The organism is Nocardioides sp. Root240, assembly GCF_001428825.1.
Taxonomy (GTDB): domain Bacteria; phylum Actinomycetota; class Actinomycetes; order Propionibacteriales; family Nocardioidaceae; genus Nocardioides.
The window spans coordinates 257,723-313,881 of sequence record NZ_LMIT01000010.1; the positions used below are offsets into that span (position 1 = coordinate 257,723).

53 protein-coding genes and 1 tRNA gene (1 of these 54 cut by a window edge) are annotated in these 56,159 nt (G+C 71.8%); 18 read left to right on the forward strand and 36 right to left on the reverse strand.

Features of this window, described 5'->3' with window-relative positions; translation table 11 throughout:
• Window position 1: 1 nt before the first annotated feature.
• A complete protein-coding gene (mptB, locus tag ASE20_RS11345; protein WP_056894656.1) occupies window positions 2-1,543 on the reverse strand; it encodes a polyprenol phosphomannose-dependent alpha 1,6 mannosyltransferase MptB in 1,542 nt (513 codons plus the stop codon).
• An 80-nt stretch (window positions 1,544-1,623) separates the two neighbouring features.
• Here mptB and ASE20_RS11350 point away from each other — a divergent pair, with 80 nt between their 5' ends.
• From ASE20_RS11350 to ASE20_RS11375, 6 genes are all read left to right on the forward strand, one after another.
• Window positions 1,624-2,094, forward strand: a complete 471-nt coding sequence (locus ASE20_RS11350) for a nitroreductase family deazaflavin-dependent oxidoreductase (RefSeq protein ID WP_056894657.1) — start codon at window positions 1,624-1,626, stop codon at window positions 2,092-2,094.
• 46 nt (window positions 2,095-2,140) lie between these two features.
• Window positions 2,141-4,705, forward strand: coding sequence for an AMP-binding protein (locus ASE20_RS11355; protein ID WP_056894658.1), 2,565 nt, complete (start codon window positions 2,141-2,143; stop codon window positions 4,703-4,705).
• On the forward strand, window positions 4,702-5,715 hold the full coding sequence (locus ASE20_RS11360; RefSeq protein ID WP_056894659.1) for an iron ABC transporter substrate-binding protein: 1,014 nt from the start codon (window positions 4,702-4,704) through the stop codon (window positions 5,713-5,715). The genes ASE20_RS11355 and ASE20_RS11360 overlap by 4 nt, the downstream gene beginning before the upstream one ends.
• 197 nt (window positions 5,716-5,912) lie before the next feature.
• Window positions 5,913-7,250, forward strand: a complete 1,338-nt coding sequence (locus ASE20_RS11365) for an ABC transporter permease (protein WP_225869085.1) — start codon at window positions 5,913-5,915, stop codon at window positions 7,248-7,250.
• Complete coding sequence (locus tag ASE20_RS11370) at window positions 7,250-8,293, forward strand: ABC transporter ATP-binding protein (RefSeq protein WP_056894660.1); 1,044 nt, start codon at window positions 7,250-7,252, stop codon at window positions 8,291-8,293. The genes ASE20_RS11365 and ASE20_RS11370 overlap by 1 nt, the downstream gene beginning before the upstream one ends.
• Window positions 8,294-8,444: 151 nt before the next feature.
• Window positions 8,445-9,041 carry a hypothetical protein gene (locus ASE20_RS11375; protein WP_225869086.1) on the forward strand — a complete coding sequence of 199 codons (597 nt, stop codon included), beginning with the start codon at window positions 8,445-8,447 and terminating at the stop codon, window positions 9,039-9,041.
• 66 nt (window positions 9,042-9,107) lie between these two features.
• On the opposite strand, the gene ASE20_RS11380 is transcribed toward ASE20_RS11375, so the two are convergent.
• On the reverse strand, window positions 9,108-10,250 hold the full coding sequence (locus ASE20_RS11380) for a response regulator transcription factor (protein WP_056894661.1): 1,143 nt from the start codon (window positions 10,248-10,250) through the stop codon (window positions 9,108-9,110).
• 138 nt (window positions 10,251-10,388) lie between these two features.
• Between ASE20_RS11380 and ASE20_RS11385 the strand changes: the two genes are divergently transcribed.
• Window positions 10,389-11,759, forward strand: a complete 1,371-nt coding sequence (locus ASE20_RS11385; protein ID WP_056894662.1) for an FAD-binding oxidoreductase — start codon at window positions 10,389-10,391, stop codon at window positions 11,757-11,759.
• Window positions 11,760-11,824: 65 nt separating this feature from the next.
• Here ASE20_RS11385 and ASE20_RS11390 read toward each other — a convergent pair.
• Window positions 11,825-11,906, reverse strand: a tRNA-Tyr gene (locus ASE20_RS11390).
• Window positions 11,907-12,031: 125 nt separating this feature from the next.
• On the opposite strand from ASE20_RS11390, the gene ASE20_RS11395 reads away from it, so the two are divergent.
• Together ASE20_RS11395 and ASE20_RS11400 are read left to right on the forward strand one after the other, a co-directional pair.
• Entirely contained in the window at window positions 12,032-12,523 is a 492-nt protein-coding gene (locus tag ASE20_RS11395; protein ID WP_056895160.1) for a YajQ family cyclic di-GMP-binding protein, read from the forward strand.
• Between the two features lie 13 nt (window positions 12,524-12,536).
• Complete coding sequence (locus ASE20_RS11400; RefSeq protein WP_056894663.1) at window positions 12,537-13,298, forward strand: lytic transglycosylase domain-containing protein; 762 nt, start codon at window positions 12,537-12,539, stop codon at window positions 13,296-13,298.
• A gap of 18 nt (window positions 13,299-13,316) precedes the next feature.
• Here the strand turns inward: ASE20_RS11400 and ASE20_RS11405 are convergent, their stop codons facing one another.
• From ASE20_RS11405 to ASE20_RS11415, 3 genes are all read right to left on the reverse strand, one after another.
• Window positions 13,317-13,538, reverse strand: a complete 222-nt coding sequence (locus ASE20_RS11405) for a hypothetical protein (protein WP_056894664.1) — start codon at window positions 13,536-13,538, stop codon at window positions 13,317-13,319.
• A 130-nt stretch (window positions 13,539-13,668) separates the two neighbouring features.
• Window positions 13,669-14,394: a DUF433 domain-containing protein gene (locus ASE20_RS11410; RefSeq protein WP_157538498.1), complete on the reverse strand. Its 726-nt coding sequence runs from the start codon at window positions 14,392-14,394 to the stop codon at window positions 13,669-13,671.
• Window positions 14,395-14,478: 84 nt separating this feature from the next.
• On the reverse strand, window positions 14,479-15,513 hold the full coding sequence (locus tag ASE20_RS11415) for a maleylacetate reductase (RefSeq protein WP_056894666.1): 1,035 nt from the start codon (window positions 15,511-15,513) through the stop codon (window positions 14,479-14,481).
• Between the two features lie 29 nt (window positions 15,514-15,542).
• Between ASE20_RS11415 and ASE20_RS11420 the strand changes: the two genes are divergently transcribed.
• The gene (locus ASE20_RS11420) at window positions 15,543-16,028 is read left to right on the forward strand and encodes an SRPBCC domain-containing protein (RefSeq protein ID WP_056894667.1); all 486 of its coding nucleotides are present in this window, start codon (window positions 15,543-15,545) and stop codon (window positions 16,026-16,028) included.
• On the opposite strand, the gene ASE20_RS11425 is transcribed toward ASE20_RS11420, so the two are convergent.
• From ASE20_RS11425 to ASE20_RS11445, 5 genes are all read right to left on the reverse strand, one after another.
• Window positions 15,982-16,434, reverse strand: coding sequence for a hypothetical protein (locus ASE20_RS11425; RefSeq protein WP_056894668.1), 453 nt, complete (start codon window positions 16,432-16,434; stop codon window positions 15,982-15,984). The two genes, ASE20_RS11420 and ASE20_RS11425, sit on opposite strands and share 47 nt — an antisense overlap.
• Before the next feature lie 128 nt (window positions 16,435-16,562).
• On the reverse strand, window positions 16,563-17,558 hold the full coding sequence (locus ASE20_RS11430; RefSeq protein ID WP_056894669.1) for a sulfate/molybdate ABC transporter ATP-binding protein: 996 nt from the start codon (window positions 17,556-17,558) through the stop codon (window positions 16,563-16,565).
• Window positions 17,555-18,403, reverse strand: a complete 849-nt coding sequence (locus ASE20_RS11435) for a sulfate ABC transporter permease (RefSeq protein WP_056894670.1) — start codon at window positions 18,401-18,403, stop codon at window positions 17,555-17,557. The genes ASE20_RS11430 and ASE20_RS11435 overlap by 4 nt, the downstream gene beginning before the upstream one ends.
• The gene (gene cysT / locus ASE20_RS11440) at window positions 18,396-19,265 is read right to left on the reverse strand and encodes a sulfate ABC transporter permease subunit CysT (RefSeq protein WP_082612332.1); all 870 of its coding nucleotides are present in this window, start codon (window positions 19,263-19,265) and stop codon (window positions 18,396-18,398) included. Before cysT ends, ASE20_RS11435 begins: the two co-directional genes overlap by 8 nt.
• Window positions 19,262-20,293: an extracellular solute-binding protein gene (locus ASE20_RS11445; RefSeq protein ID WP_056894671.1), complete on the reverse strand. Its 1,032-nt coding sequence runs from the start codon at window positions 20,291-20,293 to the stop codon at window positions 19,262-19,264. Before ASE20_RS11445 ends, cysT begins: the two co-directional genes overlap by 4 nt.
• A gap of 349 nt (window positions 20,294-20,642) precedes the next feature.
• Here ASE20_RS11445 and ASE20_RS11450 point away from each other — a divergent pair, with 349 nt between their 5' ends.
• The 3 genes from ASE20_RS11450 to rarD all read left to right on the forward strand — a co-directional run bounded on the left by ASE20_RS11450 (window position 20,643) and on the right by rarD (window position 24,874).
• Window positions 20,643-22,631 carry a 2-oxoacid:acceptor oxidoreductase subunit alpha gene (locus tag ASE20_RS11450; RefSeq protein ID WP_056894672.1) on the forward strand — a complete coding sequence of 663 codons (1,989 nt, stop codon included), beginning with the start codon at window positions 20,643-20,645 and terminating at the stop codon, window positions 22,629-22,631.
• 17 nt (window positions 22,632-22,648) lie between these two features.
• The gene (locus ASE20_RS11455) at window positions 22,649-23,731 is read left to right on the forward strand and encodes a 2-oxoacid:ferredoxin oxidoreductase subunit beta (protein WP_225869148.1); all 1,083 of its coding nucleotides are present in this window, start codon (window positions 22,649-22,651) and stop codon (window positions 23,729-23,731) included.
• Between the two features lie 234 nt (window positions 23,732-23,965).
• Window positions 23,966-24,874, forward strand: a complete 909-nt coding sequence (gene rarD, locus ASE20_RS11460; protein WP_056894674.1) for an EamA family transporter RarD — start codon at window positions 23,966-23,968, stop codon at window positions 24,872-24,874.
• A gap of 113 nt (window positions 24,875-24,987) precedes the next feature.
• Here rarD and ASE20_RS11465 read toward each other — a convergent pair whose 3' ends face one another.
• A complete protein-coding gene (locus ASE20_RS11465; RefSeq protein ID WP_056894675.1) occupies window positions 24,988-25,500 on the reverse strand; it encodes a flavin reductase family protein in 513 nt (170 codons plus the stop codon).
• Between the two features lie 229 nt (window positions 25,501-25,729).
• Here ASE20_RS11465 and ASE20_RS11470 point away from each other — a divergent pair, with 229 nt between their 5' ends.
• Window positions 25,730-27,016 carry a hypothetical protein gene (locus tag ASE20_RS11470; protein WP_056894676.1) on the forward strand — a complete coding sequence of 429 codons (1,287 nt, stop codon included), beginning with the start codon at window positions 25,730-25,732 and terminating at the stop codon, window positions 27,014-27,016.
• A gap of 35 nt (window positions 27,017-27,051) precedes the next feature.
• Here ASE20_RS11470 and ASE20_RS11475 read toward each other — a convergent pair whose 3' ends face one another.
• From ASE20_RS11475 to ASE20_RS11555, 17 genes are all read right to left on the reverse strand, one after another.
• Window positions 27,052-28,074, reverse strand: coding sequence for a polyprenyl synthetase family protein (locus ASE20_RS11475; protein WP_056894677.1), 1,023 nt, complete (start codon window positions 28,072-28,074; stop codon window positions 27,052-27,054).
• Window positions 28,071-29,672: an NADH-quinone oxidoreductase subunit NuoN gene (nuoN, locus tag ASE20_RS11480; RefSeq protein WP_056894678.1), complete on the reverse strand. Its 1,602-nt coding sequence runs from the start codon at window positions 29,670-29,672 to the stop codon at window positions 28,071-28,073. Before nuoN ends, ASE20_RS11475 begins: the two co-directional genes overlap by 4 nt.
• Window positions 29,672-31,198, reverse strand: a complete 1,527-nt coding sequence (locus ASE20_RS11485; RefSeq protein WP_056894679.1) for an NADH-quinone oxidoreductase subunit M — start codon at window positions 31,196-31,198, stop codon at window positions 29,672-29,674. The genes nuoN and ASE20_RS11485 overlap by 1 nt, the downstream gene beginning before the upstream one ends.
• Entirely contained in the window at window positions 31,198-33,093 is a 1,896-nt protein-coding gene (nuoL, locus tag ASE20_RS11490; protein WP_056895162.1) for an NADH-quinone oxidoreductase subunit L, read from the reverse strand. The genes ASE20_RS11485 and nuoL overlap by 1 nt, the downstream gene beginning before the upstream one ends.
• Before the next feature lie 61 nt (window positions 33,094-33,154).
• A complete protein-coding gene (nuoK, locus tag ASE20_RS11495; protein WP_028657193.1) occupies window positions 33,155-33,448 on the reverse strand; it encodes an NADH-quinone oxidoreductase subunit NuoK in 294 nt (97 codons plus the stop codon).
• Entirely contained in the window at window positions 33,441-34,289 is an 849-nt protein-coding gene (locus ASE20_RS11500; protein WP_082612333.1) for an NADH-quinone oxidoreductase subunit J, read from the reverse strand. Before ASE20_RS11500 ends, nuoK begins: the two co-directional genes overlap by 8 nt.
• Complete coding sequence (nuoI, locus tag ASE20_RS11505) at window positions 34,286-34,888, reverse strand: NADH-quinone oxidoreductase subunit NuoI (protein WP_056894680.1); 603 nt, start codon at window positions 34,886-34,888, stop codon at window positions 34,286-34,288. The genes ASE20_RS11500 and nuoI overlap by 4 nt, the downstream gene beginning before the upstream one ends.
• A complete protein-coding gene (gene nuoH / locus ASE20_RS11510) occupies window positions 34,881-36,185 on the reverse strand; it encodes an NADH-quinone oxidoreductase subunit NuoH (protein ID WP_056894681.1) in 1,305 nt (434 codons plus the stop codon). The genes nuoI and nuoH overlap by 8 nt, the downstream gene beginning before the upstream one ends.
• Window positions 36,182-38,614, reverse strand: a complete 2,433-nt coding sequence (locus tag ASE20_RS11515; RefSeq protein WP_056894682.1) for an NADH-quinone oxidoreductase subunit G — start codon at window positions 38,612-38,614, stop codon at window positions 36,182-36,184. Before ASE20_RS11515 ends, nuoH begins: the two co-directional genes overlap by 4 nt.
• Window positions 38,611-39,921 carry an NADH-quinone oxidoreductase subunit NuoF gene (nuoF, locus tag ASE20_RS11520; RefSeq protein WP_056894683.1) on the reverse strand — a complete coding sequence of 437 codons (1,311 nt, stop codon included), beginning with the start codon at window positions 39,919-39,921 and terminating at the stop codon, window positions 38,611-38,613. Before nuoF ends, ASE20_RS11515 begins: the two co-directional genes overlap by 4 nt.
• A complete protein-coding gene (gene nuoE, locus ASE20_RS11525; protein ID WP_056894684.1) occupies window positions 39,914-40,630 on the reverse strand; it encodes an NADH-quinone oxidoreductase subunit NuoE in 717 nt (238 codons plus the stop codon). Before nuoE ends, nuoF begins: the two co-directional genes overlap by 8 nt.
• Entirely contained in the window at window positions 40,627-41,964 is a 1,338-nt protein-coding gene (locus ASE20_RS11530; protein WP_056894685.1) for an NADH-quinone oxidoreductase subunit D, read from the reverse strand. The genes nuoE and ASE20_RS11530 overlap by 4 nt, the downstream gene beginning before the upstream one ends.
• A 70-nt stretch (window positions 41,965-42,034) precedes the next feature.
• Window positions 42,035-42,766: an NADH-quinone oxidoreductase subunit C gene (locus ASE20_RS11535; RefSeq protein WP_056894686.1), complete on the reverse strand. Its 732-nt coding sequence runs from the start codon at window positions 42,764-42,766 to the stop codon at window positions 42,035-42,037.
• Window positions 42,763-43,320: a NuoB/complex I 20 kDa subunit family protein gene (locus ASE20_RS11540; RefSeq protein ID WP_056894687.1), complete on the reverse strand. Its 558-nt coding sequence runs from the start codon at window positions 43,318-43,320 to the stop codon at window positions 42,763-42,765. The genes ASE20_RS11535 and ASE20_RS11540 overlap by 4 nt, the downstream gene beginning before the upstream one ends.
• A 16-nt stretch (window positions 43,321-43,336) precedes the next feature.
• Entirely contained in the window at window positions 43,337-43,693 is a 357-nt protein-coding gene (locus ASE20_RS11545; RefSeq protein WP_036550201.1) for an NADH-quinone oxidoreductase subunit A, read from the reverse strand.
• Between the two features lie 148 nt (window positions 43,694-43,841).
• Complete coding sequence (locus ASE20_RS11550; protein WP_056894688.1) at window positions 43,842-44,336, reverse strand: hypothetical protein; 495 nt, start codon at window positions 44,334-44,336, stop codon at window positions 43,842-43,844.
• A gap of 7 nt (window positions 44,337-44,343) precedes the next feature.
• Window positions 44,344-45,033, reverse strand: a complete 690-nt coding sequence (locus ASE20_RS11555) for a demethylmenaquinone methyltransferase (RefSeq protein ID WP_056894689.1) — start codon at window positions 45,031-45,033, stop codon at window positions 44,344-44,346.
• A 110-nt stretch (window positions 45,034-45,143) separates the two neighbouring features.
• On the opposite strand from ASE20_RS11555, the gene ASE20_RS11560 reads away from it, so the two are divergent.
• Window positions 45,144-46,157: a L,D-transpeptidase family protein gene (locus ASE20_RS11560; protein ID WP_225869088.1), complete on the forward strand. Its 1,014-nt coding sequence runs from the start codon at window positions 45,144-45,146 to the stop codon at window positions 46,155-46,157.
• A 27-nt stretch (window positions 46,158-46,184) separates the two neighbouring features.
• Here ASE20_RS11560 and ASE20_RS11565 read toward each other — a convergent pair whose 3' ends face one another.
• The 6 genes from ASE20_RS11565 to ASE20_RS11590 form a co-directional block, all read right to left on the reverse strand.
• Window positions 46,185-46,862, reverse strand: coding sequence for a hypothetical protein (locus ASE20_RS11565; RefSeq protein WP_056894690.1), 678 nt, complete (start codon window positions 46,860-46,862; stop codon window positions 46,185-46,187).
• A 63-nt stretch (window positions 46,863-46,925) separates the two neighbouring features.
• Window positions 46,926-47,564 (reverse strand): MBL fold metallo-hydrolase, encoded by a 639-nt coding sequence (locus ASE20_RS11570; RefSeq protein ID WP_056894691.1) that lies wholly within the window; start codon window positions 47,562-47,564, stop codon window positions 46,926-46,928.
• Window positions 47,565-47,611: 47 nt separating this feature from the next.
• The gene (locus ASE20_RS11575) at window positions 47,612-49,468 is read right to left on the reverse strand and encodes a cation:proton antiporter (RefSeq protein WP_056894692.1); all 1,857 of its coding nucleotides are present in this window, start codon (window positions 49,466-49,468) and stop codon (window positions 47,612-47,614) included.
• 154 nt (window positions 49,469-49,622) lie between these two features.
• Window positions 49,623-51,263 carry a 2-succinyl-5-enolpyruvyl-6-hydroxy-3-cyclohexene-1-carboxylic-acid synthase gene (gene menD, locus ASE20_RS11580; protein ID WP_056894693.1) on the reverse strand — a complete coding sequence of 547 codons (1,641 nt, stop codon included), beginning with the start codon at window positions 51,261-51,263 and terminating at the stop codon, window positions 49,623-49,625.
• Window positions 51,260-52,210, reverse strand: coding sequence for an o-succinylbenzoate synthase (locus ASE20_RS11585; RefSeq protein ID WP_056894694.1), 951 nt, complete (start codon window positions 52,208-52,210; stop codon window positions 51,260-51,262). The genes menD and ASE20_RS11585 overlap by 4 nt, the downstream gene beginning before the upstream one ends.
• Window positions 52,207-53,235 carry an AMP-binding protein gene (locus tag ASE20_RS11590; RefSeq protein ID WP_225869089.1) on the reverse strand — a complete coding sequence of 343 codons (1,029 nt, stop codon included), beginning with the start codon at window positions 53,233-53,235 and terminating at the stop codon, window positions 52,207-52,209. Before ASE20_RS11590 ends, ASE20_RS11585 begins: the two co-directional genes overlap by 4 nt.
• Before the next feature lie 38 nt (window positions 53,236-53,273).
• Here ASE20_RS11590 and ASE20_RS11595 point away from each other — a divergent pair, with 38 nt between their 5' ends.
• A complete protein-coding gene (locus ASE20_RS11595) occupies window positions 53,274-54,566 on the forward strand; it encodes an MFS transporter (protein WP_056894695.1) in 1,293 nt (430 codons plus the stop codon).
• Here ASE20_RS11595 and ASE20_RS11600 read toward each other — a convergent pair.
• Window positions 54,535-55,005 carry a MarR family winged helix-turn-helix transcriptional regulator gene (locus ASE20_RS11600; protein ID WP_082612334.1) on the reverse strand — a complete coding sequence of 157 codons (471 nt, stop codon included), beginning with the start codon at window positions 55,003-55,005 and terminating at the stop codon, window positions 54,535-54,537. The two genes, ASE20_RS11595 and ASE20_RS11600, sit on opposite strands and share 32 nt — an antisense overlap.
• A gap of 54 nt (window positions 55,006-55,059) precedes the next feature.
• On the opposite strand from ASE20_RS11600, the gene ASE20_RS11605 reads away from it, so the two are divergent.
• Window positions 55,060-56,037 (forward strand): glutamate-cysteine ligase family protein, encoded by a 978-nt coding sequence (locus tag ASE20_RS11605; protein WP_056894697.1) that lies wholly within the window; start codon window positions 55,060-55,062, stop codon window positions 56,035-56,037.
• Window positions 56,038-56,104: 67 nt separating this feature from the next.
• Window positions 56,105-56,159 carry the start of a hypothetical protein gene (locus ASE20_RS11610; RefSeq protein WP_056894698.1) on the forward strand. It continues 938 nt past the right edge of the window, so the window shows 55 of its 993 coding nt (coding positions 1-55); it begins with the start codon at window positions 56,105-56,107; the stop codon falls past the right edge of the window.

Below are 56,159 nucleotides of genomic sequence, written 5' to 3' on the forward strand. Positions count from 1 at the left end.
GTCAGAGGGGCTCGAGCTCGGCGGGTGCCGCGGGGGTGAGGGGGGCGAGGGAGTCGAGGGCGGCGAGGGGGGCGACGACGCGGGCGACGGACTCGCGGGCACCGCGGGTGAGCAGGAGCACCGGCAGCAGGAGGGCGACGGTCATGGAGCCGAGCACGATGGCGTAGTAGGCGCCGTGCAGCGAGGAGTCGAGGGGGGCGACGAGGCCGAGCAGCATCGAGACTCCGACGAGGGCGCCCATCAGGTGCGGGCGGAGCCGCTGGGTCGCGAGGAACGGCGGCAGCATCAGGAAGTACCAGAGATGCACGACCGGAGAGAGCAGCACGAAGGCGCTGCCCGCGGCGGCCACCCCCGCGAGCGCCGTACGACGCGAGCCGGTGTCCCAGCGCAGCGCGACCCACGCACCGATCCCCAGCGCGGCCAGCAGGCCCAGGGCGCGGACCAGGTCGCGGAAGAAGGCGGGCTCGGTGCCGACGCCCAGGTGCAGCGCGAGGAAGTCGAGCACGCCGCCGACGAGGGTGGTCGCGGACAGCGGGGTGTTCACCTCGCCGGGGACGGTGAGCGCGTGCAGCCAGCCGTTGCCGAGGCCGGTCATCACGCCGAGGCCGAGCAGCGTGCCGACCGAGACCGCGGCGACGGCGGCGAGGCGGCGCAGGCGCGGCAGGAGCGCGGCGCCGACGGGCAGCGAGACGAGGGCGATGCCGACGCACACCAGGCCGCCGGGCACCTTCACGCCGGCGGCGACGCCGGCGAGCATCGCGCCCCACACCCAGCCGCGCTCGGCGGCGACGACGAGGGCGGCGGCCATCAGGCCGACCATCAGCAGGTCGTTGTGGAGACCGGCGACGCCATTGGCGACCATCAGCGGCGACACCAGGACGACGGCGGAGGCGACCGCCGGGTTCGCGCCGGTCCAGTGGGCCAGCCGCGGCACGGACCAGGCGAGCAGGGCGAGCCCGACCAGCGCGAGGCAGCGGTGCGCGACGACCAGGATCCACGGGTTGCCGGTCGTGCCGGCGACCATCGCGCCGAAGAACACCGGCACCGGTCCGTACGGCGTCGCGGTGTCCCACCACAGCGGGTCCACCGCCTGCACGATCGGCGGCGCGGTGAGCCAGGTCGGCAGCGGCAGGAAGTTGTCGGGGGCCAGCGCACCCGGCCCCCACTGGTACGGCGAGAGCCCGACCCGGGCGAGCATCCCCTGGGCGGCGTAGGACCAGCCGTCCCGCGAGAAGAGCGGCGGTGCGAGCACGAGCGGCGCGCACCACACCGCCGACGCGAACCGGACCAGGGCGACCCCGTCCTGCGGGTCGCCGGTCTCCCGGTCGCCGACCGCGACGGTGCGGCACAGCTGCAGCCAGGCGCTCGCGAGCAGCCCGAGCCCGGCCAGGACGAGCACCAGCCCGAGCATCCGGCCGACCTCGTGGCCGCGCAGCGAGCCGAGGAACGCCAGGCGCAGCACGGGTGTCGACTGGGGCAACGTGGAGGTGACGAGACCGCCGAGGAACACCAGCACCCCACCGACGAGTCCGCGCGTGATCACGAAGCGGACCGTAGGGGCTCCCGGCATCGGGAGGTTGAACGGCGGGGCAACGGTGCGGGTGGGCCTCTACAGTTCGGCGCATGGGTCTGTTCACGCCGGTCGCGATCAAGCTCGGCTCGCAGCCGTGGATGCCGAAGTTGCTCCCCCAGATCACCTGGACCGACCAGCACCTGCAGCGCCTCACCGGGCGCCGGGTCAGCCTCGTCGGCCTCGCGGGACTCCCGAGCCTGCTGCTGACGGTGAAGGGCCGCAAGAGCGGGATCCCGCGCTCCACGCCACTGCTCTGCGTGCCGTGGCAGGGCGGATGGCTGATCGCCGGCTCGTCGTTCGGCGCCCCGAAGCCGCCGGTGTGGTCGGCCAACCTGCGCGCCGCCGAGACGGTCGAGGTCGACTACCACCGCCGCCACCACGTCTGCACCTGGCGCGAGCTGACCGGCGAGGAGAAGGACCGCGCGTGGGGGCACATGGTCACCGTGTGGCCCAACTACGACAAGTACGTCGAGTGGACCGACCGGGTCATCCCGGTCTTCCTCCTCACGCCCACCACTTAGGACAGGCTTTCCGTCCTGAGGCCAGCCTTGCTTTACCCTGCTGGGCATGGGGGAAGGCACGGTCGGTGCACCGTTGGTCGCGGGCTTCGCGACCGACCTCGCGCGCCACGGTGACCGCCCCGCCCTCAGGACCGCCGACCGCTCGGTGACCTACGCCGAGCTCGACCGCCTCGCCGCCTCCTCCCGGGACGCACTCGAGGCGCTCACCCCGGCCGGCAGCCGGCACCTGGTCCGCCTCACCCCGGCCCCGACGATCGAGTTCGTCGTCGCCTGGCTGGCCGCCCTGACCGGCGGCCACACCACCCTCCTCACCGGCGACGCGGGGATCGCGGCGGCGTACGCCACCTCGATGGCGTACGACGAGCACGGCTGGTGCCCGACGGGCGTCACCGCGCCGGAGCTCCACCCCGACCTGCGGCTGCTGCTGAGCACGTCCGGCTCGACCGGCTCCCCCAAGCTGGTGCGGCTCTCGGCCGACAACCTCGCCAGCAACGCGACCGCCATCGCGTCGTACCTCGGGCTGGGCGCAGGCGACCTCGCGCTGACGACCCTCCCCCTCGACTACTGCTACGGCCTCTCGGTGCTGCACAGCCACCTCGCGGCGGGCGCAGCGCTCCTCCTCGACGACCGGTCGGTGACCGAGCCGGCCCTGTGGGCCGACGCCCGCCGTCACGGGGTGACCTCGTTCGCCGGCGTGCCCTACACCTTCGACCTGCTGGGCGCCGCCGGCTGGCCCGAGCTGCCCACGCTGCGCCAGGTCACCCAGGCCGGCGGCCGGATGTCCCCCGAGCGCGTGCGCACGCTGGCCGAGCAGGGCAGGGTCGAGGGCTGGGAGCTGGTCGTCATGTACGGCCAGACCGAGGCGACCGCACGGATGGCCTGGCTGCCGCCGCACCTGACGACCACCCACCCGCACGCCGTCGGCATCGCGATCCCCGGCGGCAGCCTCCGGATCGACCCCGTCGAGGGTGCGGAGCCCGGCGTCGGCGAGCTGGTCTACGCCGGCCCCAACGTGATGATGGGGTACGCCGAGTCGCCCGCCGACCTCGCGCGTGGACCCGAGCTGGACGAGCTGCGCACCGGCGACCTGGCGCGGATCGGGCCGGACGGCCTGGTCGAGATCGTCGGGCGCCGCTCGCGCTTCGCCAAGCTGTTCGGGCAGCGCATCGACCTCGACCGGGTGCAGACGCTGCTCGCCCTGGGCGGGCACGAGGCCGGGTGCGCGGAGGCCGCCGACGCCGAGCAGCTCGTCGTCGCCGTTCCGGGTGCGGCGGACGGGCCGGCGCTCGCGGAGGTGGCGGCCGCCGTCGTGGTCGACACCGGGCTCCCCGCGCATGCCGTCCGCGTCGTGCCCGTCGACGACCTGCCGCGGCTGCCCAACGGCAAGCTCGACACGCAGGCCGTCGCCCGTCTGGAGGCCGTCGCCGAGGGCGGCCACGACTCCCCGGTCCGCTCGCTCGTGCGCCTCTACGGCCGGGTCCTCGGCCGCGACCTCGTGGGACCGCAGGACTCCTTCGTGACCCTCGGCGGCGACTCGTTGTCGTACGTCGAGCTGTCGCTGCGCCTCGAGCGCCGGCTGGGACGGCTGCCGTCGGACTGGCAGGAGCACACCATCGCGGACCTCGCCCTCCTCGACGGCGATCCCGCCACCGGGACGACGAGGCAGCGCCGGTTCGCGCGCATCGACACGACGATCCCGCTGCGCGCACTCGCCATCGTGATGATCGTCGGCTCCCACACCAACCTCTGGCTGCTCGTCGGCGGAGCCCACGTGCTGCTCGCCGTCGCCGGCGCGAACTTCGCCCGGTTCCACCTCACCGACGAGCACGCGCGCCAACGCCTGCGCCGCGTCGGGCGTGCGGCTGCCCGGATCGCGGTCCCCTCCGTCGCCTGGATCGGCGCCGTCCACCTCGTCACGGGCGACTACCCGTGGCGCACGGTGTTCCTGCTCAACGACCTGCTCGGCGGCGCCCGCTGGTCCGAACCCGCCTGGCACTTCTGGTTCGTCGAGGTGGCGCTGGTGCTCGCCGTCGGCGCCGGCCTGCTCACCTCGGTCCCGCGCGTGATGGCACTCGAGCGCCGGCACCGCTTCGCGCTGGCCGTGGGGCTGACCGCGGTCGCGCTCGTCCCCCGCTTCTGGGCCACCGCGTCGTCGTACGACGGCGACGTGATCCACTCGTCGGTGTTCGTCGCGTGGCTGTTCCTGGGCGGCTGGGCCGCTGCGGTCGCCCGGACCGTGCCCCAGCGGGCCCTGGTGAGCGGCCTGCTGCTGCTCGGCACGTGGGGCTTCACCGGCGACACGCAGCGGGACCTGATCATCGCGATCGGCGTGCTCACGCTGGTCTGGCTGCCGACGGTTCCGTGGCCGCGGGCCCTGATCGGCGTGACCGGAACGCTCGCCAGCGCGTCCCTCCACATCTACCTGACCCACTGGCAGGTGTACCCGCACCTGGAGAACCGCTGGCCCCTCGGCGGCCTGCTCGCCTCGCTCGCCATCGGCGTCCTCGCGTGGCGCATCGGCGAGCGGATCCCTTCATGGACCCGCCTGATCGAGCGGCCCCGACCCCACCACTACGCTCCGAACCACACCATCCGACAGGAAGCCCGATGAAGAAGCAGCTCGTCCGTGCCGGCCTCGGCGTCGCCGCCCTCACCCTCCTCGCCCCGCTCCTGGCCGCCTGCGGCGACGACGAACCGAAGCTGGTGATCTACAACGCGCAGCACGAGCAGCTGCTCAAGGAGCTCGCGCCGGAGTTCACCAAGGAGACCGGCATCGAGGTCGAGCTGCGCAACGGCAAGGACCTCGAGCTGTCCAACCAGCTGGTGCAGGAGGGCAAGGCGTCGCCCGCCGACGTCTTCCTGACCGAGAACTCCCCCGCCATGTCGCAGGTCGAGGCCGCCGGGCTGTTCTCGAAGCTGCCGAGCGACATCCTCGACGTCATCCCCGCGCAGTACCGCCCGCGCAGCGGCCTGTGGACCGGCTTCGTCGCCCGGTCCACGACGCTCGTCTACAACACCGACCAGGTGGAGGAGTCCGACCTGCCAGCGTCGATCCTCGACCTGGCGAAGCCGGAGTGGAAGGGCCGGATCTCGTTCTCGCCCACCGGCGCCGACTTCCAGGCCATCGTCGCCGGGATGCTCGACCTCGAGGGCGAGCAGACCACCAAGGCGTGGCTCGAGGGCATCAAGGCCAACGGCAAGGTCTACGACGGCAACAACCTCGTCCTCGAGGCCGTGAACTCGGGCGAGGTCGAGGTCGGCATCGTCTACCACTACTACTGGGAGCGCGACCACAAGGAGAGTGGCGACGTCAGCGACCACTCCTCCCAGTACTACTTCGGCAACCAGGACCCGGGTGCCTTCGTCAGCGTCTCCGGCGCCGGCGTGCTCGCGTCCAGCGACATGAAGACCGAGGCCGAGAAGTTCGTCGAGTTCCTCGTGAACGAGAAGGGCCAGCAGGTCCTGGCCGACAGCTACGCGCTGGAGTACCCGCTCAACCCGGCCGTGCAGCTCGAGGGCGTGGCCAAGCCGTTCGACGAGCTGCAGCCGCCGGACGTCAACGTGTCCGACCTGGATGCCAAGAAGGTCGTGGACCTCATGACGGAGGTCGGCTTCCTCTGATCGGCACCGCCACCGCCCGCACCACCCGCGCGACCCCGGCCCTCCTGCTCGTCGGCCTGGCCGTCGCCGGCCTGGCCCTCGTCCCCCTCGGCTACGTCCTGTGGACCACCGCCGAGCTGGGGCCGGGCGAGGCCGGCGAGTTCCTGTGGCGACCCCGGATCGGCGAGCTGCTCTGGAACACCTCCCGCCTGCTCGTGGTGGGGGTGCTGACCAGCGTGGTCGTCGGGGTCGCCGGGGCGTGGGTGGTCGAACGGACCGACGTACCGGGTCGGGGGTGGTGGCACGGTCTGCTGTGCGCGCCGCTCGCCGTACCCGCGTTCGTCAACGGCTTCGGCTGGGTCTCCACGACCCACGCGGTGCAGTCGTTCCCGGGCGCGGTGATGGTCGTGACCCTGTCGTACTACCCGCTCGTCCACCTGCCGACGGTCGCCGCGCTGCGCCGGCTCGACCCGGCGGTGGAGGAGGTCGCGACGGCGCTGGGCAAGGGTCCGTGGCAGGTCTTCCTGCGCGTCACGCTGCCGGCGATCAGCCCGGCGGTGCTGGGCGGGGCACTGCTGGTGGGCCTGCACCTCCTGGCGGAGTACGGCGCCCTCCAGCTCCTCAACTACCCGACCCTGACGACCGCGATCCTCCAGCAGTACGCCACCGTCTTCAACGGCCCGGCCGCCACCCTGCTGGCGCTCGTGCTGGTCACCTTCTGCCTGCTCCTGCTCGGCATCGAGGCGCTGCTGCGCGGGCGCCGGCCGCGCTCGCGGGTGGGCGCCGGAGCGAGCCGCGAGATGGTCCGGATCCCGCTCGGCCGGAGGCGGCCGGTCGTGCTCGTCGCCCTGGCGGGGCTGGTGGTCTGGTCGCTCGGCGTCCCGCTCGTCGCGCTGGCGCGGTGGCTGGTCCGCGGTACGTCGACCGGGCTCGAGACCGGTGAGCTGACCAGCGCGCTCGGCAACACCCTGCTCCTCGCGGTGCTCGGCGGCGCGGTGACGACGGTCGCCGCCATCCCGGTGGTCTGGCTCGCCGTCCGCCACCGCGGATGGCTCACCACCACCATCGAGCGCAGCGTCTACACCGCCAGCGCGATGCCCGGCATCGTGATCGCGCTCGCGCTGGTCACCGTGTCGATCCGCGCGGTCCCCGACCTGTACCAGACCCTCGCGCTGCTGGTCGCGGGCTACCTGATCCTGTTCCTGCCGCGCGCGGTCGTCAGCGTCCGCGGCACGTTCGAGCTGGTGCCGCCCGGCCTCGAGGAGGTCGCGCGCAGCCTGGGCTGCAACGGTCCCGAGGTGGCCCGGCGCGTGACGTTGCCGCTCGTCCTACCCGGTCTGGCGTCGGCGGCGGCCCTCGTCGCGCTCGCGGTCTCGACCGAGCTGACCGCGACCCTGCTGCTGTCGCCGATCGGCACCGAGACCCTCGCGACGAAGTTCTGGTCCGACGCCTCCTCGATCGAGTACGGCGCCGCCGCGCCCTACGCCCTGGCCCTGATCGTCCTCTCCATCCCGTCCACGTGGCTGCTGGCCCGACTCTCGACAAGGGGGCGTTGATGACCGCGCTCGAGATCCGCGGACTCGCCGCCGGCTACGGCCGCACGACCGTGCTGCAGGGACTGGACCTCACCGTCGCCGCCGGCGTGACCGCGATCCTCGGCTCGTCGGGCTGCGGCAAGACCACCCTGCTGCGTGCCGTCGCCGGCTTCGTGGAGCCCAGCGCTGGCTCGATCACCGTCGCCGGTACGCCGGTGGTCGGCGACGGGCGCACCGTCCCCGCCCGACGTCGCGGCCTGGGCTACGTCCCGCAGGAAGGCGCGCTCTTCCCGCACCTCACCGTCGCCCGCAACATCGCCTTCGGTCTGCCCCGCGCAACCCGCCGAGGGGCGTCCGTCGCCGGTGTCGTCGAGGAGGCGCTCGCGATGGTCGAGCTGGACCCGTCGACCGCATCGCGCTACCCGCACGAGCTGTCCGGCGGCCAGCAGCAGCGGGTCGCGCTCGCCCGCGCGCTCGCCCCGCGGCCCAGCCTGGTGCTGCTCGACGAGCCCTTCTCGTCCCTCGACGCCGGGCTGCGCGAGGAGACCGGACGCGCGGTCGTCCGGGCCCTGCGGGCGGCCTCGGCCGCCGCCGTACTGGTGACGCACGACCAAGGCGAGGCCCTCTCGCTCGCCGACCAGGTCGCGGTGATGGCCGCCGGCCAGTTCCTCCAGGTCGCCCCGCCCGCCACGGTCTACCTCGAGCCCGCCGACCCGCGCGTCGCGTCCTTCCTCGGCCACGCCTCACTCCTGCCCGGCACCGTCGACGGCGAGGGCAGCGGCACCTGCGCCCTCGGTGTCGTCCGGGTCCGCGTGGCGGCCGGTCAGGGCGCCGGGGCGGCCCAGCTCGCCGTACGCTCCGAACAGCTCCAGATCCGCACCGACGGCTCCGGTACGCCGGGCGAGGTCGTCGACGTCAGCTTCTTCGGCCACGACGCCACCATCCGGCTGCGGCTCGCCTCTGGCGAGGAGGTCGCCGCCCGCACCCCTGCCGACTCCGTTCCGCAGGCGGGCGACCGGGTCGGCGTGGGCGTCGTGGGCGAGGTCGTGGCCTTCCCGGGCTGACCCTCAGCAGGCGGAGGCGCGGGAGCAGGGGGACGAAGGTCCCCCCGTACGACGGCATCGTGGCCCTGCTCGCCGACGACCTCCGCGACGAGGCTGGTGAGACCAACCCGGCACGAACGAGGGGAACCGAAACCCCCGGAACGGAGCAGCGATGTCCACCCTGCACAAGGCCGGCGCCCAGCCCGCCACGCTCGACGTGATGGTCGAGCGCGACATCATCACCCACAGCGCGGCCCGCCGCGGTCTCGCCGTCCTGCGCATCGGGTTCGGGCTCACCTTCCTCTGGGCGTTCCTCGACAAGCTCCTGGCCCTCGGCTACGCCACCGGCGCCAACAGCGAGACCGGTGCGGTCGACCGCTTCGGTCCCGACGCGTGGATCCACGGCGGCAGCCCGACGTTCGGCTTCCTGAGCTTCGGCGTTCCCGCGGACAACCCGATGCACGACTTCTTCAACGGCATCGCCGGGGACGCGTGGGCGGACTGGATGTTCATGATCGGCCTCGCCGGCATCGGCATCGCCCTGACGCTCGGCATCGGCGTCCGGGTCACGGCCGTCGCCGGCGGCGCGCTCTACCTGCTGATGTGGCTGGCCTCGCTCCCGCTCGAGAACAACCCGGTGATCGACGACCACCTGATCGGTGCGGTCGCGGTCGTCGTGTTCGCCCTGACCCTCGCCGGCGACACCTGGGGACTCGGCACGACGTGGGCGAGGACGCGGCTCGTGCGTCGCTTCCCGGTCCTGCGCTGACCCCGCGCGACCTCGACGGCCCGTCCCCCCGGGGCGGGCCGTCGACGTACGCCGACCCGCGCGCCCTCAGCCGCTGAACCAGCCGGAGGCGCCGACCTCCTGGCCGCGCCGCGGGACGTACTGGTCGAAGTAGACCTTGGCGATCAGCTCGCGTCGCGACCGGACGTCGGCCTTGTCGAAGACCGACTTGAGGTGGTCCTGGACCGTGTACGACGACAGGTGCAACGTCTGCGCGATCTCCTTCGTGTCCACGCCCTGCAGCACCAGCTGGGTCACGTCCCGCTCGCGGGTGGTCAGCCCGAAGGCGGCCACGACGAGCGAGACGATCTCCGGCGGTCGCGCCTCCTCGATGGTCAGCACGATGTCGCCGTCCCGGTCGTTGAACGCGCTCAGCGGTCCGGCCTGGAGCACCAACCACATGCCGCCGGGCGTCCGGACCCGGCAACGCGCCGGGTCCTGGGACTCGCCGCGGGCGTAGCGACGGGCGGCCGCGATCAGGCCCGCGACGACGGACGGTACGGCGTGGGCCGGACCCATCGCCATCTCGTCCAGCCGGTGCTGGGCGGCCGGCGTGAGCTGGGTGATGGCGTTGTCGGGGCCCACGATCACGACCGCCGGGCCGGACGGGGTGACGCCGTCCCCGAGGGCGGGGGCGGGCACCTCGGCGAGGCGGGCGAGGACACCGGTGCGCACGCCGCGGGCGAAGGGCGCGGCGAGGGAGGCGATGAAGGCGACCTCCTCGGCGTCGAACGGACGGTCGTCGGAACCGCGGAACAGGCCCATGCCGCCCCAGACCTCCCCGCCGGAGCGGTAGGTCACACGCAGCTCGTCGCGGTAGCCGAAGTTCGGCAGGTGGAAGTCCGCCATCCGACGCGACCGGCCGATCTCCCCGCCCGTGAGCAGGTGGACGCTGGCCGCGGACATGTCCGAGCGGGCGAGCTCGATGAAGGAGGTCGCCTCGGGGTCGCCGTACTCGATCAGGCCGAACTCGTGGTCGCGGCTGTCGGTCTCGCTCAGGTCGCCGAACTTGCGGGCGGTCGTCAGCATCACCGTGCTGGGGTCGTGGGTACCGACGCAGGCGCTCACCCACGGGACCGCTCGTCGTACCGACTCCACGGCCTCGGCCAGGAAGGTCTCGAGGTCGAGCCCGGCGCGCGCGACCACGTCGACGTCCTGGCGCACACGCTCAGCGGTCAGTCCTCGGGCCATGGCAGCAGTGTGACCGAAGGCCCCGCGTCCGCGGTATCCCACATTTCTGGGGAGGGCTCGATCCCAGCCGCGTACGGCGGAAATTCACCCGCGCCCGTGGGATGGTCCGCGCCGTTCCGGCAGCCTCAGATTTGCCCCATGACAACGACTCCCGACATCGCTCCCCTCACCCGCCTCGCCTCCGGTTGCGAGGTCCACCTCCCCGGCAGCGCCGGGTACGACGCGGCCCGCACGCCGTGGAACCTCGCCGTCGACCAGCGCCCGGCCGCCGTGGCCGTGCCCCGCACCGTCGAGCAGGTCCAGGACGTCGTCCGGGCCGCCGCGGCCGCCGGCCTCCGGGTCGCGCCGCAGAGCACCGGCCACGGCGCCGCGGCCCTCGGCGAGCTCGAGCTCGGCGGCGTCGTGATCGTCCGGCTCTCCGAGCTCACGGGCGTCACCGTGGACGCGGACACCCGCACCGCGCGGGTCGTCGGCGGCACGCTCTGGCAGGACGTGGTCGCGGCGGCGTCGTCGTACGGCATGACGGCGCTGCACGGCTCGGCTCCCGACGTCGCGGTCGCCGGGTTCGTGCTCGGCGGCGGGCTCTCCTTCTACGGGCGCCAGCACGGCCTCGCCGCGAACGCGGTGACCGCCATCGAGATCGTGACCGGCGAGGGCGCGCTGCGGCGCGCGTCGGCCACGGAGAGCCCGGACCTGTTCTGGGCGGTCCGCGGGGGCGGCGGCAACTTCGGCGTCGTCGTGGCGATCGAGCTCGAGCTGCTCCCCCACGCCGACGTGTACGCCGGCATGCTGCTCTGGGACCGCGAGCGGGCGCCCGAGGTGGTCCCCGCCTGGGTCGCGTGGACGCGGACCGCGCCCGAGAGCGCGACCACCTCGTTGCGGGTGATGAGCTTCCCGCCGCTGCCCGAGCTGCCGCCGTTCCTGTCCGGGCGCGACCTGGTCGTCATCGACGGCGCCGTGCTCGAGTCCGACGACGACGCGGCCGCACTGCTCGCACCGCTCCGTGCCCTCGCTCCCGAGATGGACACCTTCGGCCGGATCCCGGCCACCGCCCTGCTCGAGGTCCACATGGACCCGCCCGGCCCGTCGCCCGCGGTCGCCGACCACAGCGTGCTCGGCTCCCTCGACGCGGCCGGCGTCGAGGTCTTCCTCGAGCAGGTCGGCCCGGGCACCCGCACCGGCCTGCTCGCCGCCGAGCTGCGCCACCTCGGCGGCGCCCTCGCCCGCCCGGACGCACGCGGCGGTGCGCTCTCGGCGATCCCCGGCGAGTACGCGCTCTTCTGCGTCGCGATGGCTCCCGAGCCGCAGGCCGCGGTGGCCGGACGGGCCGCCGCCTTCGGCGTGGTCCGCGCCCTCTCCGCGTGGTCGCGCGCGAACCTGGTTCCGACCTTCACCGAGACCCGGGTCGACTCGAGCCGGTTCTACGACGGCGAGGACTGGGCCGCGCTGTGCCGGGCCCGCGACGTGGCCGACCCGAACCGGGTGTTCGTCGCCAACCACGGCCTCTGAGTCACCCGACCCGCAGATGCGCCGAGGGGCCCGGTCCTGGTGGACCGGGCCCCTCGTCGTACCCGTGGCAGATGCAGGATTCGAACCTACGTAGGCAATGCCGGCTGATTTACAGTCAGCTCCCTTTGGCCGCTCGGGCAATCTGCCGGGCTTGTCACCGACCCGTTCCCTGCCTATGGAACGTTCCTGAGTTGGAAGGTCGGCGACGACGCGAAACAATAGCGCAGCAGTACCGTCCAGCCGAAAACCTCAACGACGCGCAGGTGACCACCATGGCCGACTCCTCCTTCGACATCGTCAGCAAGATCGACCGCCAGGAGGTCGACAACGCCCTCGGACAAACCGCGCGCGAGATCTCCACCCGCTTCGACTTCAAGGGCACCGGCGCCACCATCGAGTGGAAGGGCGAGCAGGCCATCGAGATCAGCGCCTCCGCCGACGACCGCGCGAGCGCCGTGCTGAGCGTGTTCCAGGACAAGCTGATCAAGCGCAACCAGTCGCTCAAGATCCTCGACGCCTCCGAGCCGCGCCAGTCCGGCCAGGTCTCCAAGATCGGCATCACCCTCAAGGAGGGCATCACCTCCGAGGACGCCAAGAAGATCTCGAAGCTGATCCGCGACGAGGGCCCCAAGGGCGTCAAGGCGCAGATCCAGGGCGACGAGCTGCGGATCTCCTCCAAGAAGCGCGACGACCTGCAGGCCGTCCAGGCGCTCGTGAAGGGTCAGGACTACGACTTCGCGGTGCAGTTCACCAACTACCGCTGACCCCTTCCCACCCGTGACCCGCGACCGCGCCTTCCTCGTCGCGATCGGGGCGGTGACCCTCGGCCTCGCCGTGCTGACCGGCCTGATCGTCGCCGTCGCGTACGCCGGCCAGGGCGACACCCTGCCGCCGCCGGCCCGCACCGGGCCGGTCGGCGGGCCCACCGCCGCCGCCACCGTGGGGCGCGCCCAGGGGCAGTCCGGCGTGGTCGCGGACCCGTACCGCCCGGACGACGCCTGGCTCGCGAGGACGTCGGCCGCGACGAGCATCCCCGTGCGGGCGCTGTCGGCGTACGCCCGGGCCCACCTGCAGGTCGCGGCCGAGCAGCCCGACTGCAAGGTCGCGTGGAACACCATCGCCGCGCTCGGCGGCATCGAGTCCGCGCACGGCTCCATCCACGGCTCGGTGCTCGGCACCGACGGCTACCCGAGGCCCGCCATCCGCGGCCCGGCGCTCGACGGCGGCGCGTTCGGGTCCGTGCACGACACCGACGGCGGCTCGCTCGACGGCGACACCCGGTGGGACCGCGCCGTCGGCCCGCTGCAGTTCATCCCGTCGACCTGGGAGACCTGGGCCGCCGACGCCAACGGCGACGGCATCGCCGACCCGAACCAGATCGACGACGCGGCCCTTGCCGCGGGTCGCTACCTCTGCCACAGCGGCGAGCTCGACAGCCCGGAGGCCTGGCGGCAGGCGGTGTTCAGCTACAACCACTCCGACGCCTACGTCGCCGACATCGCGCAGCTGGCGAACACCTACGCCGAGCGGGCGCACTGAGGCACTCAGGCCCAGAGGTCATTCGAGGACGATCTCCCGCAGCCCCTGCTGCGACAACACGAACAACGCCGGCCCCTCCCCCGACGCTGCCGTCTCGATCTCGACTCGCTGCGCGATCAGCAGGTCTGCCATCGCCGCGCCGGCGAGATTGCCCGACGTCAGGCAGATGGCACGCACACCGTGACGGATCAGGGCCTCCCTCTCCCCGGTGCGATACCGGATCCGCTCGTCCTTCCTCACGAGGGATGCCGTAGTGCTCAGCGAGGGTGACGACATCCCAACCGTCGGCACGCAGGGCGCGCGGCACCGCGATCCGGCCCAGGCTCCGATCGAGGAAGAACCGGGGCACGGTCGCGGAACCCTGGTCCCGCTAGTGCACGGGGAGAAGCGTCGCCAGGACGTCCTCCAGGTCGGACCGCGGGATGCCGAACTCCTCGGCGACGACGCTCAGGTCGCGCTCCGCCCGGAACAGCGACAACACGTCCTCGAGGCGGGCACCTCCCCGGCTGAAGATCGGTTGTCCGAAGGAACGCCGAACGTCAGCGACGACCTCGGCACGGCTGAACCCGGGAAGCGGCAGCGCCTGAGCGAACCCGTCGTCACCGAACACGATCCGTTGGAGGTAGCTCTCGACCGCGTCGGCGAACACCCGCTGACCGTCCCGGACGACGACCAGCTCGCGCACTGCTGCGCTCTCGCTCGGGTCGGCCGTCGCCGCGTAGTCGAACAGCACCTCGGCTCCGTCCGTGAACAACCGGTCCGACGCCAGAGCGTGCGGGAGCCCCATCTCCTTGGCCAACACCTCCAGAGCGGGGCGAATCCGTTGGAGCGGCACACCCGAACGTCGGATGGCCGCCAACGCGTAGCCCTCGGCCAGCCCGACGAACGGGATGTCCGGCGACCGGGCCCCCTCCTTGGCGACGGCAGTGATCACGGGAATGCCGACCACCTCGCGCCCGGCGCGCACGACCCGGTAGCCGCGTGCCCAGTTGCGGAACGTCGTCTCCGACAGCCCGAGGAAGCGCGAAGCCTCGGACTGGGTGTAGAGCGGCGCGTCGAACTTGTCGACGGCCGCCGGCATGTCGAGAACAGTCATCGCGTCTCCCTCCCCGAGTTCCATCATGGCGCACGCGCCGATTCAATGACCGGTTCTCCACAGCCGAGGGACTGACCCACCCGGTCACCACGCGGCGCGCAGCACCGCCTCGACGGCGTCCGCGTCCGTCGCCCCCGGGTTCGGGTACGGCGACGCGGCCACCCGCTCGGCGACGGCCCGCAGGCCGTCGGCCGGGACCCCGAGGTCGCGGAGGCGCCGCGGCCCGTCGTACGACGCGGCGAGAGTCGCGATCGCCGCGGCGGGGTCTCCCCCGGCGATCGCCGTCAGTCGCGCAGCGGCCGCGGGGGCGGCGGGGAGGTTGTGGCGGACCACGTGGGCGAGCAGCAGGGTGTGGAGCTCGGCGTGCGGGAGGTCGAAGGTGCCGCCGAGGGCGTGGGCGAGCTGGTGGTGCAGGCCCATCCGGACGGTGGCGAGGCAGGTGCCGGCGAGCCAGGCGCCCTCCTGCAGCGCGGTCCGGCCCGCGACGTCGCCCGGCGAGGCGAGCACCGCCGGGAAGGACGACAGCAGCAGGCGCGAGGCCTCCGTCGCGAGCGCGTCGCTGACCGGCGTCGCGTCCGGCGCCCACAGCGCCTCGACCGCGTGGGCCAGCGCGTTGACGGCGCTCGTGAGCGTGAGGCCGACGGGCATGCCGAGGGTGAGCTCGACGTCGTAGACGACGGTGCCGGGGAGCAGGCCCGCCTCGCGGCGGGTCTCCTTGACGCCGTCGCGGGTCTCGCCGAGGACGGGCGTCACCTCGGAGCCGGCGTAGGTGGTCGGCACCGCGACGTGCGGGATGCCGGTGCGGGCGACGACCGCCTTGCCGAGGCCGATCGCGGAGCCGCCGCCGATGGTGACGACGGCGTCGACGCCGGAGGCCTCCACGACCGCCATCGCCTCGTCGGTCACCGCCACCGGCGTGTGCACGACGGCGCCGTCGAAGCGGGCCGCCGCGCGCTCGCCGAGCGCGGCCCAGACCTCGTCGCGGGCGGACCGGGCGGAGCCGGTCGCGGCGACCAGCACCCGGCGGGCGCCGAGCCGCGCCACCTCGTCCGGTACGGCGTGCCGGGCCCCGGCTCCGAGCAGGACCCGCGACGGCGCGGTCTCGTGGACGATCACCATGGCACGACGCTATCGGGCATCATGCGGCCATGAACCCGTCGGCCAGCATCACCATCGACGCGCCCATCGACCAGGTCTGGGCGGTCATGCTCGACACGGAGCGGTACGGCGAGTGGAACCCCTTCGTCGAGCGCGCCGACACCGCGCAGCCGGCGGCCGTCGGCAACCCGATCGTGCTGCACGTGGTCTGGGCCAACGGCCGGCGCACCCGCTCCCCCGAGCGGATCACGGCGCTCGACGGTCCGACCACCGACCCCGCCACCGGTACGACGACCGCTGTCATGTCCTACGTCTACGAGGGCCTGCCGTCGAGGCTCGGCCTGGTCCGGGGCGTGCGCCACCAGCGGCTCACGCAGCAGGCAGGTGGGCCGACGTCGTACGACACCGTCGAGGAGTTCTCCGGCCCGCTCGTGAAGCTCGCCGGGCCGGGCCGGGTGGCGGACGGCTTCCGCCGTCACGCCGAGGGCCTCAAGCGTCGCGCTGAGGAGTGGACGGCTTCCACCCCGGAGGGATGAGCTCGCTGGAGTTCCGCGCCGCCCACAGCGCGAACCCGAGGACCGCCGCGCCGCAGACGATGTCGGCGACGACGTGGGTCTGGCGCCACCAGACCATGTCGCTGGCACCGGGCACGGTGTAGTGCAGGATGCCGATCAGGCCCGAGAGCGAGTAGCCGGTCAGGAAGATCGCAGCAGTCGTGATGTGCCGGCGGAACCACAGCAGCAGGCCGATGCCGCCGAACGCGGTGAACAGGAACCAGGCGAAGGCGACCAGGCCGGCCGAGGGCGCCGGGATCGTCGCGTCGTCCGCCGGCAGCGGGTAGTCGTCGTAGTTGACATAGTTGTCGACGTAGTGGACGACCGAGACGACCAGCGCGATCCCGAGCAGCCAGCACAGGACCCTGGTCGCTCGGAGGTAGCTCACCCGCTCAGCCTAGGGGGAAGACGGTCAACCGCTTGTAACTCGGTGTCCGGGTGTTCTGCCACGGAGTCCTGACCGGTCAGGACTCCGTGGCAGTAGGTACGAACACCGAGTTACAAGCAGCAGCGGACTCAGGCCGTGGCCACGCCGAGGCCGGCGCCGATGACCGGCACGGACGTCGCGCCCGTCGTCGGGCGCAACCACACCTTGGCACCCACGTCGAGGTCCAGCGCCCGGGCGTGGGTGCGGGACAGCACGACGAGTGCGGGGTCGGTCTGGCCCTCGACCTCGACGGTGAAGCGGACCTCGAAGCCCACCCGCAGCGCCCGGACGATCACGCCGGCGAGCGCGTGGGGCGCGCCGGGGGTGGTCGACAGGTCGATGTCGTGCGGACGGAGGCGGACGCCGCCGAGTTGGGTGACCTCGCCGAGGAAGCCCATGACGAAGTCGTTGGCCGGCTCGTCGTACAGCTGGTCGGGGGTGCCGATCTGCTCGATCCGGCCCTCGTTGATGACCACGATCTCGTCGGCGACCTCGAGGGCCTCCTCCTGGTCGTGGGTCACGAAGACCGTGGTCACGTGGACCTCGTCGTGCAGGCGGCGCAGCCAGTCGCGCAGCTCCTTGCGGACCTTCGCGTCGAGTGCGCCGAACGGCTCGTCGAGCAGCAGGACCGACGGCTCGACCGCCAGGGCGCGGGCCAGCGCGAGGCGCTGGCGCTGGCCGCCCGAGAGCTGCGAGGGCAGCCGGTGGGCGAACTGCGACAGGTGCACCAGCTCGAGCAGCTCGGCGACCTTGGCCTTGATCTCGGCCTTGGGACGCTTGCGGATCTCGAGGCCGAAGGCGACGTTCTTCGCGACCGTCATGTGCTTGAAGACGGCGTAGTGCTGGAACACGAAGCCGACGTTGCGCTTCTGCGGCGGCAGCCGGGTCGCGTCGGTGCCCTCGATCTCGACCGAGCCGCCGTCGGCGGACTCGAGGCCCGCGATGATCCGCAGCAGGGTGGACTTGCCGCCACCGCTCGGCCCGAGCAGGGCGGTCAGCTGGCCGGTGGGCAGGGAGACGTTGATGTCCTGCAGTGCCACGAAGTCGCCGTACGACTTGTTGACACCGCGTACTTCGATGCTCATGAGTGATCCTCCTTGCGGATCAGGGAGACCACCACGAGGGCCAGCACGGAGGCGAGCACGAGCACGAAGGCGGCGGCGTACGCCGTGGGCTCCTCGTAGTTGGTGTAGCGGTTCTGGATGAGGAGGGTGGCGGTCTCGCCACGGAGCTCGGCGCCGGGGCTGACGATCTTCACCGCACCGAACTCGCCGAGGGAGCGGGCCATCGACAGCACGACGCCGTAGATCACGGCCCACTTGATGCTCGGCAGCGTGATCCGGCGGAAGGTCTGCCACCCGCTGGCGCCGAGGCTGCTCGCCGCCATCTCGGCGTCGGTGCCGATCTCCTCGAGGACGGGCACGATCTCGCGGATCACCAGTGGGAGGCTCACGAACGCGGTGGCCATGATCAGGCCGGGCGTCGTACCGATGATGAAGATGCCGACCCCCTCGAGCGCCTCGCCGAACCAACCCTTGCCGGTGCTGTAGGCCAGGACCAGCGCGAGACCGACGACGACCGGGGAGACCGACATCGGGAGGTCGACGAGCACGGAGAGGATCCGCCGCCCCGGGAACTGGTAGCGGACGATGAGCAGCGAGATGCCCACCCCGAACAGGGTGTTGATCAGCACTGCCCAGAACGCCACGGTCCCGGTGAGGTTGAAGGCGTAGCTCACCGACGGGTCGCTGAGCCGCTCGAGGAACGCGGAGATGCCGCCCTCGGCGCCCTCCTTGGTCGGCGCGAACGTCTGCTTGCCGACCTCGTAGAGCGGCCAGATGACCAGCACGGCGAGGTAGGTGATCACGAAGATCCGCAGGAGGTAGGTCACCGGTCCCTTGCGGGCCCGGATCTCTCGGGTGTCAGCCACGACGCGCCACCCTTCGCGAGATGACGTCGAGCGCCACGATCGTCAGCACCGCCACGATCAGCAGCAGTACCGCCACGGCGGCCGCACCGTCCTGGTTGTCCCCCTCGAGGAACTTCAGGATCTTCAGCGAGGCGACCTCGGTCTCGTACGGCGTGTTGCCCGAGATCAGCACCAGCGAGCCGAACTCGCTGATGGCGCGTGCGAAGCCGAGCGACGAGCCGGCCGCGATCGCCGGCACCAGGCTCGGCAGGATGATCCGGCGGAAGGTCGTGAACCGCGAGGCGCCCAGCGACGCCGCGGCCTCCTCGACGTCCGCGTCCAGCTCGATGAGCACCGGCTGGACGGTCCGTACGACGAACGGCAGGGTCACGAAGAGCAGGGCCAGGAAGATGCCCTGCCGGGTGTTCACGATGTTGACCCCGACCGGGCTGTCCGGTCCCCAGAGGCTGAGCAGGATCAGGCCGGCGACGATCGTCGGCAGCGCGAACGGGATGTCGATGACGACGTCGAGCAGCCGCTTGCCGAAGAACTGGTCGCGGACCAGCACCCACGCCACGATCGTGCCGATCACCGCGTTGGCGAGGGTCACCAGCAGCGCCTCGACCACGGTCAGCCGGAGCGCGGCGAAGGTCTGGGCGTCGGTCAGGGTGTCCCAGAACGCACCCCAGCCGCCGGCCGCAGCGGCGCCGATGACGGCGGCGAGCGGGATCAGCACCAGGACGCTGAACCACACCAGCGCGACGCCGAGGCCGATGCCCGACGAGGCGGTCAGCGGGAAGCGCCCCGAGCTGGCCTTGACACGGCCCGAGGGCCGGCCCCGTGAAGGAGCCGGCCCTGCGGGTGGAACGAGGGTGTCCGTCACTGCTTCGTGGCCTCGGCGTACAGCTTGTCGAAGCGGAGCTTCTCGCCGTCCTTGCCGAACCACTCCTTGTTGATGGCGCTCCAGCCGCCGAGGTCCGCGGCGGTGCTGAGGTCGGCCACGGCCGGGAACGGGTTGGCCGGGTCGTTGGCACCCTGCACCTCGACACCGGCGATGTCGACGCCGGTCACCGGGCGGAAGCCCTTCGACACGAAGGCCAGCTGGCCCTCGTCGCTGAGCAGGAAGTCGAGCCAGTCGGTCGCGACCGGGGCGGCGTCCTTGAGCACGGCGCCCGGGTTCTCGATCTTGAAGGTGTGGTTCGGCACGACGTAGTCGAGGTCCTCGCCGTTCTGCTTGGCCAGGATGGCCTCGTTCTCGTAGGTCAGCAGGACGTTGCCCACGCCCTTCTTGAAGGCCTCGGTCGCCTCACGGCCGCTGGCGGCCCAGGTGGTGACGCGGGAGAAGACCTTCTTGAGGAAGGCGTCGGCCTCGGCCTCGGTGGCACCGGTCGACTTCGCGTAGGTGTAGAGCGCGAGGACGTTCCACTTCGCCGAGCCGGAGCTGGCGGGGTCGGGGGTGACGATCTTGACGTCGTCGCGAGTGAGGTCGCTCCAGTCCTTGATGCCCAGCGGGTTGCCGGCCTGGGTCGCGATCACGGCCACGGAGCTGGAGACGATGCCCTTGGTCTCGCCCTGGTTCCAGCTCTCGTCGACCAGACCGGCGTCGACGAGGCGGGTCATGTCGGGCTCGAGGGAGAACACGACGTAGTCGGTGTCCTTGCCCTTGGTGTCGACGACCTTGCGGCTCTGGTCGCCCGAGGCGCCGTAGGAACCGGAGAACGTCACGTCCTTGCCGGCCTCGGTCTTGTTGAACTCCTCGGCCGCAGCCTTGTTGGCCGCCTCCGGGACGGCGAAGCCGACGATGTTGATCGTCTTGCCGCTGTCGTCGCTACCACCGTCGGTGCTGGCGCAGGCGGACAGCGCCAGCGCGCCGGTCATCGCCAGGGCCGCAGCCTTGATCACTCGCTTCATGTCATGCACCCATTTCTTGCCGTGTTGCTCTGTGGCGCCTTGCACACTGCAAGGTCGCACTAAATTCGAGTGGAATAATACACATTGGCGAGTTACTAGACACAGTTTGAGACACAGGCCACGTTCGGCGTGGCGCGCACGCTCGCCGGACCGGGTCCGCGGCGCCCATCTGGCGGCATCGCGTGGGTCGGCGGCAGTCGGCCGTCTATCGTGGAGAGGTCGCGGCCCCAGCGGCCCGCGCGGCGAAACTGGACAGGTGTCCACCAAAAGTGGAACGCGTTCTAGATTTGGCCGTAGAATCAGCAGCGCCCGCCCTCGGCCTCGCTCGGAGCAGGCGCCGCACACTGTCATGGAGAGAGTTGGACCGAACGTGAGCCAGACGAAGCAGGTCAAGCAGCTGGACCGGGTGATCATCCGGTTCGCCGGCGACTCCGGTGACGGCATGCAGCTGACCGGTGACCGGTTCACCCAGGAGTCGGCCGTGTTCGGCAACGACCTGGTGACGCTGCCGAACTTCCCGGCCGAGATCCGTGCCCCCCAGGGCACCATCCCCGGGGTCAGCTCGTTCCAGATCCACTTCGCCGACCACGACATCCTCACCGCGGGCGACCGGCCCGACGTCCTGGTGGCGATGAACCCGGCCGCGCTCAAGGCCAACCTCGGCGACCTGCCGCGCGGGGCCACGATCATCGTCGACACCCACGACTTCACCAAGCGCAACCTCGACAAGGCCGGCTACTCCTCGAACCCGCTCGACAAGCTGGGCGAGGTCGACGACATCCTGGCCGGATTCCAGGTCCAGCCCGTCGACCTGACCGGCATCACGGTCGAGGCCGTCAAGGAGTTCGGCCTGTCCCGCAAGGACGCCGCCCGCGCGAAGAACATGTTCGCGCTCGGCCTGCTGTCGTGGATGTACGGGCGCCCGACCGAGCCGACCATCACCTTCCTCGAGCGGAAGTTCGCGAAGGTCGCCGACATCCTCGGCGCCAACATCGCGGCCTTCAAGGCCGGTTGGAACTACGGCGAGACGACCGAGACCTTCGTCGTCCAGTACGAGATCAAGCCCGCCAAGATGCCCAGCGGCACCTACCGCAACATCACCGGCAACCTGGCACTGTCGTACGGCCTCGTCGCTGCGGGCGTGCGGTCGAACCTGCCCGTGTTCCTCGGCTCGTACCCGATCACCCCGGCCTCGGACATCCTCCACGAGCTGAGCAAGCACAAGGCGTTCGGCGTGACCACGCTGCAGGCCGAGGACGAGATCGCCGGCATCGGTGCCGCGATCGGCGCCTCCTTCGCCGGCCAGCTCGCGATCACCACCACCTCGGGCCCGGGCATCGCGCTCAAGTCCGAGGCGATCGGCCTGGCCGTGATGACCGAGCTGCCGCTGGTGGTCGTCAACGTCCAGCGTGGTGGCCCGTCCACGGGCCTGCCGACCAAGACCGAGCAGGCCGACCTGCTGCAGGCGATGTACGGCCGCAACGGCGAGGCGCCGGTCCCGATCGTCGCGCCGCAGTCGCCCGGTGACTGCTTCGCCGCCGCGGTCGAGGCCGCGCGGATCGCGATCACCTACCGCACCCCGGTCTTCCTGCTCTCCGACGGCTACCTCGCCAACGGCTCCGAACCGTGGGCGATCCCGTCCGTCGAGGACCTGCCCGTGATCGACGCGAACTTCGCCACGGAGCCCAACAAGACCGTCACCAACGCCAAGGGCGAGCAGGACACCGAGTTCTGGCCCTACCTGCGCGACGAGGCGACGTACGCCCGTCCGTGGGCCGTCCCGGGCACGCCCGGCCTCGAGCACCGCATCGGCGGCCTCGAGAAGGGCGAGGGCCACGGCAACATCTCCTACGACCCGGCCAACCACGACAAGATGGTCCGGATCCGCCAGGAGAAGATCCAGCGGATCGCCGACTCCCTCCCGCCGCTCGAGGTCGACGACCCGTCCGGCCAGGCCAAGGTCCTCGTCATCGGCTGGGGCTCGACGTACGGCCCGATCGGTGCCGCGTGCCGTCGCGTCCGCCGAGCCGGGTACGACGTCGCGCAGGTCCACCTGCGCCACCTCAACCCGTTCCCCAAGGACCTCGGCGAGATCCTGAAGTCCTACGACAAGGTCCTCGTCCCCGAGATGAACCTCGGCCAGCTCTCCAAGATGCTGCGCGCGGAGTACCTCGTCGACGCCCAGGGCTACAACCACGTCTACGGCCTGCCGCTCAAGGCCGCCGAGCTGGCCGAGGCGATCGGTGCGCTCGTCGGCGAGACCGAGGGCCGCGAGGTCAACCTCGGCGAGCACGGCCTCAACCTTCCTGCCGACCACGAGGAGGCTCCGAACGCATGAGCACCATCGATCTCCCCATGCCGTCCCTCGGCACCGCCCTGGTCCCGACCCTCGCCGAGGGCGAGACCCAGACCGCCAAGGACTTCTCCTCCGACCAGGAGGTCCGCTGGTGCCCGGGCTGCGGCGACTACGCCGTCCTCAAGGCCGTCCAGTCCTTCCTGCCCGACCTCGGCCTGCGCCGCGAGAACATCGTGTTCGTCTCCGGCATCGGCTGCAGCTCCCGCTTCCCGTACTACCTCGACACCTACGGCATGCACTCGATCCACGGCCGCGCGCCGTCGATCGCGACCGGCATCGCCACTGCCCGCGAGGACCTCTCCGTCTGGGTCGTCACCGGTGACGGCGACGCGCTGTCCATCGGCGGCAACCACCTCATCCACGCCCTGCGCCGCAACGTCAACATGACGATCCTGCTGTTCAACAACCGGATCTACGGCCTCACCAAGGGCCAGTACTCCCCCACCTCCGAGGTCGGCAAGGTCACCAAGTCCACCCCCGTCGGCTCGGTCGACCACCCGTTCAACCCGGTCTCCCTCGCCCTCGGCGCCGAGGCCTCCTTCGTCGCCCGGACCATCGACTCCGACCGCAAGCACCTCACCGCGGTCCTCGCCGCCGCAGCAGCCCACCGCGGCACGTCCTTCGTCGAGATCTACCAGAACTGCCCGATCTTCAACGACGGCGCCTTCGACGCCATCAAGGACCGCGACAACAGCCACGCCCTGATCCCGCTGACGCACGGCCAGCCGATCACCTTCGGCGTGCAGGACGAGGCCACCGGCCTCGGCGACAAGGCCCTGGTCCGCGGCGCGGGCGGTGGCGTCGAGGTGGTCGACACCGCGTCCGCCGCGGCCGACGCGATCATCGTCCACGACGCCCAGAACCCGGACCCCTCCACGGCGTTCGCGATCTCGCGGCTCACCGACGCGGGCTACCTCAACCGCAGCCCGATCGGCATCTTCCGCCAGGTCGACCGGCCGACGTACGACGACCAGGCGCGCGCCCAGGTCGCCGTCGCCTCCGAGGCCGTCGCGTCGAAGGGCACCGCCGAGGAGCGCCTGACCGCGCTCATCAACGGCGGCGACACCTGGACCATCGACTGACCGGCCCGCGACGCCGCGAGGAACGAGCGGCGTCGCGGACGGCCGGGCAGATCGAGTAGCGCCGCGCCCGAGGAACGAGGGCGCGACGCGCGTATCGAGATCGACGAGCCCTCGCGGCGGGCGGTCTCGATACGCCCCTCGCCCAGGGGCTCGGGCCACTCGACCAGCGAAGGGCTCGGGCTGCTCGACCTCCTCGACGGACACTCCGTGTCACCGGGCGTCTAGGCTCGCCGCGTGGATGACGCGCGACGGGGCTTCCTGCTGGGCGTCACGGCGTACGCCCTGTGGGGAGCCTTCCCGCTCTTCTGGCCCCTGCTCGAGCCGAGCGGCGCCGTCGAGATCCTGGCCCACCGGATCGTGTGGTCGGTGGTCGTCATGGGCCTGCTCGTCGTCGTGCTGGGACGCGGGCCGGCGCTGCGCGCACTGGTCCGCGACCGGCGGACCGTGCTCCTGCTGGTCGTCGCCGCGATCACGATCACCTCGAACTGGGGCACCTACATCTACGGCGTCAACAACGGCCGCGTCGTGGAGACCTCGCTCGGGTACTTCATCAACCCGCTCGTCACGGTGCTGATGGGCGTGCTGGTCCTCGGCGAGCGGCTGCGCCCGCTCCAGTGGTGGGCCCTCGCTGTCGGCTTCGTGGCCGTCGCCGTGCTGACCCTCGACTACGGCCGGCCGCCGGTGGTCGCCCTGGTGCTGGCCTTCTCCTTCGGGACCTACGGTCTGGCGAAGAAGGCCGCCGGCGCCGGCGCGATCGAGAGCCTCGCCTTCGAGACGGCCGTCATCGCGCCGTTCGCACTCGTCTACCTGACCTGGCTCGGCGCGGCCGGCCGCGGCCACTTCACCGGTGAGGGTGCGGGCCACGTGGCCCTGCTGCTCGCGAGCGGCGTCGTGACCGCCGTACCGCTGCTGTGCTTCGGCGCCGCCGCGACGCGGGTCTCGATGACGACGCTGGGCCTGCTGCAGTACCTCGCGCCGGTGATCCAGTTCGTCCTCGGCATCACCCTGCTCGACGAGCGCATGCCGCCCGGACGGTGGGCGGGCTTCGGGCTGGTCTGGCTGGCGCTGACGATCTTCACGGTCGAGGCCCTGCGCCACCACCGGCGGGTCCTCGCCGAAGCAGCCGAGGCCTGCGCGGTGTAGCCGGCCAGCGCGGCGCGACATGCACGAGCGAAGCGAGCGCCATCAGGCACCTGGGCCCCGCGCGGCAGCGACGGGGTGCACGTCGCTGCCGCGCGAGGCGATCGGGGGCGGAGTCAGGCGCTCCGCTCGAGGCGGCCGAAGCCGCTGCGATGGAAGACGAGCGGGTGGCCCGCGTCGTCCTCGGCGCCGTGCTCGACGGCGTGGACCAGGAGCAGCACGATGACGTGGTCACCGGCCTCGACCTCGCGGTAGAGCGAGCAGTCGAACCGGACCAGGCCCTCGTCGAGGGTGACCGCGCCGTCGGCGGCGACAGTCAGGTCGATGCCCGCGAAGCGCTCGCCGACAGGCCCGGAGAGCTGGCGGCAGACGGCACCGTGGTGGTCGGCGAGGACGGTGACGCCGTAGCGCCCGGCGCGGCGCAGGTCGGGCCAGGTCTTCGACGTGCGGGCGACCGAGACCGAGACGAGCGGCGGGTCGAGGCTGACCGAGGTGAACGAGCTGGCGGCCAGCCCCACGGGTACGCCGTCCACCTCCGCCGCGAGGGCGACCACTCCCGTCGGGAACGCCCCGAACGCCTGGCGCAGGGCGACCGGGTCGAGGTCCTGGTTGGTGGTCAGCGTGCTCATGGTGCTCAAAGTTAACTGGTCCAGTAGATATTGACGAGGTCGCCCCGGAACGGTTCGGCCGAGCCCGTGGAAGGCAGGGCCGTCAACCCTCCGTCCGGACTACTGACACGTGGGTCCACGCGGCGTAGCGTCCCCCGCAGACTGCCGCTCGGACGGTCCCCCGGGCGGAGGGTGGCGCCTCGGGAAGCCAGCTCGGTCTGTGTCTCGTCCCCCAACCAGAGGAACACGCATGCGCACCTCCCTTCGCCGCGTCCTCGCGGCCACCACCGCCGGCCTCGTCGCCGGCGGCCTCGCCATCACCACGAGCATCCTGCCGACCGAGGCGGCCATCACGACCGCGGTCACGCCGTCCCGGATCATCCGCTGGACGGAGCTGTCCGGCCTGCCCACGATCGCCCCCGACGGCACGTTGTACGTCGGCTACGGGCCCATCAGCGTGTGGGCTCCCGGCTCCAACGGGCGCCCGACGGTCGTCAAGGAGTTCACCGGCATGTCGGTGAGCGGGCAGCCGACGTACCTCGCCGGCAGCGGCCTCGCCTGGGCGGACAGCAGCGGCGCCAGGGCCGTCGTGATGGACCCGGCGCAGGCGGGCGGCGCGTTCGTGGCCACCCGCACGATCACCGGAGCGGCAACGAAGCTGGAGAGCCCGACGGCCGCGGCCTGGGCGTCGGACGGGTCGCTGTGGGTCGTGGACAGCAAGATCGACGGCGTCGACGGCTACGAGTTCCTGCGTTTCGCCCCCGGGGCGAACGGCAACGCCGCTCCCGTCCAGCGCATCGGCGGATCGAACAGCGGCTTCGTCTACACCGGCAGCACGACCGGATTCGACACCCCCTTCATCACGGCGCTCCCCGGCCACGGCCTGGCGGCCTCACCGGCCGGCGTACGACCGTCGATCTCGATCTTCACCGGCTCCCAGAGCGGGAACGTGAAGCCCGCCCGGACCATCCGGGTCGCCACCCCGACGCCGTCCTTCCTCGCCGAGGGCATCGCCGCCGACAGCAGCGGCCGCATCTACATCGGCGCGGGCGACCTGCACGGCGACCGCTACGGGTTCCTCCAGGTCTACAGCTCGGCCGGCACCAAGCTCCTCGAGCTCTCGGGGGTCCGCCAGGACCTCCGCATCCCGCTGGCGCCGAGCGTGACGCCCGCAGGCACGCTGTCCGTCGTCAACGCGACGATCATCGAGCTCGGGAGCACGCAGTACACCGACGCGCAGGTCGAGGTCTACAAGCCGCTGTTCGCGAAGGCGAGCGCGGTCCGCTCGCTGAAGGTCACGAGGACCGCCACCACGCAGACGGTCAGCTGGCTGGCCCCGACCAACAAGGGCGGGACGACGCCGTCGTACCGGGTCGTGGTGAGGAAGGGGACGACGACGGTGCTCACGCGCACGGTCACTGCCACCCGGCTCGCGATCGCCCGCCGGGCGCTGCCGAAGGGAACGCTGAAGGTCACCGTCGCCCCTGTCAACGCCGGTGGCGTCGGCCCCGCGGTGAGCAAGCTCTTCACGAACTGACGAGGGCGCGGCCGCTCCGCCGGGCCCCGCGGGGGTCAGGCGGAGCGGACCGCCACCACGTCGGCGAAGGCCTCGAGCGCGGTGCGCACCGAGCCCTCGGGCAGCACCTCGAGGAGCTTCTTGGCCTCCTGGGCCCGCGCGACGACGTAGTCCTGCGCCTGGCCCATGGCCGGGTGCTTGCGGAGCAGGTCGAGCGCCTCGGCGTGCAGGTCGGCGTCGGCAGCCAGGTCGGTTCGCTCGGGGTCGAGCAGCTCGAGCAGGCGGGCGTCGGCCGGGTCGGTCGACGCGCGCGCGATCAGCACGGGCAGCGTCGGCACGCCCTCCTTGAGGTCGGTGCCGGGCGTCTTGCCCGACTCCTCGCTCTCCGAGGCCACGTCGAGGATGTCGTCGGACAGCTGGAAGGCGGTGCCGACCAGCTCGCCGTACGCCGTGAGCGCCGCGACCACCTCGGGCGCGGCGCCGGAGAACAGCGCGCCGTAGTGGGCCGAGGTGGCGATGAGGGAGCCGGTCTTGCCGGCGACGACCTCGAGGTAGTGCGCGAGCGCGTCCTCGTCGGGGCCGGGCTTCACGGTCTCGAGGATCTGGCCCTCGACCAGGCGGGTGAAGGTCTCCGCCTGGATCCGCACGGCCTCCGGCCCCAGCTGCGCGGTCAGCTCGGAGGACTTCGCGAACAGCCAGTCGCCGGTGAGGATCGCGACCAGGTTGTCGTAGCGGGCGTTGGCGGAGTCCTCGCCGCGGCGCAGGTCCGCCTCGTCCATGACGTCGTCGTGGTAGAGCGAGCCCACGTGGGTGATCTCCACGACGCAGGCCGCCGTGAGCACCTCGTCGGCGTCCGGGCGCGGACCGGCCTCGGCCGCGAGCAGCACCAGGAGCGGGCGGAAGCGCTTGCCGCCGGCCGCGAGCAGGTGCCGGGCCGCCTCGGTGACGTACGCCGCCCGGCTGGACGCGTGGCCGTAGAGGGCCTCCTCCACGGTCGCCATCCGGACACGCAGGCGCTCGGCAAGGGCGTCGTCGAGGATCGGGAGGGCCAGTTCGGCCGGGGATGGAGCAGCGGTCACCTGATGAAGTCTCCCGTATGGGTGACCAGATCGAGAACTGGGCCCGGAACCACGCCGAGGACGAGGGTCGCGGCGAGACAGACCACCACGGTCGCCGAGGTGAGCAGCGAGGGCGTGGTCACCGCGGCGCCGCCGTCGGCGTTGGCCTCGGTGAAGAACATCAGGCGGATGTGGCGGACGTAGAAGGTGATCGCCACGATGCTCGACGCGATCGCCACCAGCACGATCGGCCAGGCCCCGGCCGACATGGCCGACGTGAACACCGCCCACTTGCCGATGAACCCGGCGGTCAGCGGGATGCCGGCCATCGACAGCAGGAAGAACGCGAAGGCACCGGCCACCAGCGGCGAACGCTTGCCGAGCCCGGCCCAGCGGTCGTAGTGGGTGGCCTCGCCGCCTGCGTCGCGGACCAGGGTGACCAGCGCGAATGCGCCGATCATCGCGAAGCCGTAGGTCGTGAGGTAGAAGAGCACGCCCTCGAGCGAGGTGTACTGGCCCTTGGCCAGGTCGTCGGCGCTCTGGACCCCGAGCACGCCGACCAGCAGGAAGCCGGTGTGCGCGACGGAGGAGTAGGCGAGCATCCGCTTCACGTCGTTCTGCACGACGGCCAGGGCGGCGCCCAGCACCATCGACGCGATCGCGACGACCCACAACATCGGCACCCAGCTCCACCGCTCGCCGCCGAACGCGACGTACAGCAGCCGCAGGAGGGCGCCGAAGGCGGCGACCTTCGTGCCGGCCGCCATGAACGCGGTGACCGCGGTGGGCGCACCCTGGTAGACGTCGGGCGTCCAGGCCTGGAAGGGCGCGGCACCGACCTTGAAGAGCAGGCCGACCGAGAGCAGCGCGATGCCGGCGAGCAGCAGGCCGTGGTTGGCCCCACCCGCGCGGACCGCCTCGTTGATGCCGGCGAAGCTGACCGACCCGGCGTAGCCGTAGACGAGCGCGGCGCCGTAGAGGAAGAAGCCGGAGGCGAAGGCGCCGAGCAGGAAGTACTTCATCGCGGCTTCCTGGCTCAGCAGGCGACGCCGGCGGGCGAGGCCGCAGAGCAGGTAGAGCGGAAGCGAGAGCACCTCGAGCGCGACGAACATCGTCAGCAGGTCGCCGGAGGCGGGGAAGAGCAGCATGCCGCCGACGGCGAAGAGCAGCAGCGGGTAGACCTCGGTGTGCTCGAGCCCACGGGTCGAAGCGTCACGCTCGGTGTCCGTGCCGGGCAGGGCCGCGGCCTGGCCGGTGAAGGCGGAGACCCCGCCCTCCAGCCGGGTCTCGGCGAACAGGGCGACACCGCCGATCGCGAAGACCAGCAGCAGGCCCCAGAGGTAGACGGTCGGGCCGTCGACGACGACGCTGCCCATCGCCCCGACCAGGCCCTTGCCGGTGCTGCCGGCGGCGCCGGCGTGGTCGTCGAGGTCGATGCCGACGATGACCGTGCTGACCAGCGCGCCGACGAGCGAGCCCAGGGCCACGACGACCTGCGGGAGGCGGCGCGCGCCGCGCGGCACGAAGGCCTCGAGGAGGATCCCGAGGCAGGCGCCGCCGAGGACGACCAGGATCGGGAGGAGCTCGGCGTACTCGAGCTCGGGCTTGGTGAACTCCATCAGTGCCCCTCCTCCACGTCGTGCTCGACCTGTGCCGGGTCGACTGTCGGCGGATCGTCGTCGACCCCGACCTGCCCATGGAGCAGGTCACCCACCGTCGGGTTGCTGACGTCGGTCAACGGAGCGGGGTAGAAGCCGAAGAACACCAGCGCCGCGACCAGCGGTGCGACGGCCGCGATCTCGCGCAGGCCGAGGTCCTTGGTGCCCTCGACCTCCGGCGGCGTCGGGCCGGTCATGGTGCGCTGGTACATCCACAGCACGTAGATCGCGGCCAGCACCACGGCGGTGATGGCGATCGCGCCGACGTACCAGGCGTAGCCGAAGGCGGCCAGCAGCACGAGGAACTCGCTGACGAACGGCGAGAGGCCCGGCAGGCCCAGCGTGGCCAGGCCGGCCACGAGGAACAGGCCGGCCAGGACCGGCGTGACCTTCTCGATGCCGCCCATCTCGCTGATCAGCGAGGTGCCGCGGCGCTCGTGGAGGTAGCCCGCCACCAGGAAGAGCGCAGCGGTGCCGAGACCGTGGTTGACCATGTAGAGGATCGAGCCGGTGCCGCCCTGGGTGCTCATCGTGAAGATGCCCAGCGTGATCAGGCCGAAGTGGCTGAGCGAGGTCAGACCGATCAGGCGGAAGATGTCGTCCTGGCCGATGGCGATCAGGGCGCCGTAGACGATCGAGATCAGGGCGAGCGTGATCACCAGCGGCGTCGCCCACTGCGAGGCCTCGGGGAAGATGCCGAGGCAGAAGCGCAGCATCCCGAAGGTGCCGATCTTGTCGAGGATGCAGACCAGCAGCACGCCGGTGCCCGGGGTCGCCTTCTCCGTGGTGTCGGCCAGCCAGGTGTGGACCGGGAACAGCGGCGCCTTGATCGCGAACGCGATGAAGAAGCCGAGGAACAGCCAGCGGCCGGGCTCCGTGCCGATGTCCAGCTTCTCGAGGTCGGAGAGCAGGTACGACGGGCTGCCCTGCTGGGACGACACGACGTACAGGCCGATCACCGACGCCAGCAGGATGAGTCCGCCGGCCAGCTGGAACATCAGGAACTTCAGCGCCGCCTGACCACGGCCCTCACGGCCGAAGCTGCCGACGAGGAAGTACGCCGGGATCAGCGTGGCCTCGAACACGACGTAGAACAGGAAGACGTCGGTCGCGCAGAACACCGCGAGCGAGAGGCCCTCGAGCGCCAGCGCCCACGCCACGAAGGCACGGGCCCCGCCACCCTCGGGGTCGTCGGCCTTGAACCACTCCGCGCCGAGCACCAGCGGGACGAGGAGCACGGTCAGCAGCACCATCAGCAGGCCGAGGCCGTCGAGGCCGAGGGCGTAGTGCACCCCGAACGCCTCGATCCACTCGCGCGTCTCGGTGAACTGGCGACCACCGTCGACGTCGTAGCGCGCGGCGGCGACGACGCCGACGACCAGCGTCGCCAGCGCGATGCCGAGGCCGAGCGTCTTGCTGAGCGAGCGGGGCGCGAAGGCCACCGCGACAGCTCCGACGATCGGCAGCCAGACGAGCAGGCTGAGCATCAGTTCACCACCACCAGGGTCAGGACGAGGAGCACGGCGCCGCCGAGGATGCCGAGCGCGTACGAGCGGACGTAGCCGTTCTGCAGGCGGCGCAGCAGCTCACCGGAGCCGGCCACGATGACCGCTCCCCCGGTGAACAGGCCGTCGACGATCGACCGGTCACCCGCCGTCGAGGCACGGACCAGCGCCTTGCCGGCGTTGACCACGACGGCGTCGTTGATCGCGTCGCCGTAGAGGTCGGCCCGGGCCGCCCGGGTCGCGAAGGACACGTCGGCCGGGGCGACGTTCGGCACCTTCTGCTTGCCGACGAGGACCCAGGCGAGCGCGACGCCGGCGGCGACGACGGCGACCGTGATCAGCGTGATCACGATGACCGGCAGCGGCGGCTCCTCGTGCTCGGCATGGCCGACGACCGGGCTGAGCCAGTCGACGATCCAGTTGCCGGCGAGCATCAGCCCGCCGAGCGCCGACAGCGCGGCCAGCACGATGAGCGGGATGGTCATCACCTTCGGGCTCTCGTGCGGGTGGACGCCCTTCTCCCACCGCTTCTGGGTGAAGAAGGTCATCAGCATCATCCGGGTCATGTAGAAGCCGGTGACGCCCGCGCCGAGCAGCGCGCAGATGCCGACGACCGGGTTCTCCACGAGCGCGGTCTCGATGATCTTGTCCTTCGACCAGAAGCCGGCGAAGGGCGGGACGCCGATGATCGCGAGGAAGCCCAGGGCGAAGGTGGCGAAGGTGATCGGCAGTGTCTTCTGCAGCGCGCCGTAGTGGCGCATGTCGACGTCGTCGTCCATCGCGTGCATCACCGAGCCGGCACCCAGGAACATGTTGGCCTTGAAGAAGCCGTGCGTGAGCAGGTGGAAGATCGCGAAGGCGTAGCCCGCGACGCCGAGGCCGGCGCCGAGCATCATGTAGCCGATCTGGCTCATCGTGGAGCCGGCCAGGCCCTTCTTGATGTCGTCCTTGGCGCAACCGATGATCGCACCCCACAGCAGGGTGACCGTGGCGACGATGACGACCGCGGTCTGCGCGGTCGGGGCCAGCTCGAAGATGAAGTTCGAGCGGGTCACGAGGTAGACGCCGGCGGTGACCATGGTGGCCGCGTGGATCAGGGCCGAGACCGGGGTCGGGCCCTCCATCGCGTCCAGGAGCCAGGCCTGGAGCGGGACCTGGGCCGACTTGCCGCAGGCACCGACCAGCAGCAGGACGCCGATCCAGTTGAGGGTGGTCTCGGTGGCGCCGCCCGCCAGCGCGCTGACGCCGCTGAAGCTCGTCGTACCGAAGGTGGCGAACATCAGGAAGATCGCCAGGCCCAGGCCCATGTCGCCGACCCGGTTGATGACGAAGGCCTTCTTGGCCGCGGCCGCCGCGGAGGGCTTGTGCTGCCAGAACCCGATCAGCAGGTACGACGCCAGGCCGACGCCCTCCCAGCCGAGGAAGAGGCCCACGTAGTTCTCCGAGAGGATCAGCATGAGCATCGCCGCGACGAAGAGGTTGAGGTAGGCGAAGAAGCGCGACCGGCGCGGGTCGTGGGCCATGTAGCCCACGGAGTAGAGGTGGATCAGCGCGCCGACACCGGTGATCAGCAGCAGGAAGAGCGCCGCCAGCGGGTCGTAGAGCAGGTCCAGGCCGACGTCGAGCCGGCCCGCCTCGATCCAGGTCCACAGGTGCTTCGCGACCTGGCGCTCGTCCTCGTCGCGCCCGAGCAGCGTGAGGAAGGAGACCAGGCTGAGCACGAACGAGCCGGTGATCGTGGCCAGGCCGACCCAGTGGCCGTAGGCCTGGGTGCGGCGGTTGCCGAGCAGCAGCAGCGCGGTGGCACCGAGCAGCGGCAGCGCGATGATCAGCCAGAGCAGGTTGAAGATCCCGTCGGCCTCCTGGGGGGCGACCACCGGGATGTGCGTCTCGCTGGAGGCGAGCGCGAGTGCAGAGAGAGCGTTCACTGGGCCGTCCTCAGAACTTCAGCAGGCTGGCGTCGTCGACCGAGGCCGAGCGCCGGGTCCGGAAGATGGTCATGATGATCGCGAGCCCGACCACGACCTCGGCCGCGGCCACCACCATCACGAAGAAGGCGGCGACCTGGCCGTCGAGGTTGCCGTGCTGGTGGGCGAAGGCGACGAACGCCAGGTTGCAGGCGTTGAGCATCAGCTCGACGCACATGAACACGACGATCGCGTTGCGCCGGGTGAGGACCCCGATCGAGCCGATCGTGAAGAGGATCGCGCTCAGGACCACGTACTCAGTCATCGGTTGCCTCCTGCGCAGCCGAGCCGATCGGGGCTGCGTTCTCCTCGCTGGAGCCGGTCGCGTCACCCCGGCCGGCCGTGGCGGGGGCCGAGACCGGGTCCACGCCGAGCTGGTCCTTGATCGCCTCGATGTCGGTCAGGCCGGCGGACTGCATCGTGCCGCGGGCCGCGAGCACGCGGGAGACCGAGGCCGGCGCCGGGCTGCCGTCGGGCAGCAGGGCCGGGGTGTCGACCGCGTTGTGGCGGGCGTAGACACCCGGTGGCGGCAGCGGACCGAGGTGGGCGCCGGTCTCGGCGTACGCCCGGACCCGGTCGGCCGCGATCATGGCCTGGGTACGACGCGGGGTGAGCCGCTCGCGGTGGGCCAGCACCATCGCGCCGACCGCCGCGGTGATCAGCAGCGCGCTGGTCGCCTCGAAGATGAAGACGTAGCGCGAGAAGAGCAGGTTGGCGAGCGCCTGGACGTTGCCGCCCTTGTTGGCCTCGTCGAGCCCGACCGCGCTGCCGAAGGTCAGCTGGGTGAGCCCGACGACCATGATCACGGCGAACGCGAGGCCGGTGCCCCAGGCCAGCGCGCGCTGGCCCTTGATCGTCTCGACGACCGAGTCGGACGCGTCGACGCCGACCAGCATCAGCACGAACAGGAAGAGCATCAAGATCGCGCCCGTGTAGACGATGATCTGCACCGCGAACAGGAACGGCGCCTCGAGCACGGCGTAGAGCACCGCGAGGCTGATCATCACCACGGCCAGCAGCAGCGCGGCGTGCACGGCCTTGCGGACGAACAGGATGCCGAGCGCCGCGAGCACCATGATCGGCGCGAGGACCCAGAAGGCGATCACTGCCCGGCCCCCTCGGTCGGCACCGCCGGAACCGGCAGCGGCTGCTGGAAGTCGCCGCGGTAGTAGTCCTCGTCGCTGCCCAGGAGCTGGGCGTGCGGCGGCTGCTCCATGCCCGGCAGCAGCGGGGCGAGCAGGTCGGACTTCTCGTAGATCAGGCTCGCGCGGCTGTCGTCGGCCAGCTCGTACTCGTTGGTCATCGTCAGCGCGCGGGTCGGGCACGCCTCGATGCACAGGCCGCAGAGGATGCAGCGCAGGTAGTTGATCTGGTAGACGCTGCCGTAGCGCTCGCCGGCGGAGTAGCGGCCGGACTCGCCGTTCTCGTCGAGACGGTCGTCGTTGGACGCCCCCTCGACGTAGATCGCGTCGGCCGGGCAGGCCCACGCGCACAGCTCGCAGCCGACGCACTTCTCGAGGCCGTCGGGCCAGCGGTTGAGCTGGTGGCGGCCGTGGAAGCGCGGCGCGGTGGGCAGCTTCTCCTTGGGGTACTGCTCCGTGACGACCTTGCGGAACATCGTCCGGAAGGTGACCCCGAACCCGGCGACCGGGTCCCAGAGCTGCTCCTTGAGAGACGGGCCCTTCTGGCCCGGCTGGTCAGCCATTGCTCACCCCTGCATCGGTCTGGACGGCTGTGTCGGAGCGGAACACCAGCGGCGCCGCGGCTCCGCGGACCGCACCGCCGGTCGGCATCGGCGGGACCGGGAAGCCTCCCGGTCGGGGTGCGTGGACGACGGGCGTCACGGCCTCGGCGGTCCTCTCGGGGATCAGGAAGGTCACGAGCAGCACCACGAGGACCACGCCGATCGCGATCATCCAGAACTGTGGGTTGCTGCTGAAGCCGTCGTCGAAGGCGCCCTCGTTGCGGGCCACCCGCATCGTGGCGACCGCGATGATCCAGACCAGCGAGATCGGGATCAGCCGCTTCCAGCCGAAGGCCATGAACTGGTCGTAGCGCAGACGCGGCAACGATCCGCGCAGCCAGATGAAGACGAAGATGAAGAACAGGACCTTGCCGAAGAACCACAGCACCGGCCAGTAGCCCTGGTTGGCGCCGGCCCAGAACTCGTCGATCCAGAAGGGCGCGTGCCAGCCGCCGAGGAAGAGCGTCGTCGCGAGCGCGGAGACGGTCGCCATGTTGATGTACTCGGCGAGGAAGAAGAGCGCGAACTTCAGGCTGGAGTACTCGGTGTGGAAGCCGCCGACCAGCTCACCCTCGGCCTCGGGGAGGTCGAAGGGCGCACGGTTGGTCTCGCCGACCATCGCGATCGCGTAGATGACGAACGACGGCAGCAGGATCAGCCCGAACCACAGGTCGTCCTGCGCGGCCACGATCTCGCTGGTGGACATGGAGCCCGCGTACATGAAGACGGCGACGAGGGCCAGGCCCATCGCGACCTCGTAGGAGATCATCTGCGCGCTCGAGCGCAGGCCACCCAGCAGGGAGTACGTCGAGCCGCTGGACCAGCCGCCGAGGACGATGCCGTAGATGCCGATCGAGGCGATCGCCATCACGAACAGCACCGCCACCGGCATGTCGGTCAGCTGCAGCGGCGTCTTCTCGCCGAACAGGCTGACCTCGGGTCCGAAGGGGATGACGCTGAAGGTCACGAAGGCGGGGACCACGCAGATGACCGGCGCGAGCACGAAGACCACCTTGTCGGCGGCCTTCGGGATCAGGTCCTCCTTGAAGGCCAGCTTCACGCCGTCGGCCAACGACTGCAGCAGGCCGAACGGGCCGTGCACGTTGGGTCCGATCCGGTGCTGCATCCGGGCCACGACCCGGCGCTCCCACCAGATGTTGAACAGCGTCAGGAGCACCAGCACCAGGAAGACCAGGAGGGTCTTGATGCCGATGATCCACCAGGGATCGTTGCCGAAGGCACCGAGCGACTCGCTCATCCGTGCACCCCTTCCGCACCACTGATCGTGACCGTGCTGCCGGGCGAGGCGAGGTCCGCCAGCACCCCGTTGCCGACCGAGTTGGCCGGCACCCAGACCACGCCGTCGACGAGGTCGTCGGCGATCTCGGCCGGCAGCGTGATCGCCCCGCGGTCACCGGTCAGCGTGACGGTGGGCCCGTGGGCGTCGTAGACCTGCCGGGTGACGAGGGCGACCGGCGTGCGAGCCGTCGCCTTGAGGTACTTGTCGCCGTCCTGGAGCGAGCCGTTGTCGAGCAGCTGCTTCCAGGTCGACAGTGCGAGGGTCCCGGGGTCCCGAGACGGTCGCTGGGCGACCTCCTCGACCGGCGGTGCACTCCGCTCCCCGTCCCAGGGGCCGAGCTGGCCCATCTCGGCGCGGGCCTCGTCCACGGTGCGGAAGCCCAGGGGACTCCCCTGACCGAGGCGGGCGAGCTCGTCGGCGATGCCGGAGAGGGCGCGCAGCTCGGGCAGCGACGCCGGCTGGTGCAGGGCGGCCTCCCACGAGCGGACCCGGCCCTCCCAGTTGACGAAGCTGCCCGACTTCTCGGAGGTGGGCGCGACGGGGAACACCACGTCGGCCGCGTCGGTGACCTCGGTGCGACGCACGTCGAAGGCCACCACGAAGGAGGCCGCAGCGACCGCGGCGCGAGTCAGTGCCGGGTCGGTCGTGTCGTCGGGGTCGACGCCCGCGACCACCAGGCCGCCGAGCTCGCGCCCGGCCAGCGCGGCGACGATCGCGTCGGCGTCGCGGCCCGCGGCCTCGGGGAGCGCGGCCACGCCCCACGCGGCGGCGACGTCGACCCGGGCGCCGGCGTCGGCGACCGGGCGACCGCCGGGCAGCAGGGTCGGCAGGCAGCCGGCCTCGATCGCGCCCCGGTCGCCCGCACGGCGCGGGACCCAGGCGAGCCGGGCGCCGCTGCTCGCGGCCACCTCGGCGGCGGCGGTGAGCGCTCCCGGGACCGTCGCCAGGCGCTCGCCGACGAGCAGCACGCTGCCCGCGTCGAGCTCACCGGCCAGCGCACGGAGTGCGGCCGGCTCGTCACCTGGGGCGGTCGGGACCACGCGCGCGGAGAGCTTGCCGAGCCCCCGGGTGCTGTACGGCGCCAGGCCGATCACCTCGGTGCCACCGGCCAGGACCGACTTGCGCAGGCGCAGGAAGATCGCCGCGGCCTCGTCCTCGGTCTCGAGCCCGACGAGGACGACCTTCGCGGCCGACTCGAGGTCGTCGTAGGTCACCGCGCCGCCGGCGGGACCGGTCAGCACGACGTGCGCGGCCAGGAACCCGGTCTCCTCCGCGGAGAGCGGACGCGCGCGGAAGTCGATGTCGTTGGTGCCGAGCGCGACGCGGGCGAACTTGGCGTAGGCGTAGGCGTCCTCGACGCTCAGCCGGCCACCGGTGAGCACGCCGACACCGCCGGCGGCCGTCGCGGCGGCGAGGCCGCGCGCGGCCACGACGAACGCCTCGGGCCACGACGCGGGACGGAGGCTGCCATCGGTGTCACGGACCTGCGGGTACCCGAGCCGGTCGTCGGCCTGCGTGTAGGCGAAGGCGAACCGGTCCTTGTCGCTGATCCACTCCTCGTTGACCGCCGGGTCGTTGCCGGCCTGGCGGCGCAGCACCTTGCCGCGGCGGTGGTCGACGCGGATGGCCGAGCCGCACGCGTCGTGCTCGGCGATGCCGGGCGAGGAGACCAGGTCGAACGGTCGCGAGCGGAAGCGGTACTGCTCCGAGGTGAGCGCGCCGACCGGGCAGATCTGGATGACGTTGCCGGAGAAGTACGACAGGAAGGGCGCGTCCTCGGCGATGCCGATCTGCTGCTGGGCACCGCGCTCGACGAGCGCGATGAACGGGTCACCGGCGATCTCCTCGGCGAAGCGCGTGCAGCGCTGGCACACGATGCAGCGCTCGCGGTCGAGGAGCACCGTCGGCGACAGGTTGATCGGCTTGGGGAAGGTGCGCTTCACGCCGCGGTTGCGGTCGTCGGAGAAGCGCGACTCCCCGCGCCCGTTGGACATCGCCTGGTTCTGCAGGGGGCACTCGCCGCCCTTGTCGCAGACCGGGCAGTCGAGCGGGTGGTTGATCAGCAGCAGCTCCATCACGCCCTGCTGCGCCTTGTCGGCGACCGGGCTGGTGACCTGGGTGCTGACGACCATGCCCTCCGCGACCGGCAGCGTGCACGAGGCCTGCGGCTTCGGGAAGCCGCGCCCGTTGCCCGCGTCCGGTACGTCGACCAGGCACTGCCGGCAGGCACCGACCGGTGCGAGCAGCGGGTGGTCGCAGAACCGCGGCACCTGCACGCCGATCTGCTCGGCGGCACGGATGACCAGGGTGTCCTTGGGGACGCTGACCTGGACGCCGTCGATCGTGAGCGTGACCAGGTCGGTCTTCTCGACGGTCTTCTCGCTCATGCGGTCACCTCCTGCCCGGCCCAGGCCGTGGACTTCGCGGGGTCGAACGGGCAGCCGCCGTGCTCGAGGTGGGCGAGGTACTCGTCGCGGAAGTGCTGGATCGAGCTGGAGACCGGGCTCGTCGCGCCGTCACCGAGGGCGCAGAAGGAGCGGCCCAGGATGTTGTCGCACTGGTCGAGCAGCTGGTCGAGGTCGGCCTCGGTGCCCTCGCCGTTCTCGAGCCGGGTGAGGGCCTGCACCAGCCACCACGTGCCCTCGCGGCACGGGGTGCACTTGCCGCAGGACTCGTGCTTGTAGAACTCGGTCCAGCGCAGCACCGCGCGCACGACGCAGACGGTCTCGTCGAACAGCTGCAGGGCGCGGGTGCCGAGCATCGAGCCGACGCCGCCGACGCCCTCGAAGTCGAGCGGTACGTCGAGGTGCTCGGCCGTGAGCAACGGGGTGCTGGAGCCGCCGGGCGTCCAGAACTTCAGCTGGTGGCCCTCGCGGATGCCGCCCGCGAGGTCGAGCAGCTCGCGCAGCGTGATGCCGAGGGGCGCTTCGTACTGCCCCGGCTTCTGCACGTGGCCCGACAGCGAGAAGATGCCGTGCCCCTTGGACTTCTCGGTGCCCATCGAGGCGAACCACGCAGCGCCGTTCTGGACGATGGCGGGGACCGAGGCGATCGACTCGACGTTGTTGATCACCGTCGGGCTGGCGTAGAGACCGGCGACGGCCGGGAACGGCGGGCGCAGGCGCGGCTGGCCGCGACGGCCCTCGAGGCCCTCGAGCAGGGCCGTCTCCTCGCCGCAGATGTAGGCGCCGGCGCCGGCGTGGACGACGACGTCGAGGTCGTAGCCGGAGCCGTGGATGTCCTTGCCGAGGTGGCCGGCGGCATAGGCCTCGGCGACCGCGGCCTGGACCCGGCGGATGACCTGGACGACCTCGCCGCGGATGTAGATGAACGCCTTGTTGGCACGGATGGCGTAGGAGCTGATGATCACGCCCTCGACGAGGACGTGCGGGTTGCCCATCATCAGCGGGATGTCCTTGCAGGTGCCCGGCTCCGACTCGTCGGCGTTGACGACGAGGTACTTGGGCTTGGGGTTGTCCTGCGGGATGAAGGACCACTTCATGCCGGTCGGGAAGCCGGCGCCGCCGCGGCCGCGCAGGCCACTGTCCTTGACGGCGGTGATCACGTCGTCGGGGCTCATCGCGAAGGCGGTGTCGAGGGCGGCGTACCCGCCCCGGGCGGCGTACGTCGCCAGCTTCCAGCCCTGCTCGGCGTCCCACGTGTCCGTGAGGACCGGGGTCAGCGTGTCAGCCATCGGTGCCCTCCGCCTTCTGAGCTGCCTCGACGGCGGGCGTCGCCGCCGGGTCGGGAGCCGTCCAGCCGCGCTCGCGCGCGATCCTCAGGCCGGCGAGGCTGGCCTCGCCCGCCGTCGGCCCCTCGTCGACGCGCCCGTCGGGGAAGCCGGCGAGCACCCGCTCGGCCTCGCGCCAGGTGCACAGCTTGGGCCCGCGGGTGGAGCTGACGTCGTGGCCGGCGCGCAGCGCCTCGACCACCTGGACCGCCGACTCGGGGGTCTGGTTGTCCATGAACTCCCAGTTGACCATCACGACCGGGGCGTAGTCGCAGGCGGCGTTGCACTCGATGTGCTCGAGGCTGACCGTCCGGGAGTCGCCCTGGCGCTGGGCCGCGACCTCGTCGTTGCCGATGTCGAGGTGCTGCTTGAGGCGGCTGAAGATCTCGTCGCCACCCATCACCGCGCAGAGCGTGTTGGTGCAGACGCCGACGTGGTAGTCGCCGACGCCGTGCTTCTTGTACATCGTGTAGAAGGTCGCGACGCCGTTGACCTCGGCCGGGCTGATGTCGAGGATCGCGGCGCAGGCCTCGACCCCCTCCGGGGTGATCCGGCCCTGCACCGACTGCACGAGGTGCAGCATCGGCAGCAGGCCGGAGCGGGCCTCGGGGTAGCGGGCAGCGATCTCGCGGAGCTCGCCGAGCGTCTTGTCGTCCAGTGGCGCAGCGCTCATCGGTCGACGCCTCCCATCACGGGGTCGATGCTCGCGATGGCGACGATGACGTCGGCGATCTGGCCGCCTTCGCTCATGACGCCCATCGCCTGGAGGTTGTTGAACGACGGGTCGCGGAAGTGCGCCCGGAAGGGACGGGTGCCGCCGTCGGAGACGACGTGCGCGCCCAGCTCCCCGCGCGGCGACTCGACCGGCACGTAGGCCTGTCCGGCCGGTACGCGGAAGCCCTCGGTCACCAGCTTGAAGTGGTGGATGAGGGCCTCCATCGACTCGCCCATGATGTGACGGATGTGGTCGAGGCTGTTGCCCATGCCGTCGCTGCCGATGGACAGCTGGCTGGGCCAGGCGACCTTCTTGTCGGCGACCATGACCGGGGCGCCTTCGAGCTTCGCCAGCCGGTCGGCGGCCTGCTCGATGATCCGCAGCGACTCCCACATCTCGTTGAGGCGCACGCGGAACCGGCCGTAGGAGTCGGCGGTGTCCCACGTCTGCACGTCGAAGTCATAGGTCTCGTAGCCGCAGTAGGGCTGCGCCTTGCGCAGGTCGAAGCCGTAGCCGGTGCTGCGCAGGACCGGGCCGGTGAGGCCGAGCGCCATGCAGCCCTCGAGGTCGAGGTGGCCGACGTTCTCCAGGCGGGCCTTGAAGATCGGGTTCGCGTTGCAGAGCGCGGCGTACTCCGGGAGGCGCTTCTTCATCAGCGCGACGAAGTCGCGGATCTGGTCGAGCGCGCCCGGAGGCATGTCCTGCGCGACGCCGCCGGGGCGGATGAACGCATGGTTCATCCGCAGGCCGGTGATCAGCTCGAACAGGTCGAGCACGAGCTCGCGCTCACGGAAGCCGATCGTCATCACGGTCAGCGCGCCGATCTCCATGCCGCCGGTCGCGATGCAGACCAGGTGGGAGGAGATCCGGTTGAGCTCCATGAGCAGGACCCGCATGACCTGGGCCTTCTCGGGGATGTCGTCCTCGATGTCGAGCAGCCGCTCGACGCCCAGGACGTAGGTCATCTCGTTGTAGAACGGCGAGAGGTAGTCCATCCGGGTGCAGAACGTGACGCCCTGCGTCCAGGTGCGGTACTCCATGTTCTTCTCGATGCCGGTGTGGAGGTAGCCGATGCCGCAGCGGGCCTCGGTGACCGTCTCACCCTCGATCTCGAGGATCAGCCGGAGCACGCCGTGCGTGGACGGGTGCTGCGGCCCCATGTTGACCACGACCCGCTCGGCCGCGTCGCCCTCGCCGAGGCCGGACGCGATGTCGCCCCAGTCCTGGCCGGAGACCGTGAAGACCTTGCCGTCAGAGGTGTCCGCCGGGTCGGCGTAGAAGTCGGTGCTCATGCCGGGGTCCCCGATCGATGGAGCGTCGCCGAGCGAAGCGGGGGAGTGAAGAATCGAGTGGGGTGATTCATCAGTTGTAAGACCTCCGCTGGTCCGGCGGCGGGACGGTGGCGCCCTTGTACTCGACGGGGATGCCACCCAGGGGGTAGTCCTTGCGCTGCGGGTGACCCGGCCAGTCGTCGGGCATGAGGATCCGGGTCAGCGCCGGGTGCCCGTCGAACTGGAGGCCGAACATGTCCCAGGTCTCGCGCTCGTGCCAGTCGGCCGCGGGATAGATCGGCACCATCGACGGGATGTGCGGGTCGCTGTCGGGAGCGCTGGTCTCCACGCGGATGCGCCGGTTCCAGGTGAACGACGCCAGGTGGTAGACCGCGTGCAGCTCGCGCCCGGCGTCACCCGGGTAGTGCACGCCGTTGACACCCGAGAGGAACTCGAAGCGCAGCGCCGGGTCGTCGCGGATCAGCCTCATCGCCGCGACCAGGTGGTCGCGGTGCACGTGGAAGGTGATCTCGCCACGGTGGATCACGACCTGCTCGACGAGCGGGTCGAGCTTGTCGGCGACGGTGTCGAACCAGCCTCCGTACGGGCGCTGCGCGGCACCGGGGAGGACCACCGGGGCGACCAGTCCGCCGTACCCGCTGGTGTCGCCGGAGCCCTTGACGCCGAACATGCCCTGGCGCTCGCCCACGGCGCGCACCTCGACGCCGGGCTCACCGAGCGCCTCGGGGGCGTTCTCGGGCGACTGCTCGGTCGCCGGCTGCTCGACGGCCTTCGCGGGGCCGGCGGGCTTGTCGTCGCTCATCGGAGAAGTCCTCGCTGGTCACCGGTGGGCAGCGCGATCAGCGCCTCGGCCTCGAGCTCGCGGATCTGCGCCTCGCGGTTCTTGCCGAAGGGGGTGTCGTGCTGGACCTTGTCGTGGAGCTTGAGGATCGCGTCGATCAGCATCTCCGGCCGCGGCGGGCAGCCCGGGAGGTACATGTCGACGGGGACGACGTGGTCGACGCCCTGGACGATCGCGTAGTTGTTGAACATGCCGCCGCTGCTGGCGCACACGCCCATCGCGAGCACCCACTTGGGCTCGGCCATCTGGTCGTAGATCTGGCGCAGGACCGGCGCCATCTTCTGGCTCACCCGGCCCGCCACGATCATCAGGTCGGCCTGGCGCGGGCTGGCCCGGAAGACCTCCATGCCGAAGCGCGCGAGGTCGTACTTCGGGCCGCCGCTCGTCATCATCTCGATGGCGCAGCAGGCCAGGCCGAAGGTCGCGGGCCAGAAGCTGGCCTTGCGCATGTAGCCGGCCAGTCCCTCGACCGTGCTGAGCAGGACTCCCTCGGGGAGCTTCTCCTCGATACCCATGGGTTCTCGTTCCTTCTCAGTCCCAGTCGAGGCCGCCGCGGCGCCACACGTAGGCGTAGGCGACGAACACAGTGGCGATGAAGAGCACCATCTCGACCAGCCCGAACCACGCCATGTTGTCCAGCTGCATGGCCCACGGGTAGAGGAAGATGATCTCGATGTCGAAGACGATGAAGAGCATCGCGGTGATGTAGTACTTCACCGGGAAGCGGCCGCTGAGGGCCTGGGGCGTCGGCTCGATGCCGCACTCGTAGGAGTCCATCTTCGCGCGGTTGTAGCGGCGCGGGCCCACCATCGTGCTCATCGCGACCGAGCCGACCGCGAACAACGCGGCGAGAGCGGCGAGCACCAGGACCGGTGTGTAGAGCTCCATTGAGCCTCCCTCTCGTGATCTTGTGAACAGAATCACTAGTGGCGTGGCACACATCCTGCCACTCCCTTCGCGGGCGCGCACAGGGGGGTCGGATCCACCGCAAAGGGGGTCTGACCTGCGGATTTAGCGCATGAGAGGGTTGCGAAAATCAGGAGGGCGCCGAGGGCGTCCCGGGCCGGGGCCCGATGCGGTCGAGCCAGGGGTCGGGGAAGAGCTGGCGCGGGATCATCAGCCACTTGCCGCCGACGAGGTCGCGGACGGCGAGCAGGTCGGGTCCGGGGCGGGGGCGGCGGAGGCGGAGCCAGGGGAGATCGACGTCGCCGGTGGCGGTGTGCAGCACCAGGCGGGAGTCGTCGACCTCGGCGCTGACCTCGGTCCCGACCGGGTACGACGTCGCGAACTCGCGCGCGGCCGCACGACCGCCGCGGAACCACGACCAGCCCGAGGCGAGCAGGCCGATGACGAGCAGCAGGACGAAGCCGAGCGGGGCCCACCCGCGCAGGGTGCCGATGAGGCTGCCGAGCACGACCATGATCAGCAGCACGGGCAGGCCGACGAGACGCCAGGACAGGCGGGTGCCGGCGCGGGTCAGCTGCTCGAGCTCGGACGCGGTCGGGGTCCAGGTGACGCGGTCGCCGGACATGCGGGGCTCAGGCGGTGGCGCGGTGCAGGGTGACGATGCCGCCCGAGAGGTTGCGCCACTCGGCGCCGGTCCAGCCCGCGTCGCCGATCATCGCGGCGAGGCCGGCCTGGTCGGGCCAGGCGCGGATGGACTCGGCGAGGTAGACGTAGGCGTCGGGCGCGGAGGAGACCGCGCGGGCCACGGGCGGGAGCGCCTTCATGAGGTACTCGATGTAGACCGTGCGCCACGGCTTCCACGTCGGGTGGCTGAACTCGCAGACCACCAGGCGCCCACCCGGCTTGGTGACGCGGCGCATCTCGGCGAGACCCGCCAGCGGGTCCACGATGTTGCGCAGGCCGAAGGAGATGGTGACCGCATCGAAGGTGTCGTCGCGGAACGGCAGCTTCGTGCCGTCGCCGGCCGTGAACGGCAGGTGCGGGAGCTGCTGCTTGCCGACCTGCAGCATGCCGACGGAGAAGTCGCACGGGATGACGGTCGCGCCCGCGTCGCGGAAGGGCTGGCTCGACGTACCGGTGCCGGCAGCGAGGTCGAGCACCCGGTCGCCGTACGACGGGTCGACGGCCGCGAGCACCTCCTTGCGCCAGCGCCGGTCCTGGCCGAACGAGAGGATGTCGTTGGTCAGGTCGTAGCGCTTCGCGACGGCGTCGAACATGCGTCGGACGTCGGCGGGCTGCTTGTCGAGCTCTGCGCGGGGCACCGCCGCAGCCTAGTCGCCGGGCGTCGGCGCGCAGCCGGGGGTCACCGTGGTCGCGCCGACCGCCGTTTCTGGACGGAGGGGCGCGCGGAGTCGAACTCGTACGCAACCAAGTGGGCGGTCGTGGCGTCTACAAGGGCATGAACACCAAGGCACGCCTCGCTCGCCGGCTCACGCTCGTCACCGTGCTCGCGGCGCTCTGCTCCGTCCTCGCGTACGGCGTCGGCTACGCCGTGCGCGGGCAGGCCCTGCCGTGGGAGGGCTCGTCGAAGACCTCCGCGGCGCCGCACGACCAGCGCGGCGGCGTCCGCGACGGCAAGGGGGCGGACCCGACGCCGTCGGGCACGCCCGCGGACGAACCGGCGACCGACCCGTCAGGTACGCCGGACGACGAGCCCTCCTCGTCGCAGGGCATCCCCGACCCGACGCCCTCCGACGAGCCGGACCCGACCCAGGAGCCTGGCCCCCCGCCGGCCGGCCCGGCACTGCTCTCCCCCGGCGACAAGGGTCCCGAGGTCCGCGACCTGCAGGCCCGGCTCAAGCAGATCGACTGGTTCAGCGGCGACGTGACCGACAACTACGGCGACGTCACGGCCGAGGCGGTGCGTGGGTTCCAGGCCAAGCGCGGCTTCGAGGCGACCGGCGTGGTCGACCAGCGCACCCTGGACCGGCTGCACGAGATGACCCGCGAGCCGAGCAAGGCCGAGCTGACCAACCAGCCGCCTCCGGGTGACGGTGGGAACGTGCCCGGTCCGCTCGACCCGCGCTGCACCACCGGTCGCGTGCTGTGCATCGACAAGTCCAGCCGCACCCTGCGCTGGGTGGTCGACGGCGACGTCCGCAAGACGGTGGACGTGCGCTTCGGCTCCGCCGAGCTGCCGACCCGTGAGGGCGTGTTCTCGATCGAGCGCAAGAGCCGCGACCACGTGTCGTCGATCTACCACACGCCGATGCCGTTCGCGATGTTCTTCAGCCGCGGCCAGGCGGTGCACTACTCGCCCGACTTCGCGGCACGCGGCTACAACGGGGCGTCCCACGGGTGCGTCAACGTCCGCGACCACGAGGCCGTCGCGTGGCTCTTCGACCAGGTCGTCGTCGGCGACAAGGTCGTCATCTACTGGAGCTGAGTCGCCCCGTAGGACGTCCCGCGCGGCTCAGTCGTCCGAGGCGGTCTTCTCGAGGACCAGGTCGAGGTACTGCACGGCCTCCTCGGGCTTGAGCCCACTGCTGTAGAGGTCGTAGGTGAGGCCGTCGCGCTCGGCGCGGCACTCGACCTGGTAGTTGGAGCCGTCGGGCTCCGCGCCGGTCGGGGCGCCGGTCGTGGGGTCGAGCGGCTCGGACCAGATGAGCGAGCAGCGGCGCCCGTCGAGCTCCTTGAGCTCGTAGTGGGTGCCGGACTGCTCGATCGGGAACGGGCCGCTGGGGATCACCAGGCCGGCGTCACCGGGGACGACGGTCACGGCGAACTGCGCCGGACGGGCCTGCGACTGGGCGGCGCCGGCGAGTGCCTTGGCGTCGATGTAGGAGCGGGCGACCGCGCCGTCGTACATGGCGGCGAGGTTGCTGGAGGCCTCGGACTCGCTCTTCAGGGCGCCGTCGGCGACCGTCTTGAGCTCCTCGGCGGACGAGGTGCCGCCGGTGTCCTCGGTGGTCAGCGCGGCGAGCGCGACGAAGCGGTCGTCGAGGCGGTCCGGCAGTGCGGGCAGGTCCGTGGCCGAGGCCTTGTCCGGCTCGTCGACGACCTTGGGCAGGCCGACGCCGAACCCGACGGCACCGGCGAGGAGGACGGCACCGGTGGCGACACCGGCGAAGGTCGAGCGTGCGATCGGCATTCGGCCATGATGCCCGGTCAACCTGAGAGCCCGCGGACCGGGGCTGCTGGACGAGACGTGGCGTCAGAGGTCGGAGCCGTCGGGCAAGCGCACGTAGTCGAGGCCGCGCGCCCCGAGCAGCCGCCCGAACTGCCCGTCGACGATCCCGAGGCCCTCACCGGAGTAGACCCGGTCGTGGATGGCGACATTGCGCGGGGCCCCGACGGCGCGCGCGAAGTCGATGCCCTCGGAGGCGCGCATCCAGGGCGCGCACACCGGTGCGAGCAGGACGTCGACCGGCCGGCCCGGCACGGTCAGCGCGTCGCCCGGGTGGAAGACGGTCTGCTCGCCGAGGGAGAGCAGGTAGCCGCTGTTGTGGAAGCGCGGCAGGTCCGGGTGGATCACGGCGTGCAGCTCGCCGATCGCGCGCACCCCGATGTCCCCGATCGCCCAGGCCTCGTCGGGTCCGACCACGGTGACCCGCTCGGCGACGTCGGGCGCCGCGTCACGGATCTGCGCGGCCACCGCGGCGATCGTGAAGATCGGCGCGTCGGTGGCGCGCAGGTGCTCGACGTCGAAGTGGTCGGGGTGCTCGTGGGTGATCAGCACGGCGTCGACGCCGTCGACGCACTCGCGCTGGCTCCACATGCCGGGGTCGAGGACCAGGGTGGTCCCGTCGTGCTCGATCCGTACGGCGGCGTGGCCGAACTTGGTCAGGCGCATGCGACCACCGTATCCGGGCGTCGTACGCGTCGTACGGGAACGTCAGGTCAGCCGGTCTGGTGGTGGACGTAGCACCAGCGCCAGTCCTCGTCGGGCTCGACCGAGCGCATCACCGGGTGCTGGGTCGCGCGGAAGTGGGCGGTGGCGTGGCGTCCGACCGAGGAGTCGCAGCAGCCGACGTTGCCGCACGACAGGCACATCCGCAGTGCCACCCAGGCGGTGCCGTCGGCGAGGCAGGCGGCGCAGGCGAGCGTGGGCGGCGGGTCGAGCAGCGGGATCGTCGCGAGGTCCTCGCAGCCGTCGAGGCGCTGCATCCGGCTCGAGGTGCGCAGCTCGGCGCGGGCCGCGTCGGCGGCGTCGAGCATCGACTCCTCGACGTCGAGCATCGCCAGCACCTCGCTGACGATCTCCGACGGTACGGCGCCGGTCGACCGGATCTCGAGCACCCGGCGTCGCTCGGCCTCGATCATCTCGCCACGCCAGCGCGAGTAGAGGTCGCTCGGGCTCTCCTGACCCTCGGTGGTGCCGAGCCGCTCCCACGCCGCGAAGTTGCGCTGCTCGATGCGCTGGATGATCAGCGCCTTCACCTGGTGCGGGTCGTCGCAGTCCTCGGCGAGCTCGTTGAGCCGGATCAGGCCCTTCTTCGCGGCCTGCTGGAGCAGGGTGGCGCGCGCGAGCGCGTCGTCCTGCGGGTCGGGGCCCTCGACGTCGAGCCTGCGGGCGAGCAGCGGCAGCGTCATGCCCTGGCCGAGCAGGGTGCCGGCGACGACCGCGAACGCGATGACCAGCAGCACCTCGCGGTGCGCGGTGTCCTCGGGGACCGTGAACGCCGCGGCGAGGGTGACCACACCGCGCATCCCCGCCCAGCCGATCAGGAACGAGCTGCGCCACAGCACCGGCTCCTCGGTGCGCTGGCTGGAGGAGCGCCGCAGCAGCAGGCCGCTCGCGGCGAACACCCAGGCCAGCCGCAGCACGACACAGGTCGCGAGCGCGGCGACGCACGCGAGCGCGATCCGGCCGGCGCCGAACTCGCTGTCGCCGACCTCGGCGAGCAGCCAATCGGCCTGCAGGCCGATGAGCAGGAAGACCGTGTTCTCGAGGACGTAGGCGATCGTGCGCCAGTTGGTGCGCTCCGCGATCCGCGACGGTGCGGTCTGCAGGATCGGCGCGACGTGTCCGAGCAGCAGGCCCGCGACCACGACCGCGACCACGCCGGAGGCGTGGATCTCCTCCGCCACGATGTACGCCGCGAACGGGATCACCAGCGAGATCGCGGTGTCGAGCAGCGGGTCGGTGACCTTCTTGCGGATGAACCCGACGACGACGAACACGACGCCGCCGATGGCCGCGCCGCCGCCGGCAGCGACGACGAACTCGAGGCCGACCTCCCACGCGACCGCAGATGCCGCGAGGGCGGTTCGCAACGCCACCAGTGCCGTCGCGTCGTTGAGCAGGGACTCGCCCTCGAGGATGGTGACCACGCGTCGTGGCAGGCCGATCCGGCGTCCGATCGCGGTGGCCGCCACGGCGTCGGGCGGTGCGACGACGGCGCCGATCGCGAGGGCGAGGGCCCAGTGCAGGTCGGGGATCACGAGCTTGACGACCACCCCGACGCCGACCGTGGTGAACGCGACCAGGCCCACCGACAGCAGCAGGATCGGCCCGCGGTTGGCGTTGAAGTCGACCAGCGAGGTGTTGACCGACGCCGAGTAGAGCAGCGGCGGCAGCAGGCCGAGCAGCACCACCTCGGGCTCGAGGCGCAGCTCCGGCACGCCGGGGACGTACGACGCCGCGACGCCGACCACCACCAGGGTCAGGGGCGCGGGGATCTCCACCCGCTCGGACAGGGCGGTCACCGTCAGGACGACGACCGCGATGGCGACGAGCAGGAACGCGATCTCCACCCGGCCAGTGTCCCGGACCTGAGGTCGGGTGCGTTAGTCCGTGCTCCAGACGCGTGCAGCGCAAGGCGGGGTCGCGACGGCAGACCGGGCCGTCTTCCGAGCGTCCCCAACGCCGCGATGTGCGTGCCTGGGGCGCGGAATGGCGTGCCGGACCTCAGGCCCGGGGCACTTGTTCTCCCGGTTCGGTCGTGAGTTCGCGGATTCGTGCGTCCAGCTGGCGGCGGTCGGTCCGGCTCACGACCGCCTCGACGACCTCGATCCCGCCGTTCGGCGAGGCCAGTGCCTGGTCGAGCTCGGGCCGCGAGGTGACCCGCAGGTGCGGGATCCGCGCCGCCGCGCAGAGGCTCCCGAGATCGGTGCCGTGCGGGGTCCCGAAGAGCCGCTCGAAGGAGGCGGCGTGCTCGGGCGCGCCCTGCTCGAGCATCGAGAAGATCGCGCCGCCGTCGTCGTTCGGGACGACGATCGTCAGGTCCGGCCGCGCCTCCTCCGGCCCCAGCACCAGGGCGGTCTGGTCGTGCAGGAAGGTCAGGTCGCCCATCAGGGCGAGGTTCCGCGTCGAGTCCCTGCGGCCGAGTGCCGCGCCGATGGCGGTGCTGATCGTGCCGTCGATCCCGGCGAGGCCCCGGTTCGCGATCACCTTCCGGCGGCTGCCGACCGGGGTCGGGCGAGCCACGAGGTCGAGGTCGCGGATCGGGCTCGAGGCGCCGACGACGAGCAGGCCCCCGGCGGGGAGCGCCGCGTGCGTGGCCGCCGCGACGTCGTACGGCGTGAGGGTGGGCTGCTCCGCGAGGAACCGGTCGATCCGGCGGGCCAGCGCGCGGTCGGCGGCGCGCCACTCCTCGAGCCAGGCGGGGTCGTCGGGCTCGTCGCCCTCCCACCACGCGCCGTCGATGCGGGTCGAGCCCGGCGGGGCGGGCGGCCACACCCCCGGGCACGGTACGACGAGCACCTCCACGTCGCTGCGTTCGATCAACCGGGTGACCGGCCGCGACAGGGTCGGCCGCCCGAACACCACCACTCGCTCGATCCGCCCACCGAGCTCGGTGCCGAGCAGGAGGCGGTAGGTCCGCAGCGCGAGCTCGCCGGTGCGGGCGCCGCTGCTCGGCTCGGCCAGGAGGGGCCAGCCGGCGGCCTCCGCCAGCTGCCGGGCGCGCGGGCCGGCGTCGTCGCCGGCCACCACGACCGTCCGGGGCCCCGGCTCCAGCGTCGTGGACGGTGGTCCCGGGCGAAGTGCACGAGAGTTCGGCCGGTCTCGGTGCTGGTGGGCAGGGACGAGCGCAGCGGGGGCCGTGGGGACGAGGGGCGCGTCGAGCTGGAGGTTGAGGTGGGTCGGCGCGTCGTCGGGGGCCACGACCGCGGCGAGGTCGGCGAGCGACACGACGTCGTGGGTGGTCACGAACGGGCTGAAGATGCCGACCTGGTCGGTGGTCTGGTTGGCGCCGGTGCCGCGCAGCCGGGCCGGCCGGTCCGCGGAGACGACCACGAGCGGGATGCCGGAGTGGCAGGCCTCGAGGACGGCGGGGTGGAGGTTCGCGACCGCCGTGCCGGACGTGGTGACCACGGCTGCGCGCGCCCCGGACTTGGTCAGGCCGAGGGCGAGGAAGCCGGCCGTGCGCTCGTCGATCCGGGTGTGCAGGCGCGGTCCGCCGGACTGCGCGGCCGCCCAGACGGCGTACAGCAGCGGGGCGTTGCGCGAGCCGGGAGCGGCGACGACGTCGGTCACGCCGGCTCGGACCAGCCACGCCACACAGGCCTCGGCGAGGGCCGCTGCGCTTCCGGGGTCGTCGGGGCTCATGACCGACGATCCTCGCGCACCGCGCGGACCGCGGCGAGCCGGGCCTCCCAGTGCGCGACGCGGTCCGGGGCCGCGGCCAACACCTCCATCGCAGGTACGTCGACCGCGACCGCCCCCACGGGCAGCGCTCCGTCGACCGGCAGCAGCGGTGAGGTCGCCACGTCGGCCGTCAGCAGCTGCACCGTCGCGAGGCCGCACGCGTGGGGCAGCGACGGCAGTGCGGCCGCGAGCGCGACCCCGGCAGCGATGCCGACGGAGGTCTCCAGCGCGCTGGACACGACGACGGGCAGGCCGATCCGCTCGGCGATCTCGAGGCACGCGCGCACGCCTCCGAGCGGCTGCACCTTGAGCACCGCGATGTCGGCGGCCTCGAGGTCGCGTACGCGGTAGGGGTCCTCGGCGCGGCGGATCGACTCGTCCGCGGCGATCGGCACGGCCACGCGGCGCCGGACAAGCGCGAGCTCCTCGACGGTGGCGGTCGGCTGCTCGACGTACTCCAGCCCGCCGGCCGCCCGGTCCAGCAGGCCGATCGCGGCGACGGCCTCGTCGACCGACCAGCCGCCGTTGGCATCCACCCGCACGTGGCCGTCGGGGCCGAGTGCGTCACGGACCGCCTCCAGCCGGGCCTCGTCGTCGGCGGTCGTCTGGCCGGGCTCGGCGACCTTGACCTTCGCGGTGCGACAGCCGCCGGCCAGCACGATCGCGTGCGCCCGCTCGGGATCGACGGCCGGGACGGTGACGTTGACCGGGACGCTCGACCGGACCGGGGCCGGCCAGTCGCCCGCCATCGCCTCCTCCGCGCACCGCAGCCACGGCTCGGCGACCTCCGGCGGGTACTCCAGGAAGGGGCTCCACTCCCCCCACCCGTTCGGTCCCGCGAGCAGCGCGACCTCGCGGACGGTGATCCCGCGGAACCGGGTGCGCATCGGGATCGAGAGGACCCTCATGTGAGCGCTCGCAGGGCCTGGCGGTCCGGCTTGCCGTTGGGCAGCAGTGGGATCTCGTCGAGCACGACCCACTGCCGCGGGGCCCAGGCACGCGGGTGCTCCTCGGCGACCCAGTCCCGGAGCTCGTCGACGATCCCCGCGTCCGCGGGCACCACGAACGCGACCACCCGGTTGCCCCACTCCGCATCCGGTACGCCGAGCACCTCGGCCTCCCGGATCGCCGGGTGCGACCGCAGCCGCTCGGCCACCGCCGGCCCCGGCACGTTGAGCCCGCCCGTGACGATGACGTCGTCGAGCCGGCCGATGAGGGCCAGTCGTCCGTCCTCGTCGATCCGGCCGGCGTCGGAGGTGAGGAACCACCCGTCGACGAGCACCTCGCGCGTCAGGTCCGGCTGGCCGTCGTACCGGGTGAAGAGGGTGGGGCCGGCGATCCGGACCCGGCCGCCCTCACCGAGCGCGACCGCGACGCCGTCGAGCGGCAGGCCGTCGTAGACACAGCCGCCGGCGGTCTCGGCCGAGCCGTAGGTCGCCACGACGTGCACCCCCGCCTCGGCCGCCTGCGCCCGCAGCTCCTCGCCGATCGGGCCACCGCCGAGCAGCACGGTGTGAGCGTTGCGCAAGGCCGCCAGGTCGTCGGGCGCGGCCAGCATCCGGCGCAGCTGGGTCGGCACGAGCGAGACGAACCAGCCGGCGCCCTCCGGCCAGCCGCCTCGTCCTGAGCCCGTCGAAGGGTCCCGCTCGAGCAGCACCGGGTCGTGTCCGGCGACGAGCGAGCGGACGATCACCTGCACGCCGGCGACATAGGTCGGGGGGAGCGCCAGCACCCACGGACCGTTCGCGCCCAGGCGCGCCGCCGACGCCCGGACCGAGGCGAGCACCGCGGCGCGGGAGAGGACCACCCGCTTCGGCGTACCCGTCGATCCCGAGGTCGCGATGAGAAGTGGCACGTCGTCGGGTCCGTCCAGCCAGGCGCGCGCCTGTCCGACGACTTCAGCGGCGGAACCGCCGGGCGCCCAGAAATCCACGCGACAAGACCCTAGACCCACGGAGAAGATGTCCGACGATGAGCATCTCGGCCGAAGCGACGAAGCAGAGGTTCTGGCGACGCCTGGTCCCACCCACCCCGATGTCGCGGCGCCTCGCGACCCAGTCGGTCCTCTTCTCCACCGGCGAGGGGGCCTTCAACACGGGCAGCGCGGTGTTCCTCACCCAGGTGGTCGGGATGTCGGCCAGCCGGGTCGGGCTGGCGCTGACGATCGTCAACGTCGCCGAGTTCCTGATGGCCTACCCCGCCGGGAGGCTGGTCGACCGGCTCGGACCGAAGCGGGTGTGGTCCGCGACGACGTGGGGCCGCGCCGCGTGCTTCGCGGTCCTGCCGTTCGTCGGTTCGTTCGAGGAGTACGTCGCCGTCGGCATGTTCTTCGCCCTCTTCGGGTCGGCGGGCCACTCCAGCTACCAGGCCTACGTCGTCGACGTGCTCCCCCCCAAGGAGCGGGTCGAGACCCAGGCCTACCTGTACTCCGCGCTCAACCTGGGCTTCACCCTCGGGGCGATCATCGGCGGCGTCGCCCTGGCCACCGACAGCCTCGACGTGATCCGTTGGTCGCCGCTGTTCGCGGCGGTGCTGATGGGGTTCAACGGGTTCTGGATCGCCCGTCTCCCCGCGGCACCGCACGACCTCCGCGTGGCGAGCGGCGAGGCCCGCGAACGGCCCACCGGGCCCGGGCCGTTGCGCAACCCGGGCTGGGTCCTGGTCACCTTCTGCCTCGGCGTGCTCTGGACCAACCAGACCCTGCTCAACGTCGTGATCCCGCTGTGGCTGGTGGAGGCCACCGACGCCCCGCACGTGCTGCTGGCCTGGCTGTTCGGGACCAACACCGTGCTGTGCATCTTCCTGCCGGCGTACACCTCCAAGGGGGTCAAGGACCTGCGCGACGCCCTGCGCTACGTCTGGATCTCGACCGGCTTCTTCGTGGTGTCGTGCCTGATCACGCTGTGGACCCACTCGACGGTCGGGCTGGTGACGGTGCTGCTCGTGTGGCTCGGCCACGTCACCGTGACCGGCGCCGAGCTGTTCATCTCAGGGGCGAGCTGGTCGTTCCAGGCCGAGCTGATGGACCCGAGGCGACGCGGGGAGTACCAGGGCGTCGCCGACGTCAGTCGCGCGATGGGGTCGATGTGGGCGCCGGCGCTGTTCACCTACCTCGCGATGGAGCAGGGCGAGGCCGGCTGGCTGGTCATCGCCGCGATCGTCACCGGGGCGACCGTGCTGACCGGCCCGTCGCTCGGCATGGCGACCCGCTTCCGCGACCGCCACTTCCCGGTCACTCCGGAGCCGGAGCCAGCAGCTCCCTGACCCGCAGCAGGACCCGGCGGGTGGTGGCGAGGTCGTCCTCACCGAACTCCTCGCGGAGGGTCTCCTCGACCGCGAGGATGTGGTCGAAGCCGGTCTGGGCGACCGTCTTGCCGTAGTCGGTGTAGCGCACGATCTTGGCGCGCCGGTCGGTCGGGTCCGGGACCATCTCGACCATCCCGAGTCGCGCCATGTCGCGCACCACCTCGCCCATCGACTGCCGGGTGATCCCTGAGCGCGCCGCCATGTCGGCGGCCCGGGCCCCTTCCGGTGGCAGGGTCGCGAACACGGCGTTGTGGGCGTCGCCGATCTCGGTGTAGCCGGACCGGTGGGCGTGTCGCAGCATGTCGATCCGCAGCACCCGCGCGGCCTTGTCCACCAGCGCGATGAACGGCTCGAAGTGCGGTCGCTCGGGATCCGATGCCGCAGCAGCTCTTGACATTGACAGGTTACCTTCCAATAATCGACAGGCATCCTTACGTTATCAGGAGAAGCCATGGACGCACGAACGATCCGCCCGCAGGTCGCCCGACTCTTCCGCCCCTGCCTCCCCGGCGGCAGCCGCACGACCCGGGTCGCGGTCGAGCAGGAGCTCTTCGCGGTCGACTTCTTCAACGGCGGCAGCGTCCACCCCGACCGGGTACGACGCGCGATCGCCGGGCAGCCCTACGAGCCGTGGGTCGCCTTCGAGCCCGGTGGCCAGGTCGAGCTCAGCCTCCCGTGCGCTGCCTCCGCCCACGACGCCGGCGACCAGCTCGTCAGCGTCACCCGCGCCCTGGCGGCCGACGTCCAGGGCGCCGGCATCGTGCTCTCGTCGGTCCCGGTCCGGGCGGTCGACCCGGCCACGCCGCGCTACCTCCGCACCCCGCGCTACGACGCCATGGAGCGCCACCTCGACACGATCGGGCCCGCCGGTCGCCGGATGATGCGTGCCACCGCCTCCACCCAGCCGTGCCTCGACTGGTGGCCCGGCCTGGCGGGCCTGGAGCAGTGGCGGCTGCTCCACCTCGCCGCGCCGTTCATCGCCGCGGCCACGGCCCGCAGCGCCGGTCCCACCGGCCGGCTGACCACCTGGCTCGCGCTCGACCCGGGCCGGACCGCGTTCGACGACCGGCTGCTCCACGGCGACGACCCGGTCGCCGCGTACGCCGCCTTCGCGGCGAGCGCCACCCGGCTGGTCGACGGCGCCGAGGACCACCTCACGACGCTCTTCCCGCCGGTCCGGCCGCGCGGCAGCTACCTCGAGGTCCGCTTCCCCGATGCCCAGCCCACCGACCGCGTCGGTGCGCTGCTCGAGGCGCTCGCCGGCCTCCTGTACGACGACGCGCGTCGTCGTACCGCCCTCGCGTCGCTCGCCGGCGAGCAGCACCGGCTCGCCGAGCACTGGGCCGCGGCGGCGGCCGGCACCGGCGACGCCGAGCGCGGCCTGGCCCTCCTCGGCCGGCACTTCACCGATCTCGAGGCCGCAGCATGAACCGCCCCACGAGGTTCTCGCCCTCCCCCGCTGCGCTCCTCCAGCCGACGACGTCGCGGGGACCCCGGTGAGCGTCCTCGTCGTGGCCGACCCGTGGGCCACCCTCGACCCGGCGATCGATG

Coding starts and splice junctions, on each gene's coding strand:
- ASE20_RS11570 (WP_056894691.1), bottom strand. CDS start 47,564: ATGCGCCTGACCAAGTTCGGCCACGCCGCCGTACGGATCGAGCACGAC.
- ASE20_RS11545 (WP_036550201.1), bottom strand. CDS start 43,693: ATGGAGCTCTACACACCGGTCCTGGTGCTCGCCGCTCTCGCCGCGTTG.
- ASE20_RS11380 (WP_056894661.1), bottom strand. CDS start 10,250: ATGGCCCGAGGACTGACCGCTGAGCGTGTGCGCCAGGACGTCGACGTG.
- ASE20_RS11605 (WP_056894697.1), top strand. CDS start 55,060: ATGGACGCACGAACGATCCGCCCGCAGGTCGCCCGACTCTTCCGCCCC.
- ASE20_RS11530 (WP_056894685.1), bottom strand. CDS start 41,964: ATGAGCACCGACTTCTACGCCGACCCGGCGGACACCTCTGACGGCAAG.
- nuoH (WP_056894681.1), bottom strand. CDS start 36,185: ATGAGCGAGTCGCTCGGTGCCTTCGGCAACGATCCCTGGTGGATCATC.
- ASE20_RS11595 (WP_056894695.1), top strand. CDS start 53,274: ATGAGCATCTCGGCCGAAGCGACGAAGCAGAGGTTCTGGCGACGCCTG.
- ASE20_RS11600 (WP_082612334.1), bottom strand. CDS start 55,005: ATGTCAAGAGCTGCTGCGGCATCGGATCCCGAGCGACCGCACTTCGAG.
- ASE20_RS11375 (WP_225869086.1), top strand. CDS start 8,445: ATGTCCACCCTGCACAAGGCCGGCGCCCAGCCCGCCACGCTCGACGTG.
- ASE20_RS11540 (WP_056894687.1), bottom strand. CDS start 43,320: ATGGGTATCGAGGAGAAGCTCCCCGAGGGAGTCCTGCTCAGCACGGTC.
- ASE20_RS11485 (WP_056894679.1), bottom strand. CDS start 31,198: ATGCTCAGCCTGCTCGTCTGGCTGCCGATCGTCGGAGCTGTCGCGGTG.
- ASE20_RS11535 (WP_056894686.1), bottom strand. CDS start 42,766: ATGAGCGACGACAAGCCCGCCGGCCCCGCGAAGGCCGTCGAGCAGCCG.
- nuoI (WP_056894680.1), bottom strand. CDS start 34,888: ATGGCTGACCAGCCGGGCCAGAAGGGCCCGTCTCTCAAGGAGCAGCTC.
- nuoF (WP_056894683.1), bottom strand. CDS start 39,921: ATGGCTGACACGCTGACCCCGGTCCTCACGGACACGTGGGACGCCGAG.
- ASE20_RS11455 (WP_225869148.1), top strand. CDS start 22,649: ATGCCGTCCCTCGGCACCGCCCTGGTCCCGACCCTCGCCGAGGGCGAG.
- ASE20_RS11445 (WP_056894671.1), bottom strand. CDS start 20,293: ATGAAGCGAGTGATCAAGGCTGCGGCCCTGGCGATGACCGGCGCGCTG.
- ASE20_RS11565 (WP_056894690.1), bottom strand. CDS start 46,862: ATGCCGATCGCACGCTCGACCTTCGCCGGTGTCGCCACCGGTGCCGTC.
- ASE20_RS11470 (WP_056894676.1), top strand. CDS start 25,730: ATGCGCACCTCCCTTCGCCGCGTCCTCGCGGCCACCACCGCCGGCCTC.
- ASE20_RS11450 (WP_056894672.1), top strand. CDS start 20,643: ATGGAGAGAGTTGGACCGAACGTGAGCCAGACGAAGCAGGTCAAGCAG.
- ASE20_RS11350 (WP_056894657.1), top strand. CDS start 1,624: ATGGGTCTGTTCACGCCGGTCGCGATCAAGCTCGGCTCGCAGCCGTGG.
- nuoK (WP_028657193.1), bottom strand. CDS start 33,448: ATGACTGAGTACGTGGTCCTGAGCGCGATCCTCTTCACGATCGGCTCG.
- nuoN (WP_056894678.1), bottom strand. CDS start 29,672: ATGGAGTTCACCAAGCCCGAGCTCGAGTACGCCGAGCTCCTCCCGATC.
- ASE20_RS11385 (WP_056894662.1), top strand. CDS start 10,389: ATGACAACGACTCCCGACATCGCTCCCCTCACCCGCCTCGCCTCCGGT.
- ASE20_RS11515 (WP_056894682.1), bottom strand. CDS start 38,614: ATGAGCGAGAAGACCGTCGAGAAGACCGACCTGGTCACGCTCACGATC.
- ASE20_RS11370 (WP_056894660.1), top strand. CDS start 7,250: ATGACCGCGCTCGAGATCCGCGGACTCGCCGCCGGCTACGGCCGCACG.
- ASE20_RS11360 (WP_056894659.1), top strand. CDS start 4,702: ATGAAGAAGCAGCTCGTCCGTGCCGGCCTCGGCGTCGCCGCCCTCACC.
- nuoE (WP_056894684.1), bottom strand. CDS start 40,630: ATGAGCGCTGCGCCACTGGACGACAAGACGCTCGGCGAGCTCCGCGAG.
- ASE20_RS11430 (WP_056894669.1), bottom strand. CDS start 17,558: ATGAGCATCGAAGTACGCGGTGTCAACAAGTCGTACGGCGACTTCGTG.
- ASE20_RS11395 (WP_056895160.1), top strand. CDS start 12,032: ATGGCCGACTCCTCCTTCGACATCGTCAGCAAGATCGACCGCCAGGAG.
- menD (WP_056894693.1), bottom strand. CDS start 51,263: ATGAGCCCCGACGACCCCGGAAGCGCAGCGGCCCTCGCCGAGGCCTGT.
- ASE20_RS11355 (WP_056894658.1), top strand. CDS start 2,141: ATGGGGGAAGGCACGGTCGGTGCACCGTTGGTCGCGGGCTTCGCGACC.
- ASE20_RS11465 (WP_056894675.1), bottom strand. CDS start 25,500: ATGAGCACGCTGACCACCAACCAGGACCTCGACCCGGTCGCCCTGCGC.
- ASE20_RS11410 (WP_157538498.1), bottom strand. CDS start 14,394: ATGACTGTTCTCGACATGCCGGCGGCCGTCGACAAGTTCGACGCGCCG.
- ASE20_RS11550 (WP_056894688.1), bottom strand. CDS start 44,336: ATGTCCGGCGACCGCGTCACCTGGACCCCGACCGCGTCCGAGCTCGAG.
- ASE20_RS11585 (WP_056894694.1), bottom strand. CDS start 52,210: ATGAGGGTCCTCTCGATCCCGATGCGCACCCGGTTCCGCGGGATCACC.
- ASE20_RS11420 (WP_056894667.1), top strand. CDS start 15,543: ATGAACCCGTCGGCCAGCATCACCATCGACGCGCCCATCGACCAGGTC.
- ASE20_RS11415 (WP_056894666.1), bottom strand. CDS start 15,513: ATGGTGATCGTCCACGAGACCGCGCCGTCGCGGGTCCTGCTCGGAGCC.